Genomic DNA, 57,671 nt, shown 5'->3' with positions numbered 1-57,671 from the left:
TGGCGTCGTCACTGTCCCCGGCAGTACCTGAGAACGTATTGACAACCGGTACGCCCATGAGCGAAGCCAGCTTGATCGACTTGCGCAGAATTTCGTCACCTTGACGGGCTTCTTCCTTATCCGGTGAAATCGGGTTATTGTGGCAGCTGAAAGCGCTGATGATAATCCCGCGTTTGGTGAATTGTTCGAGATAAACCTCGCGGGCCGATTCGCTGGCCAGCAGCTCGTCGGTCGGACAGTGGGCATTGCCCGGATTGCCTCCCGAGCCGATTTCCACGGCGTTCAGGCCAGCGGCAGCAATTTTATCGAGCATCTCTTCGAGTGTTAAGCTTCCGAATACCGGATCAAATACACCTAACTTCATTTATATTCCCACCTTTTCTCTGATTGGCTCCAAAGCTTCGGAATGGCCGTACACCGGATAATCACGTTTGGTTGGTGCACACCAATTGACGCCATTGATAATCACTTTTTGAATTTCCTTGTTGTAATAGGTTGGATATGATTCATGGCCCGGTTGGAAATAAAAAATCTTCCCGCTTCCACGCCGGTAAGTCGAACCGCTCGGGAACACATTGCCCCCCTCGAACCAGCCTACAAAGATGAGGCTCTCCGGTGCCGGTACATCAAAATGCGCCCCGTACATCTCTTCCTGCTCCAGGTCGATGTATTCGCCGATGCCTTCGGCAATCGGGTGGCTCGGGTCCATTACCCAGAGACGTTCCTTCTCTTCTGCTTCGCGCCATTTCAGGTCGCAGCTGGTGCCCATCAGCTTCATGAAGATTTTGGACATGTGGCCGGAGTGAAGCACAATCAGCCCCATTCCCTTCAGAACCCGGTTGTACACGCGGCTTACAATCTCGTCGCTGACCTCCTGATGGGCAACATGCCCCCACCAGACCAGCACATCCGTATTCTCCAGCACCTCTTCCGTCAAGCCATGCTCCGGCTCGTCCAGGGTTGCTGTTGCTGTATCAAAGCCTGCTTCCTGCAGGAATCCGGCCAGTTGTCCGTGAATTCCCTGCGGATACACCCGGCGGATTCGTTCCTCCTGCAATTCATGACGGTATTCATTCCATATGGTTACTCTGGTCACTTTGGACACACTCCTAATTTGAGATAAATTCAGGGATATGCTGAGTTATCCGTTAATGCAAAATCGATAAGCATAAAATACATGTGGGACTTTAATGTCCTAAGTTTCTTAAAGCGGGAAAATCACCCGCTAAATACATGGCTATGTTCATTTCTCGACACTTAAAGGGAAATTGGCCCTTTAATTCTGCCGGGTTCGGTGAATTTGAAAGATCCTTGAAAATTAGCGTGCTCAATTCCCCTTACTTGTCATCTGGATCTGCCAGACTCTCAATTAGCGGGCCGTTTTCCTGTTAATGCATGAGACAGGGTATCTCTCATTATTACTCAAAGTTCTTTAGTCAAAAAACACCGGCATTCCGGTCTCTGACGATTTGTAGATCGCCTCCAGAATGCGTGTAACCACCAGCGCCTGCTCCGGTTTCACCACCGGCTCGGTGTCGTTCACAATGCTGCGGATCCACTGCTCGGCTTCAACCACTGCGGGGTCATCTCCGGTACCGTCGTAGAAGTCAACGCCAGCCGCATCAAGTCCGATATACTTCTCGAACGTCTTGCCGTAGGCCTCTCCGTTAATGCGCAGCCCCTTCTCCATATCCGCTCCGCCTTCCGTGCCGCAGAGCGCAGTCTTGGCTTCGCCGACATCCAGCGTGTTCAGCGCCCAACTGGCTTCAAGCACGATCGTTGCGCCATTCTCCATCGTAATGAAGCCGATGGCGGAGTCTTCAACGGTGAATTTCTCCGGGTCCCACGGCCCCCAGGCGTTTGCTGCATTTTTGCGGCCGGACAGCTTGTGGTAGGCATTGCCCACGGCATACTTCGGCTTGTAGTTGTCCATCATCCACAGGGTCAAATCAAGAGCATGGGTGCCGATATCGATCAGCGGACCGCCGCCTTGCGCTTCTTCATCGAGAAACACGCCCCAGGTCGGAACCGCACGGCGGCGGATGGCCTTCGCTTTGGCATAATAAATTTCTCCAAGCTCGTTGTTCTCGCATACGGCATGCAGATAAGCTGAATCGGCTCTGAACCGGTTCTGATATCCGATCGTCAGCTTCTTGCCGGTGCGCTTCGCAGCATCAATCATCGCCTGTGCTTCCGCAGTCGTCTTGGCCATTGGCTTCTCGCACATTACATGCTTGCCGGCCTCCATGGACGCAATCGAAATCTCCGCATGGGAAATGTTCGGCGTACACACGTGAATCACATCTATGTTTGCATCCTTAAGCAGCTCTCTATAATCGCTGTATACCGCAGCGCTGGCATCTCCGTAATCCGCTTTGGCCTGCTCGGCACGTTCAGGAACGATATCGCAGAAAGCTACCATCACCGCACCTTCCACTTTTTTGAGCGCAGGCATATGTTTGCCGTTCGCGATGCCGCCGCAGCCGATAATTCCAACTTTTAAAGTCATTCTCTCTTAACCTCCACTTGTTGATGTAATATCTCTATCTTACAAATCCGCGGAAGGGCTTTCTTCCTGCAATCTTGCCCTGTTATTCCTGAATATTGTCTTATGGTATTTCAGGGGCGATATTCCCGTCGCTTCCTTGAAAAAATGATGGAAAGTCTTCACGCTGCCAAACCCCGCCGCTTCCGCCACGGCAGACATGGGCAGGTTCTCATTGAGCAGAATCCACTTGGCTTTATTCAGCCGGTATTCATTGAGAAAGGCAACAAAGGTCATGCCCGTATTCTTCTTGAACAGCTTAGTAAAATAATACGGACTGAAGCCCATATGTCCGGCTACTTCGTTTAGCGTAATCGGTTCCTGGTAATGCTGCTCGACATAGATGAAAATCCGCTCCAGCCGTTCCAGCGTTTCCCGCGACTGGATCTGAGTATCCTCCGAGAACTTGGGCCCTCTGTTGCTGCTATTCTTCGGCACTTCCCGCATAATAACCGTCAGCAGCTCGAACAGTCTCGCCTTGATGAGAAAGGCATAGCCTTCACGCCGCTGCGTGTCCTCCTCGTAAATGCTCTCCAGAAGGCCAATCACCTTCGTTGCTACCGCTTCCGGCCAGCTTGAACTGGATTGCTCCATCTCTGTGAACAGATCGCGAAGCGAATATTCATTGCCGCCGAGCGCAGTAACCTCCTGAAACAGTCCGAGATCAAACTGGATCACAAACCGTTCACTTTCAGGCGAGGCGAGGAAATAGTGCACATCTCCGCCATTGATGAACTGTATTTCACCCTGTTCCATCCGGATCGGGGTATCATTTATTCCCAGATTTAGTCTTCCTTTGGTGACGTAAATAATTTCGATTTCTTTATGCCAATGCGGATATGTGAGATCGTCACCTCCGCAGACTAAACTGCGGAAGGGGAAATGCTTATCCACATCCGGAAGTTCGAGATAAATATTCATTAGCGCGGCTCCTTGTCCGGGTAATTAGCTGTAATTAAAATTTAATTGAACCCCACTTTATCTTATCCCCCGGCAGAGGACACATCAAGAGGCGCAAAAAAGAGCCCCGCGGGGCTCTCTTTTACAGCATATTTATATCGAAAACAAATCAGAGTTTAATCTTCAAAACAACCTTCCGCACCGCTTCCTTCTTCCCCGCTTCAATCCCTGTCATATGCCCGTCCTGCGGATAGCAGACGACAAGCGCTCCCGGACCTGCGGTTACCGCCGACTCCAGCTCGCCCGTAAAGAACACCGCATCTTTCTCGGCGCTGTATTCATCTCTAACCTTGAGCTGCTCAATAGCGGAATAACCGATGCGCTCCGTACCTTCAAGAATATAATGCAGATCAAGATTGATCCGGTGGGCTTCCCAGAAGCAGTCTCCGGCGTCCTTGGTCTCGTATTCATTGATGAAATAGAACATTTCTTCATTCACATCATGGCGGCCTGCAGCCAGTCCTGCAAAGTCCGTATCCCGCAGGAACTGCAGTCCACGCTGAATTTTCTCTCCGTAAGCAGCCTCATTCTCCAGCAAATGCCCCAATGTATCCACTATCATGCCCGAAATCCTCCTATAATCATATATCCCCGTCTCGCGGAATAGAAAAAGAATAGTTGATTCCCCGCGGCAGGTCTATGTATTTGTTCACGTACCCCCGGCATAGATTCTTAATAAGCTCGCAAAACTTAAGTCTATGCTTTCGAAGTGAGTTTTGTTCGAAGTGGATTCAATGAGGCTAAGCTCGCAAAACTTAAGTCTATGCTTTCGAAGTGAGTTTTGTTCGAAGTGGATTCAATGAGGCTAAGCTCGCAAAACTTTTAGGAGGCGGTATAATGCTCATTATCCTGATGTACATGTTCGCCGCACTGGGTGTTGGCTTGCTGCTGGCGGCAGCGGTGCTGCGGCATAAACTGTCCGATCCTTCGTCTGACTTGAACAAGCTGATCCATACACTGGCTGATTTCAACCTTAAATTCACTAAGCGGTTCATCACTCCAGACAAATCTCATATCATTGCCCTGGATGAAGGAGGCAAGCAGCTCGCTATCGGCATGTATTCCCCTGACAACCATGCAACGCCCTCAGCTGTCCTTTACACCTTTGATGTGATCTTAGGCTCTGAAATTGTTGAGAACGCCCTCACCCTGACCAAAGCCAGCAAAACCAGCCGGATTACCAGCAGCGGCGCAAAGGCCGGCACAGGTAAAGTGCTGGATGCTGCCGCAGTCTACGGAACCGCAAACAGACAGGAAGACGGAAAACCCGAGGAAATCATTGAGCTTACGCTTAAAATCTACCTCAGCAGCAAGGATACGCCTGTACTGTCGATTCCCTTTCTTCCAAGGCAGATACCGGCCAAAAAATCGGACCTGGAATACTCCCAGGCCCTTATGGAAGTACAGCATGTGCATGAGATGATCCGGGATATTGTCTCAGCATAGTACCGTACGGTCATCGTATTGCTTTCCATCCTACATGCTTAACTTGCCAATATCCCCGCCGTTCTACGGATTTCAACCGCAAATAGCGGGTTAAATCAAGAAATTCTTACGACAACAGCGGCCGGAAATCCAAACATTCACCGCAGTTGCATTCTATGCCGGCGGGGTAAAGCTAAAGTTCAACTTATATAGCTACCAGTTTGCGCGCTTATTGATATTCTTCATATCCGTATTCGTCCACTTGCCATAAATGAAAAAAGCCAGATTTGAAATGTCGGGAAAGTTGGAGCGGATTCCCTGTTGTACGTTTTTATACTGGGCATCGGTCCAATCGGTATCCAACGCGGCGATGATTTCGGCATTGCCGATTTTTTGCCGGGTCTGGCTTAGTATTCCTTCGCTGTCATAAACCCAGCTTTGCGGAAATTCCCAATCGTCGAAATAGGCCATCGGAGAAACGAAATCCATGTATGGCATAAATTTGGCGGCATCCTGTCCGACTTCCACAAACTCCGGCGGCAGAATATAAGCCCCGAAAAAGAGTCCTGGCGTAATCCCGTCCAAATCGCTTTTCACATCACGCACATACTCCCCAAGCTTGGTCGTTCTCCAGTCATTCCACTCCTCCCGTTTCGCATTATCCGAAGCAAAGTTAATAGTAATTGGATCATAGCCGTATTGATTTTTATACTGTGTTCTCGTGTAATCGCCCATATCCATGTTGTAATCGTCAAAGCGGAGCCAGTCCAGGACAATACCATCGACATCATAATTTTCAGCAACTTCTTTGATGATAGAGCGCTCATAGGCTTGCACACCAGGATGGAGCGGATTCACGAAATATTCAGTGCCATTGGAGCCTGTAAAAGGCTTCACCTTGCCGTCCACAAGCGCGCGCATCTGCCACTCGCTGTTCTTGTCAAAGGCCGCACGGTCGTGGAACTGCGGAATCCATGCCCTCACCTGAATATTCTTTTTATGTGCCTCAGCAATAACATCCTTGACTGCGTCAAAATTGGAGTATCCTGAAGCGACCGGTGCAATCTTGCTCTTATAAAATGCATAGCCGGACGGAACCTCCTCATCCTCATCCTGCTTCACACTCAAATTGATGACGGAAATATTGTTCTTTGCCGCATTGTTCACGAAGCTGACAACATCATTATGGATTTTAAAATTGGCACCTGTCCGCACGATGATCTCGGATACGAAGGGTCCTGTTTGGGCAGCTGTTGTCTGGGCCGGAACACTCAGCATAAAGCTCAGCAGCAGCGCGGGCAGGGCCATCAGCAAAGTCCGTTTTCTTTTACCTTTAGTCATTGTTTTCTCCGCCTTTCTATAATTAGATGGGGTGCAGATTAGATGTTACGAATTCCTATTCCTCCTCCTTTCCTAGACAGACTGAAAGCTCGGAAAGCTTCTGCCTTATCCCTGTGTCCCGTCGTTGCCGGTGAGCTCTGTATGATGAAAGTAAGGGATAGTGATTTGAACAGTTGTTCCGATTCCAAGCCGGCTGTAGAGCAAGACACCGTATGAATCGCCAAATTGCAGCTTGATTCTCTGGTCGACGTTGCGGATGCCATACCCCATCTTGATCCCGCTTGGAGAGAAAATCTGCCGGATGGTTTCCTTAGTCATACCGATGCCGTCGTCAATCACCTTGAACACAATTCCCTGCTGACCAGCCTCCGCCGTAATGCGGATATGAATGGTCTCCCCGTAAAAAGCATGCTCAAGAATGTTCTCCACAAAGGGCTGCAAAATCAGCCTTACAGTATCAAAACCCAGCACCTTCTGGTCAATATCGAAATTAAAGGTGAGATGATCCTCATATTTGATTTTCTGGATGTCAATATAGGTCTGTACATGCTGCAGCTCCTTCTCGACCGGAATCATCGTCCTGCCCTCATTCAGTGTCAGCCTGTAGAATTTCGCAAGGCCGCTGACCATCAAACGGATTTTACTGATCTCACCAAACTGTGCCAGACGGTTTATGGAAGAGAACGAGTTATACAAAAAGTGGGGATTGATCTGTGCCTGAAGAATTTCCAGCTCTGCTTCCTTCTTGTGCAGGTTGGAGAGGTAAACTTCCTGAATCAGGCGGTTCATATTCTCCCCCATATTATTTAGTGCCAGGGAGATCTGATTAAATTCGTCATTGCCCCGGTAACTAAGCCTTTTATGCAAATCCCCTTCCTGAAAGGAACGGAGGACAGACACAATTTTGACGACACGCCGGGAAAAATAGCCGGACAGCAGCATACCTGCTGCGGAAAAGAAACCGATCATGATCAGGCAGACGAGAATGGTTACGCTTTTGACCTTCTGGATATCCTGCTCCAAAACTTCATTGGGGATATTGACCGCAAGCGTCCAGTTCAGCTCCTCGACCGGCGCCTTGATTTGCAGATAATCCTTGCTCTCCAGCAGTGGAATTTGCTCGGGTTTCATATTTTTATCCCCTGAAGAAAGGTGGATAATGTCATGATTTTCATTTTCTATATACACTGTACTGCCCTTGCGGAACTTATCATCTTTCACGCTTTCAAGAAGATCGGCAATCTTGACAGTAATCCGGACAAAACCAAATGGTTTGGGGGCAGTGGGCTCATACGTATCCATCAATCTGCGGAGCAAGGAAATATTCCCGTAGGACTCATCATCTTCGATCTGGCGCCACTGCATCGTTACCCCGTATTGTTCCCGGGGAAAACCGCTGAACCAGGGCTTGCCCAGAATCCGCTTTTGGTGAAACAGCTGGTAGAACCTCCCCTTCCGCAGCGGATCCATCCCTTCGTAAGAATAGTAAACCTCGGGTATGGTCTCATTCTGAATATACAGGGACAGTGCAATGTTGCGGTTAGAGGAATGCACCGTATTTTGCAGCATCGGGATCAAATAGCTCTGCAGCGTCTCAAAGCTGTACCAGCCGTCATCGTAGCGCCTTAAGGAATCCGCCAGTGTGCGGTCATAATACAGTGAGTCCGTCAGCCGCTTGGTATCCTCCACCTTATAACGGATATTATCCTGAATCTGCTGAAGCGTGCCCCGGATATTGGCCTTTGTCTGTGTTCGGATGGATTCAACCGCCGTGTTATAAGCAAAGGCACCGACAAAAGCAACCGGGACAATCAGCAGTACAATATAAGAAATCATCAGCTTGTAGCCGAATGACAGAAACCGTTTCTTTTGCTTCATAGGCCGCTGTTCTCCTTTGTTCAGCACTGCTTACGGTAATCCCCCGGTGTCATCCCATATTTGTCTTTAAACTGCCTGCTGAAATAAGTCAGGTTTTTATAGCCAACCCTTCCGGCCACCTCGAAAATTTTAAATTGGGGATTCTGCAGTAAAGTGCAGGCTCTCTCCAGCCGCTTCTCCACCACGTAATCGCTGAAATTAATGCCCGTTCCCTGCTTGAACAGCACGCCGAGATGATTCGGGGAAAAACTAAACAGATTGCTCACATCCCGGAGTGCGATATTCTGGTCCAGATGCTTCTCCACATAGGCGCAGACCGATTCAAGCAGCTTATTATTTTTCTTTTGCTTCTTTACATGCAGTGTTTCAGAGATTTCAAATACCCTCCGGCGCAGCCAGGACTGGATATCATCCATGGTTTCGAATTTGAACAAAATGTCCAGGTTCTCCATTCGCATGCCCAGCATCTGGAACAGATTCTCGTTTAGTCCTGCCAGATAGGCATCCAGCCGGGAGATAATCTGAATGGCAAAGTTGTAGACGGTAGATTTGGACTTCATCCGGCGGACCAAGGCGAATACATTCTCAAGTTCATCGTGCAGCTGGACAAGCCTGTAATTCGACATTGCGGCAAACAGGGCATCCAGCGTCATTTCGAGACTCTGCACGTCCTCCACGCTGCCTGACTCCAGCTCGGAAAATTGGATCAGACGGCTTTTGCCCGCAAGCATTTTATAATCAAGCGCCTGTTTCGCCTGCTGATAAGAGGTGTGAATTGAAGCGGTGGAAGCTGCTGTGCTGCTCAGGCCTATTGTGATGGTGACCGGAAACCGGACCCCAATAAGTTCAATTAAACCGCTGAGCAGCGCTTCACATTCCGCCAGTTCCTCCATCTGCAGTACAAGCGCACATTCACGGCTGGAAAGCCTGCACAGCGACCAGATCCGGCACTCTGTGCAATAATCCAGTACCGTTTGATACAGCTGATTGACGATCTGCCTCGCCTCCAGCTCGCTGTATGCATTCAGCTTCCAGGCCACATCATCAATCTCAATCACGGCAACCCGCTGCGGAGCAGATGGGCTAATCCCGCATTGTGCAAGGACTAGATCATCCATGGTTTCTGCTCCGTCTTGCTGACCATCCAGCAGGCCAAGCAGCCTGTTGTTCTTAAGTACAGGCAAGGTCTTATAGTAATCCGATTCCAGTCTGGACTGCTGGGCCTCATGATCCAATTGGGCCTTCACCTTCTGCAGCACCTCGATCATTTCTTCATCCTCTACAGGCTTCAGGACATAACTCTGCACATTCAGCTCCATCGCCTGCTTGGCATAGTGGAAGTCTTCGTAACCGCTTACAAATATGATTTTCAGCTGTGGGAGCAGCTGCAATGCTTCACGGGACAGCTCCAGACCGGACATAATCGGCATCCGGATATCGGTGATCAGAATATCAACATGATGATTCCGGATATAATCCAGCGCAGCGAAGCCGCTGCTCACCACCGCTGCCACATTCATCTGCAAATCCTTCCAGGGTATAAAGTGCTGCATCCCTCTTAAATCCAGCACTTCATCATCTGACAGCAATACGTTATACATGTTTGACCTCCAATCCGGCCGTGTGATTAAAGCCAACACTTTCTATTGATCACATCATATAACATTTCATTTTTACCGTGTTGCAAAACCTTCATCCTCATTGCAGAAGTCTACAAATCGTTGTTCTTATCAGTGTTTTTGCCGGAACGGTTCCTATACTATGAATTTCAGCAGAGAAATTTGCAAAGGAAGTGTTCAGATGAAAAAAAGCATCGTCACGTCTTCACCACCGGGAGTCCCTCCGGGCGTACGACCGGAAGCCAGCCGCAAATCCTTCTGGTTCAGATTCTCCAGGCAGCTGGATCTTCAACTGATGGTCATCCCGGCAATGATTCTTATCGTGATCTTTTCTTATCTGCCGATGTACGGGGTGCTGATGGCTTTTCAGGATTACGATATTTTTCAAGGATTTCTGCACAGCCCATGGGTAGGCTTCAAGTATTTCCAGATGTTCTTCGAGGCACCCGAATTCTGGACCGTCATGCGCAATACGATTGTGATTAGTGCCCTGAGACTCCTCATCGGATTTCCGGCACCTATACTGCTGGCGCTTATCCTGAACGAAGTGATTCACTCGCGCTTCAAACGGATGATCCAGACCATCAGCTACCTGCCCCACTTCCTGTCCTGGGTCATCGTGTCCGGATTTGTGACCTCCATGCTGGCAACCGATAACGGAAGCGTGAACATGCTGCTGCAAAAGCTGCATTTAATCAGCGAGCCTGTCAATTTCCTGTCCATTCCCGGCTACTTCTGGGCCATCCTGATCGGAACAGGAATCTGGAAGGAGATCGGTTTCTCCGGCATCGTATATCTGGCCGCCATTGCGGGCATCAATCCCGAAATTTACGAAGCAGCCTCCATCGACGGAGCAAACCGCTTGAAGAAAATTTGGTACATTACCCTGCCCGGTATTTCCGGCGTAGTTACGATCTTCATGATTCTCGCAGTTGGCGATATCTTGAGCGCAGGCTTTGAGGACATCCTGCTCCTGGCCAAAAACCCTGTACTTCAGGACGTGTCCGATGTCATTGATACTTACGTCTACCGCGTTGGTATCCGCAACTCGCTTTTCTCCTACGCCGCCGCAGTCGGTTTATTCAAGTCAATAATCAGCGTCTTTTTGCTCACAGTTGCCAATCGGATAGCCCGTAAACTGGGACACAGTCTGTGGTAGTCTTCGGCATCGCAACTACACATTGAAATGCAGGTGATCACGGCATGAAAAACAGCCTTTCTGACAATTTGCTTCTCAGTCTCATTTACTCCATGCTCATTCTCATGGCTTTTGTAATGTTGTATCCGTTCTGGAATTCGATCGTCATCTCATTCAACGTGGGTTTGGACACGACGCGTGGGGGGATCACCTTTTGGCCCAGACAATTCACTCTGGAGAATTACATTGTAGTGTTTCAGGATAAGCGGCTAATGACAGGCTTCCTTATTTCCGTGCTGCGAACGGTGATTGGCACAATTCTATCCATTGCCTGTACATCAATCTTTGCCTATGGCATGTCCAAGAAACAGCTCATGGGACGGAAAGGGTATATGATCCTGTGCATCATCACGATGTACTTCAGCGGAGGATTGATTCCTTCCTTTCTGATTAACCGCGAGCTGGGCCTGATGAATAATTTCTGGGTCATGATTGTTCCGAATATAATCAGCGTCTGGAACATGATCATTTTCCGCACGTTTTTTCTCGAACTGCCGGAAGGCTTGGAGGAATCGGCGAAAATCGACGGCTGCGGCCACTTCGGCATCTTTTTCAAAATTGTCATCCCGATTTCAGGTCCGGTGATCGCCACACTTTCTCTATTTGCTGCAGTATGGCACTGGAATGACTGGTTTACGGCCAGCATTTACATCACCTCCGGGCATCTGCTCCCGATTCAAACGCTGCTTCAGCAAATTCTAAGCTCCAACATTATGTCTGAACAGATGATGCAGACCAATGCGGCTGCTCAAGGCCACATGGCCCGGCTCCAAAGCGTCACAACCAAATCGCTCACCATGTCCACCATGCTGGTAGCAACGGTACCGATTTTGCTCGTTTATCCATTTTTGCAGAAATATTTTACCAAGGGCGTCATGATCGGTTCCATTAAAGAATGAACTTGGATAAGATCGGTGTAGCAATCATAGCTCACGGCTTTTTCATAAAAAACAATCCCATGGGGGTATGAAGATGTTCATTACAAGTGGAAACGGCTTCGCCGTCCTCAAAAGGACGGTATCCGTTTCAGCGAGAAATAGAAGGATAATTTATAGCGTGAAGCATATAAACTCTTATATTTCAAAAAAATCATTCCTGCTGCCGGTATGTATGCTGGGTATGAGTATCATGCTTGCCGCATGCGGTGGAAACAGCGGTGAAGACGGGGCAAAGCCAAGCAACAACACTGCCGGGACTGATTCATCCCAACCTTTTGTTTTCGGAGAAACACCGCTCACCTTTTCCTTTTTCGGCAATTATGACTGGTATACGATGAATCCTTGGGGCCAGGATCCGGCGACTAAATGGATTCAGGAGAACAAGAAAGTAACGGTCCAGTCGATCCAGTCCGGCGGTGCGGCTCTGCAGAAATTCAATACAATGATCGCCTCCGGCGAGTTCCCGGATGTCATCTGGGGAGACCGCGGAGCCGAAGTAGAAAAGCTGAGAAAGGCAGGCAAGCTCGTTGCGCTGGACCCCTATCTTGATAAATATCCTAATCTGAAAAAATGGGCAGGAGAAAAAACAATCAACATGCTCCGCTCCGAAGACGGCAAACTGTACCAATTCCCAAATTGGTACACGAAAAATCCGATGGGCAACGGTGGCTACGCTGTAAATAATAAGATCTACAAGGAACTCGGATCGCCGAAGCTGGAAACCTTTGACGACCTGTATGCCTATCTGAAGCTGGTGAAAGAGAAATATCCTGACATTATTCCATTCGAGGTCGGGATGCTGGGTCAAGGGATAGACTTTCTCTACGCCGGGATGGCGGAAGACCGGAATGTCGGGCAGGTCTCTCTGCGTGTCGTCCCCCAGGGGAATGGGCTGAAATCCCTCTTCAGTGATCCGGTCTACCGCGAAACCATGGTGTTCGCCAATAAATTGTTCCGGGAAAAGCTGATTACCCAGGATGCCATCACGCAGACCCGCGACCAGGTCAAGGAAAAGGTGAATAATGGCCGCATAGCAATCTACGGGGATTTCGATACCACCGTTATCGGCACGGAAGCGAACAGCATGCTGCGCGCCAAAGATCCTGAAGGCGGATACACGATGATCTGGCCTTTGCATAAAGCCGGCGTAGATCCGAAGAAGGTATGGGTCAACGAATTTGATTCTCTTGGCTGGAATGTCAGTGTCATCACAACACAGGCTGAGAATCCAGAAGGCATATTTGCCTATCTGGACTGGCTGACGGGTGAGGAAGGGGAGCGTATTATTTTCTGGGGGCCTGAAGGCATGTACTGGCAGGGCATCAATGAGAAAGGCGCACCCATCTACACAGAAAAATATAAAAATGAAGCCGAGGAGCGTTCCAAGCTCATGGCCATCTGGGATACGTTTCAATGGGCAGGAAATACGGCATTTATTGATGGAGCCAAGGCTGAAAATGAAATGAGTCTGCCTGAGGATAAGCGCGACTGGGCTACGGTCTCCCAAACCACAATCGCCTGGAAGACCTCATTTGATGCCACGGAATTCGGCAATATACAGCCCCTTCCAGATTCAGAAGAGGGCATGATCATGCAGCGTGTAGCCGATATCGCCGATAAGGTGCGGGCTAAAGCCTTGTTCGCCAAGGATGAACAGGAGGTGATCGCCCTGCTAGACAAAGCCGAGCAGGATGCCCAAAAGGCCGGTTATGATAAGCTCCTGAAGTTTGAAACCGGGAAGTGGCAGGACAATATCAAAAAGATAAAAGGGAATTAAACCGTCCCGCTATAAAAAGAACAAGGGTGTTCCCTGCCATGTAAATGGCCGCGGGACGCCCTTTGCTTTGTCAGGATGAGAATGGAAACACATCAATGGATACGGCTGTGGTCAGAATCAATTGGCCCAAGGCACGGACCGGGGCCGCGCGTTTAAGCTTCAGTGAGTTTAAGGAGGTCAACCTTGCCTGCATTCAGCTTCTCAATAATCGCCAGCAGAAAGGTCTCTGCCAGACTGTTCTTTTTGATCTCCCGGGCCGCTTCTTCAAATGTGAACCACATCGCTTGATCCACCTCGGTACTCATCCGGCTCAAGTCTTCCGAAGCAGCCATGCTTATAAAGTTCAGCATCAGCGTATTGGACGGCTCAAAATAAAGGCTGCGCATATATTCATAAGCCACGATATCCAGCCCTACCTCTTCCTTTACCTCGCGGATAAGGGTGGCTTCCGCATTCTCCCCTTTGTTGACGTAACCTGCGAGCAGGATGTAATCCGGCCGGTTATACTGCTTGATTAGCAGAATCTTGTCCATCTCTTTGTTCAACACTGCGGTACTGATAGCCGTGCTAAAAACAGGAAACCGGAACATTCCGCATGCTTCGCAAAAAGGGATCAGCCCCTCCCCGCCGCATTCTTTCAAGATCAGCTCAGTTCCGCATTCTATACAATACTTCAAGAAACATCTCTTCCTCTCCAAGTACACTGAATTCTATCCTATTATACAGGTCCAGGGATATGTAATCGCTAGGTAAAATTTTAGGAATTCGCGTTCTGAGGGGATTTTTGGACAGGTTTTTATTATCCGGTGTGGAATAAGAAGAGTAGCCTGATTCGTCGGGCTCTATTAAAAAACAACTTGGAGGGACTGCAAATAATGAATCCGCTAATTAACTTTGCGCATCGCGGCGCATCCGCTGTGTGTCCGGAGAATACGATGTCAGCATTCCGCAAGGGCCTTACGCTTGGAGCGACCGGGATTGAAACCGATGTACAGATGACAAAGGATGGCGCACTGATTCTGATTCATGACGAAACGCTGGGCCGCACGACAAACGGCAGCGGGAATGTGAAAGACCACACGCTTAAGGAACTGCTTGACCTGGACGCGGGCTCCTGGTTCGGGGAAGAATTCAAGGGAGAGCTGCTTCCCACCCTCGAAGATCTTCTGGATCTGCTCAAGGATAGCGATACGGTGCTAAATATTGAACTTAAGAACGGGGTCTTTATGTACCCGGGGATGGAGGAAAAGGTTATTGCCGCCGTGCGGGAATTCAACATGAGTGAACGCGTCATATTGTCGAGCTTCAACCATTACTCCCTGGCTCACTGCAAATCGCTGGCACCGGAGATTCGCACCGGGATTTTATATGGAGAAGGCTTGTACCGCCCGTGGGATTACGCAGCCTCTCTGCAGGCGGATGCACTGCATGCCTACCATTTCGCTGTGTTGCCGGAGTTTGTCTCCGAGGCGGCGGAGCATGGCATCGCCTATCATCCTTGGACCGTGAATGATCCGGAGCGCATGAAAGAATTAATCGCTGCCGGAGTGTCAGGAATCATTACCGATTATCCGGACGTGCTGGACAGACTGCTTACTGCTAAGGGAGAGTGATGGGGTGAAGAAAGTCTGGCTGCTGGGTTTCGGTTTTTTCAGCATCAGCATTACATGGAGTTTGTATAATGCGTTTGTACCTTTTTTCCTGGAGAAATATGTACACAGTGTAGCCTTGATCAGCTTCATGATGACCATTGATAACTATTTCGCCCTGTTTCTGCAGCCATGGATTGGCAACCGCAGTGACCGTACGGTGAGCCGTTATGGGCGCAGAATGCCTTATCTGCTGATCGGAATGCCGCTGGCTGCCGTACTGACGATGCTGATTCCGTTCCACACCGGGCTGTTCACGCTGCTGCTCTTTATGATGCTGATGAACCTGGCCATGAGCCTGTACCGTTCGCCGACCGTCGCGCTGATGCCGGATATTACGCCGGATAAGCAGCGCACCAAGGCGAACGGCCTGATTAACTTCATGGGAGGGATTGGGTCGATTCTGGCGTTTGGCGTCGGCTCATTCCTCTACAAGGCCAGCCCAGCATTGCCGTTTATTGTTGCCGGTCTCATCACGCTGCTCTGCCTGTTCATCGTGTCGCAGTTCATCAAGGAGGAACGGGATGGGGTGAACAAAGAAGCAGCACTGGGTACCGAAGAAGTCACTGGTTTATCCGGAGATTCGCAACGCAGCGATAACATTCCACGGGTCAAACCTACACGCATCTCCTTAAAAAAACAGCTCGACCGTACCACAGTCTGGCTCTTAGCAGCCATCTTCTTCTGGTTCGTAGCTTATCAAGGTGTAGAGACGCTGTTCACATTGTACGGCAAACATCACCTTGGCCTCAGTGAACAGGCAGCCTCCTTCTCGCTGACGTTCTTTTCGCTAGCCTTCGTAGTGTTTGCGATTCCCAGCGGCTGGCTGGGCGGGCGGTTCGGGAAGAAAAAGATTATTGTCACCGGAGTATGCGGACTAATGGCAGTTTTTGCCCTCGTGGGATTTGCGGAGAATTTGCTTGTGCTGCGGATTCTGCTGCTCGTTGGCGGGATGTTCTGGGCCTGCATTAATATCAATTCATACCCTTATGTAGTAGCAACAGGCACGGAGGAAAGCATCGGTACACGCACCGGAATGTATTATCTGGTCTCCTCGCTGGCCGCCATCACCTCCCCACCGCTGCTTGGGCTGATGATTGACCTTACCGACTACTCCATCCTGTTCTATGCGGCAGCGGTGAGCATGGCAATAGCCCTGCTCTGCCTGTTCCTGATGAAAGGACGCAGCAAATTTAATTAATTGGCTTTGGAGCTGCCTGCCCAATTGACAGATTGAAGCGTGTTTCCCTGCTTGTGTATGGTATATCGGCCCTTTCCGAGCTGCTTGGCGCTGTACATTGCCGAATCGGCTTCCTTCAGCAGCCGCATCGGGTCGATCCTGCCATGGCTCAACGTAATGCCGATGCTGACTGAAACAAACAGTTCATGCCGTTCCAGACTGTAAATGCGGGTCGTTTGCTCCAGAATCTGCATAGCAAGCTGCTCTGCTTCCTTACGGCCGCAGCGCTTGGCGACAATTACGAATTCATCCCCGCCGTTCCGGAAGATATGCCGTTTGCCTTTGGAGGTGAACTGTTTCAGACTGCCGCCGACGGCCTGAAGCAGCAAATCGCCCACATGATGGCCAAGTCTGTCATTGATTGACTTGAATCGGTCCAGGTCAAGGAACAGCACCGCAAGCTGCTCGTTTGGTTTGCAGTGGTCCCAGAAGTGATCCATCCCGTTTTTGTTCAAGAGGCCTGTCAAGGTATCCCTGTAGGCCAGTTCCTTCAATTGCTCTCTTTCGGTCAGGATCTGGCGAAGCTTGGAGAACAGATACATCAGGGCTAAGAGAGTCAATGTATAGAGTACCAAGGAGATAAACAGGCTGCCTTCAGCCTGTTTCAAGCCGGATTGTGACTGCTTGCCCAGCCAGTGCATTCCGTATAATCCGCCGCTGGCGATCAGTATTATCAGGCTCGTGCGCACAGCACGGGCTCTTTGATTTTTATAGGTGAAATTCCGGGTCAGCCGGAGAAGGCTGTACACAGTCAACGCTGCAATAAGAACCGAAAATAGAGCCAATATATAATTACGGGCTTCTTCCATCATGATGCGCACTCCCTTTTACATGAAAATAAATCTGGTTAACAGTAATAAGCGATAAGCTTATTATCGGCAAGCGCGGGCGGATCCTGCATGGAATGTTTTGGAAGACGCCGTCTTGATAAGGTCTAGCTCTCCATATGCTTCACACAATTATACAGCTCGCAGGTCCAGCCGCTGTCCCCTTTAACGATGCGGGTGATAGAGGTATTCTTCAGCAGCACGCTGACATCCAGTCCGGGAACCAGTCCGGTCAGGCTGCTCCGCAGAATCGCGCCGTGGCTGACAATCAGGATGTTGTGGCCGGGATGCTTCAATGCAATCTCTTCAATCGCCTTGCTTCCCCGTTGCTTGCCTGATTCATTGCTCTCCAGCCCGAGGTCCAGCGACTTCCATTCTGTCCCCCAGCGTTCCACCCGCTCTTGCTCCGTGGTGCCCTCAAGCAGTCCGCCGTTCATCTCTCTAATTCCCGGAATCACTCCCGCTACCTGCAGGCCCAGCTTCGCTGCGATCACCTCTGCCGTCTGTCTTGCTCTCAGCAGGTCGCTTGAGTAGATATAGTCCCACTGTTCTCCGCTGAGACGTTCTGCTATAGCCGCTGCCTGCTGAAGTCCTTCCTCGTCCAAAGGGTTATCCGTATGCCCCTGTATCCGTCCTTCTTTATTCCAAGCTGTGCTGCCATGCCGAATCAAGCCGATTCTTGTCATTGTTGCTACCCGCCTTTATGAAGAATAAGTAAGCTTACTAGATTATAAACGAACAGTCTGGAAGATGCATACGCCACCCGATATAGGGATCATCAGTTGATCACCATTCTGCCTGCACTGAAGCCTAGTAATTGACGGTTAGACTGCCCTTATATGATAATAAGACCCGGTGCTTCATTCTGGAGCATGTTCCAAATTCATCCTGCATGGCAGATCATGCTGCCGCCACTTAAAAGGAGATACTGTTCATCATGAAAAAAATCATCGCCCTCATCCTTACCCTGCTTCTCCCGCTTTACGTTCTTCCTCCCGCATCATCAAGCGCCTCCGCGGCGCCTGCGTCCAAGCTCGCAGTTTATGTGGACAAGGAGAATCATGCTTTCATTCCGCTGCGTTTCCTGAATGATTTTGCCGGCATCCGGTCGATCCTCACTCCTGGCGGAACGATAGAAATTACAAAGGGCGAGGCTTCCCTCCGCCTGATTCCGGGCTCGGCGAAGGCTTCCGTGAACGACAAGGCCGTAACCTTGAGTGAGCCGGTCTTCAGCGGCAGCGGCACGACGTATGTTCCGCTGTCTCTGGTCAGCCAAACACTGGGCCTTCAGCTGAAGTGGAATCCGCAGGCCTCGTCGCTCACGCTGACAGCGGACGAAACCTCCGCCACCTTGCCTGTACTCAGCGGAGCACTCCTTAAAGCGGAATCCCCTGCGGTAGTCAGCGGCAATCGCACCTTTAAGGTCGGCAGCCGCTCCTTTACAGTGCAGACAGTCACCGCTTCCCTGCTCCATCCCTCGGTGAAGCTGGATGTAGTGCTTGCTGGCAACACGGTCGGCAAGACGGAATCACTTGGCAGCATTGCCAAACGCAGCGGTGCTCTCGTTGCGATCAACGGGACCTACTTTGATGCCTACACTAAAGGGGCATACAAAGTCCCTTATGGTTATATCATCAGCGGCGGAAAGATGCTCAAGAACGGCGCTGGAGAACGGCGGGCCGTATTCGCTTATGACCGCAATCTTTTGGCAGAGCTGATTCCTGGCACTGAATTCGCATCGCGCTTCCAGAGCGGGACCATCGAAGGTGCGCTTCAGGCCGGCCCCCGGCTGCTGGTTAACGGGAAGGTAGCGGTGGATGTGACCGCCGAAGGCTTCAGGGATCCCAAAATCCGCACCGGCGGCGGAGCCCGCAGTGCGCTGGGCTTGACGCGCGACCACAAGCTGATTCTTCTGACCACCAGCGGGGCTACCATTTCGCAGCTGGCGCAGATTATGAAGCAGGCCGGTGCCTATCAGGCCATGAATCTGGATGGCGGCGCCTCCAGCGGATTGTATTACAACGGCAAATATTTGACAACACCGGGACGTCTGATCAGCAATGCGCTGGTCATCAAAACCCGTTAATCCATCCTTCCGCAACATACAAGCAGCCTCCCGCAGCCGGATCTTTTTCCGGCAGCCCGGGAGGTTGTTTGCGTCTGAATCCTGTTTTGCATAAATTTCCCTTAGCATGTTACTGTAATACTGGACAAAGGAGTGAATTCATGGAAACGATTCTGATTGTCGAGGACGACGCCAAGCTGGCAGACCTGCTTAGCAGTTATTTGTCAAAATATGATTTTCATACCGTTATCGTAGATGACTTCAATAGAGTGCTGGAAACCTTTGAGGACAGTGCCCCAAGCCTGGTGCTGCTGGACGTCAATCTGCCGAGATATGACGGGTTCTATTGGTGCCGCCAGCTTCGCAAATCCTCACTCTGCCCCATCCTCTTCATATCTGCCCGGGACAGTGGCATGGATCAGGTGATGGCGCTGGAGAACGGCGGCGACGATTACATTATCAAGCCGTTCCAATACGAGGTCGTGCTGGCCAAAATCCGCAGCCATCTGCGTAGAGCTTACGGCTCTTACGCCCACAGCCAGGAAGAACGCAAGCTTCAAGCCGGAGGACTGACGCTGTATCCGGAGCGTTATGTGATCCAGCACAACGGCCTGTCCGCTGAGCTTACACAGAAGGAAGCCGTCCTGCTGGAAGCGCTCCTGCTGAAGGAAGGGCGCGTCGTCTCCCGTGAACGGCTGCTGGACCTGATGTGGGAGGATCAGCACTTCATCGATGATAATACACTAAATGTCTATATCACCCGCGTACGTAAGAAGCTCAAGGATCTTGATCTTGACGACATCGTAGAAACGATAAGAGGTGCCGGCTACCGGCTCAGCCTCTCCGGAGAAACACCATGAGGCTGTTTCTTAAGGATCACCGGCCGCTGCTGCTCTTCTATCTGCTCCAGATGATCCTCATCCCCGTGCTCTACTGGGTTACGGGCGAATACAGACCCTTCTCGATTGTTTTATACGGTATGGCCCTCAGCTTTGCAGTTCTCATTCTATATCTGGGCTTCCGGTATGTTCAGCACTATAAGCTATACACCCGCCTGAGCGGACCCGGCGGAGCCCCGGGGGAACAGCTTATTCCCCTTGACGATGCGCCGCTGCCCGAAGCGGTGACGGAGATGCTGCAGCATAACCACCACTACTATCTGGACCAGCTGCATTCCCATACCCGGCGGATGGATCAGCATATCGATTTCATCAACCGCTGGGTACACCAGATGAAGACGCCGCTTTCCGTCATCCAGCTTACCCTTCAGGATTTGGAGGAGGATGCTGCCAGCAGCATCCAAGAGGAGGTGGAGCGGCTCCGCAAGGGACTGGAGATGGTTATCTACACCTCCAGGCTGGAACGCTTTGAGGATGATTTCCATGTTCAGCCTCTATTGCTTCGCAAAGCCGTAAGCGAGACCGTCGCCGATAACCGCAGGCTGTTCATCCGGAGGGGAGTCCGGGTAGACATTACCGTTGACGATGGACTCTCTGTATACAGCGACGCCAAATGGCTGAGATTCATGCTGGCCCAGATTCTCGTCAACGCCGTAAATTATACAGCCGGGACAGGCAAGACGGTAACCATTTCCGCGGAGCAGACGGGAACCGGGAGCGTCTTACAGATTAAAGATCAGGGCATTGGCATCTCTCCCGAAGACCTGAAACGGGTGTTCAATCCTTATTTCACCGGAGAACGCGGCCGCCAGTATCATGAATCCACCGGGATGGGCCTCTATCTGGTCCGTGAGATCTGCGCAAGGCTCGGGCATACGGTAGAGCTGCAATCCCGGCCCGGCAAGGGAACCACGGTTCGCATTACTTTCGGAGGAGCAGTTGATCCTCTTCGCGGCTGAACTACAGCATCTGCTCAGCTTCCTAAGGCTGGCTGGAGCTGCCACAAGCTTCACAACCGGGAGCATTCCGCCTGCCATGACCAAATGGCCGGTAGAGTGCTCTCTTCTTCATGTTCATGTCTGCTAACCTCATAATGCAATCAGAATAAGGAATCCGCTCCCAGGGGATAATACAGCAAATCATCCAGTATCCAGCAACGAGGAGGAGTATCGATGCCAACCCATCTGCAGCAACGCCGCAAGAAAGGAACAGATCCCGCCCCGACTTCCGTTCCTGCACCGCTGCCTCTTCACCCCTCACTTGATATTACCTTGCAGGAGATTACTAAGCGGATCGGTCAAAGCTCCGACGTTGTTTTCCGCAGATTCACTAATGAATCTTTAAGCTCCCTCTCTCTTGCTTTTATATATATCGACGGACTCGTTAATGCGGATGCCGTCAACCAGACGGTGCTGCAGCCGCTGATGGAAATGGTTGCCCCCAAGAGCGGCGCCATTACCGCCGAGGACGCCTTCAGCCTGATTAAAGATCAGATGCTGCCGGTCGGGGGCGTCAGGGAAGGCAAAACGCTGGAAAGTCTGCTCCCCATGCTCTTCGACGGCTATACCCTCATTCTGTTTGAAGGACTTCAGGTGGCACTGGCTGCCGATACCTCCGGCTGGGAGAAAAGAAGCATCAACGAGCCAACCTCCCAAGGTGTTATCCGCGGACCCAAAGAAGGCTTCACAGAGAGCCTGCGGACAGGCACCTCCATGCTGCGGCGCAGACTCAAAACCTCCGATCTTAGAATAGAAGAGTATAAGATCGGTCAGCGCACTCAGACCGGTGTGGCGCTTATCTACCTGGAGGGTATCGCCAGCGAACAGGTGGTGGCGGAAATCCGCCGGCGCTTAAACGCGATTGAAACCGACAGCATTCTGGAGAGCAATTACATCGAGGAATTTATTCAGGATGGCGGACTGACTCCCTTTCCGACCATTCAGAACACGGAACGTCCGGATGCGCTTGCCGGAGGCATTCTGGAGGGCCAGGTCGGAATTATTATTGACGGGACTCCCTTTGCACTGCTTGCCCCCTCCACTTTCTTCAATTTTTTTCAGTCGAGTGAAGATTATTATCAGCGTTTTGATATTTCTTCTTTCCTGCGGCTGATCCGGTATGCCGCTTTTTTTGTATCCATGCTGCTGCCGGCCTTGTATATCGCCGTGACTACCTTTCACCAGGAAATGCTGCCGACAACCCTGCTGATCAGCCTGGCCGCCCAGCGTGAAGGCGTACCGTTTCCGGCACTGGCGGAAGCGCTGCTGATGGAGCTGACTTTCGATGTGCTGCGCGAGGCCGGGGTCCGTATGCCGCGAACCATCGGGCCGGCGATTTCCATCGTTGGGGCACTCGTGCTGGGACAGGCCGCCGTTCAAGCCGGACTCGTCTCCGCAGCCATGGTTATCGTGGTGTCGTTCACCGCCATCTCTAACTTTGTCATCCCGTCCCTGGCTATCGCCAATTCGATCCGCCTGATCCGGTTTGTCATGATGCTGATCGCCGCTACCCTTGGCCTGTTCGGCATCATGTCCTTTTTGATGGTGCTGCTGATTCATTTGGCCGGACTGCGTTCCTTTGGTGTGCCGTACCTGTCCCCGGTAGCTCCAATGACTCCGCGATATTTGAAGGATATTTTTATCCGCGTTCCGCTCTGGAGCATGACCATGCGGCCAAAGACCAATTTGGGCAAAGAAACACGCAGACAAGGCCCGGATCAAAAGCCGCAGCCGCAAGAAGAGGCGCAGAACAACCAGCAAACCAGGCAGCCGCAGGAGGAGGATCCCAGTTGAACGGTAAAATCGGCACCACCCAGGCCGCCATGCTGATCGTCAACACTATCTTGCCGACAGCCACCGTCGTGCTTCCCGTCATCATCGGCAACTACGCGGAGCAGGACGCGCCGCTGGCTATTTTGTTATCGACTCTGGCCGGGCTAGTGTTCGCGGCGATTGTCGGGACCGTCATCCGCTACAGCAATGGCGCACCGTTTCTGACCTGGATTGGCGAGAAGAGTTCTCCTGTTGCTGCTACAATTCTGGGCCTATTGATGCTGCAGTTCTACCTGGACACATCGGCAACCATTTTGCGCGAATTCGTCAATTTCATCAAAGACAATGTACTCATCGACACCCCGGTCACCGTAATGACCATCCTGATTCTGTTAATTACGATCTATATGGTCAGGCAGGGCCTCGAGTCCATCGCCAGAGTAAACACCCTCGTGCTGCTGTTGTACTTTTTCTTCGTGCCGCTCTATCTGTTCGGGCTGTACCGGGACATGGATGTGCATCAGCTGCTGCCGATCTTTGATCACTCTCTGGCCTCCTTGACACTGGCCGGCATAACACCGGCTACCTGGATGTCCGAAGTCGCGGTGCTGCTGTTTCTGGCTCCTTATTTGCAGAATCCGCAAAAAGCGCGCATCGCCAGCTGGGCAGGACTTCTTTTCGTTGCTGGGCTGATGATGTTTTCGCTCGTAACGACACTGATGGTGTTCGGGTCCGAATTCATCAAGCTCAGCACATATCCGGGTTTTTCCACCGCCGGGGTTGTTCATATCGGCAGATTTATCGAAAAGCTGGACATTCTGTTCATCTCCTATTGGGTCCTGTCCATCTATCTGAAATTCTCGATCTTTCTGTTTGCGACGGTCGAATGCTTCAAACAGACCTTTCGGGTAAACAGCAATCGGCCTTTTATCGGAGCCTTGGGTCTGATAATCGCTTTAGAGTGTCTCTTTACCTGGCAGAGCGCAGACCAATTGAATCTCTACAACAAGGAAGGGCGTTTCCCGGTCTTCTTCCTGTTCAATGTACTCGTTCCGCTGGCTGCGGTCCTGCTTCACCGGCTCCGGAAGCCAAAATCCAAACCTAAGGGGTGGGAAACATGAAGCAGCAGCACACCAAATCCTATTCAGCAAATCCCGCGAGGCCTCTGGCTTACGCCGCGAAAAAAACGCTCTGCATTGGTCTCTGCCTCCCCCTCCTGTCGACTTTGCTGACCGGATGCTGGGATGACCGGGAACTGAGTGAGCTGGGCATTACCTCCGGTTCGGCATATGACTGGAAGAATAACGAATGGAAAGCCACATACCAGGTCATCAACCCTTCTTCCGGTGCCAGCAGCATGGGAGGCAGTGGAGGCGGGAGCACCAGCTCTCCACCGTTCGTCACCTTCTCGGTAAAAGGACCAACGATTATGGACGCGATAGAAAGAACCAATCTGACCAGTACGCGTGAGATGTTTTTTTCTCATTCGCGCATCGCCATAATTGGAGAGTCTCTGGCCAAACACGGGATCAGTCAACTGATCGACATGTTCCTGCGCAAGCAGGACGCCCGGGAAACTGTATATGTATTTCTATCCAAAGACGAAGCCGGAGATATTCTGAATCAGCTGATGCAGCTGACCAAAAATCAGGGAGCCGGTATCCAGCTCATGATTGAGCAGGAATCGAAGCTGCTCTCCTTTTACCCCGGCATCAGGCTGTTTGAACTGGCCATGGCCCTGTCCTCCGAATCCGGAAGTGCCGTGCTGCCGGAAATCTTCCTTACCGGCGACCAGATCATGGATGAGACCAGTGAGACTGGACGGACCGACCTGCCTTCACGGCTGGCGCTCGGAAGGCTCGGTGTCTTAAAAGGTGAAAAACTGGTGGGATGGCTAACGCAGAAGCAAGCCTTCGGCTTGTCCTTTCTGACGAACAAAATTGATTCTGCCACCATCGCCTTCGCCTCCCGCCCCGAAATCAGCGACAAACCGGACGCTTCCTTCATCCTCCAGAATTCGACCACTTCCGTTCATCCCGTCTGGGATAAAGATCACTACATCATGGATGTGAACATCAAAGGAAGCGGCGTATTGCAGGAGCTTGGAAGCGTCATGGATTTGAATGAACGGACTTCAATAACAGGGATGGAGCAAGCCATTGAACAGCGTATTCTGGAACTGGTGGGCAACTCCTGGAGTGAGGTCAAGCGGCTGGGAGCTGACGTCACGGGCTTTGCTGTGAGGATTCACCGCAGTGACCGCAAGCGCTGGAAGCAGATTGAGAAGGACAAAAGCTGGGACCGCATGTTCCAGAATATTGAGATCAAACCGCATGTTTCGATCCAAATTGAACGGAGCGGACTCAGTAACAAATCCTTTAAATCCATTCAGCATAAGTAAAGGGGCTACTCTATGAAAATAGCGATCACTCTTCTGCTTTATGCCTTAGCTTTCGTCTGGGGCTGCACCCGCCTGCGCGGAGAAGGAAGGAAGCTTCACCGGCTGTGGTTTGGCTGCATTCTGGTCTGGTGTGCTTATGAGAACATTTGCGGGATTACAGAAACGCCGCATTTCAATATGGCTACCTTATATATTGCTTACTTTCAACCCGCCGGCAGATTCATTATCAAGTGGTTAGGAGGCTGATTTCGGAGTTATGCAAAAAAAGGAACAGGTGTCTGCCCTGCAAATTGCGTTTATGATTATGCTGTTCGAGATCGGCAGCACGCCGCTCTTTCTGCTGGGCGGTAAGGTCAAGCAGGATTCATGGCTGGCGATGTGCACCGGCTCGCTGGGCGGGTTCATCCTCCTGCTGCTCCTGCTGTGGATCCAGCACCGCTCGCCCAAGCTGGACCTCATCGGCATGCTTAAATTTCATTTCGGAGGTGTTGCCGGCTCTGTGATCGGCTTGATCTACTGCTTCTACTTCGCATATCAGTCGATGCGCAATGTCCGCGATCTCGGCGAGCTGACGGCTTTGACTTTGCTGCCGCGATCTCCGCTGCCACTCACGATGTTCATTTTTGTAATGATTGCACTCTATGCCATTTGGAAGGGTGCAGAGGTTGTCTTCCGGCTGCCCGAGGTGCTGCTCCCTCTGGTTCTCTTCTTTTATTTCCTGATTGTGCTGCTGCTTGGCATTATGGGCTCCATTGATTTCTACCGGCTAAGTCCAGTCAACGAGGGTGGGTTCATGCCGATTGTAGAAGCTGCACTGCCGGATCTTGTCTCCTTTCCCTTCGGTCAAATGATTGTATTCCTGATGTTGTGGTCCCTCTGGGAAAAACCCGGTGTGCCGGTAAAAAATACAGTGACCGCCTATATTGCCATCAGCATCTTTCTCATCTTCATGAACGCGCTGAATGTGGCTGTCCTCGGGCCAACGATTGCAGGGATCAGCCAGCTGCCTTTTTTAAAGACAGTCCGTACTTTATCAAACCTCAAATTTGTGGAACGGCTCGATATTCTGGTAACGACCCAGCTTTTTATCGGGCTGCTGATCAAGATGATGCTCTTCTACTTTTGCGCGGTTAAAGGCATCAGTGAACTGAGCGGCAAACCAGCCAAATGGTGGGTATTTCCCGTAGGAGCGGCAATCTATGGCACTTCCTTTCTGGCGAGGGATTATACTCAGCATATTGCCATCGGCCTGGGGCCAAGCCTCAAGATTGACCCGCTGTTCCAAATCGGTATCCCGCTGCTGCTCTCAATATCCATTCTGCTGCGGGGATGGTTCAAACGAACATCCTCCTGACAAAAGCGAACATAACCTTAACCGCGCTGTAAGGTAACGTTAAGGTAAAACCATAGCATGCCGGAAGCTCATCCTGTACACTCGAAATCAGAAGATAAGCACCCAAGGGGCAACAACGGGTGACACTCACGTTTTCGGTTAGAAAGGAATGAATTCCATGAATGTGCTCGAAGTCACGGCAATGAATAAAGTATATCCGGGAAAAGTGCTTACGCAGGCTCTTACCGATATTCATCTTAGTATCGAACAAGGTGAATTTGTGGGAATTATGGGCCCTTCGGGCAGCGGCAAAACCACCCTGCTCAACATGGTCTCAACCATTGATCAGCCCTCCTCGGGTGAAGTGAAGATCGGCGGCAGCAATCCCTATCAGATGAACAAAAAAGAGCTGGCACTGTTCCGCCGCAGAAAGCTTGGCTTTGTGTTCCAGGATTTCAACCTGCTGGAGACATTGACCGTAGGGGAGAATATCGTCCTGCCCCTGACTCTGGACAACCGCAAGCTGTCCGAGATGGACGCGCTGCTGCAGCGGGTGGCCGGGCGCCTGAATATTACAGACATCCTGAATAAGCGGACCTATGAAATTTCCGGCGGACAACGCCAGCGGACGGCGATTGCCCGGGCAATTATTACTTCGCCTGCCATTCTGCTCGCCGATGAGCCGACGGGAGCGCTCGATTCGAACTCCTCCCGGATCGTAATGGAGTCGCTGGAGGACATCAACCGCAAGGAAGGTACGACGCTGATGCTGGTTACGCATGATCCGCTGGCAGCAAGCTATTGCAACCGCATCGTCTTCATCAAGGACGGCAAGCTGGCTGCGGAAATCCACCGCGGCGACAACCGCCAGGCCTTCTTCCAGAAGATCATCGATACACTTTCATTCTGGGGAGGGAATAGTCATGAGCTTTCCTCAATTCGCGTTTAACAATGTGCGGCGCAACGCCCGGGCATATATGGCCTTTTTCCTCAGCAGCGCCTTTATGGTCATGATCTTCTTTTCCTATTCGGTGTTCATCTATCATCCCGACGTGTCCTCTATTGAGCTTGGGAAAAATTCGGCTACCGGGATGAAAATTGCTTCCTATATTGTCTTCATCTTCGCCTTTTTCTTTGTCCTGTACTCCATCAGTGCTTTCCTCAAGCTGCGGAATCTTGAATTCGGCATCCTGATGATTCTGGGCGCGCGTCCCGGGCAGATCAACAGACTGATTCTGCTGGAAAATATGATCATCGGCCTGCTGTCGATCCTGAGCGGCATGGCCGCGGGGATGCTGCTGTCCAAGCTGTTCCTGCTGCTCAGCACGAATATTATAGGGGTCACAGATATGCCGTTTTATTGGCCGGTAAAGGCACTTGTTATCACTTCCGTTTCCTTTCTGGCGCTATTCCTGATAAATTCAATCTTCACCCTGCTGTTCATCCGCAAGAACCAGGTGCTTGAGCTGCTCAAGGGAAGCGTGAAACCGAAGAAGGAGCCCAAAGTATCCTGGCTGCTCTCGCTTCTCGGACTTGCACTGCTGACAACAGGAGCTATTTCCATCGGGCAGGAGCTGTCTCCGAACACGCTGCTAATCGCTGCCGTCACAGGCATCGCCGGTACTTATTTCTTCTACTCCCAGTTGTCGGTGCTGGGCATCCGCCTGCTGAAGCTGAGCCGCAAACGGCTATGGCGCGGAACCAATCTGATCTGGATCAACGAAATGAGCTACAAGGTTAAAGACAATGCGCGGATGCTGTTTCTGGTAACGGTTGTCACTTCATTGGCCTGCATGGCTGCAAGTCTTCTTCTATCCATCAGTTCTTCGAACAATACGACGTATTTGAACAGTCCGTTCGCTATCGACTATTCCGTTGACAATGGACACGATCCCGAACCCGGACTGACCACCATTCATGATGCCCTGGAAAACGCCGGATTGCAGTACACAGAGAACAAAGTGGAATTCATCCGCGTTTCTATCCGAGGCCTTAACGATGTGGACCAGTTTGACAACGTTCAATTGCTGACGGTGTCCGTATTCAATCAACTGGCAGGACAAATGGATGTCACCGGAATCCCTCCTTTGTCTGACGGAGAAGCTGTGCTGCTGCTTAACCCCCAGAATGCCATTTTCGAATATAACGCAGGAGAGAAGGTTCTGCTGGCAGATCAAGTAAATGTGGAACTCGTCCTGAATCATCTTATCAATCCACCGGTCATGCCTTTTGGCCAATACAACCCGTCCGTGATGATTGTCAGCGACAGTGTGTATGCAGAAGCTGCCGGTAAGGCTAGAGCCAATGATCGCGAAATAAATTACTTTTATAAAATCCCGGCGTGGGATGCACTGCTTCCTAAGACCGGGGAGCCGGAGACTGTCATCTCCAGTGAGCTGGTGCAATGGAGCAGGGACAGGAATCATGCGACTGACAACTGGCATACGTTAATAAGTGCACGGGCTGATAGCTATATGAATACCAAGCAGGGAACCTCAATGGTCAGCTTTATCGGCATCTTTATCGCCCTGATCTTTTCGCTCTCTTCAGCCAGCTTTCTCTATTTCAAGCTGCACACGGAGCTGAACGCAGATATGCGGATGTACCATGCACTCTCCAAGATTGGACTCAGCACCAGAGAGATGTCGGCTTCCGCCACCAGACAGATTGCACTGCTGTTCTATATCCCTATTCTTATTGCAGCCGTGCAGACTCTTGTAGTTGTCCGTCCCGTGCTGAAAGTGATGGATATCACGAATGTTACCGTTCCTGTGCTGATCACATCCGCAGCTTTCCTGGTTCTGCAAACCGTCTATTTCATCATTGTCAGATCCCGCTATATTCATAGTCTGAAGAAGATGATGGTGTAACCCGGAGGCGTTAGGCTACAATGAATGCTGTATCCTAGTGATTGAGAATAAAACGCCGCTGCTTGATTGCAACCAGAGAGCAGAATAACAGGCGTACCGGAGGTTCTGCCCGATGTCCAAAGCCGATCATATGCTGTCCATCCTGTGGATGCTGCAACAGCGGAGAAGAACCGCTGCCGAACTCGCGGAGGAGCTGGAGCTCAGCATCCGCTCCGTCTACCGTTATATTGACGCGCTCTGTGCCAGCGGTGTTCCCGTAATTGCCGACGCCGGGCCGGGAGGCGGGTACAGCCTGCCTGAGCATTTCAGTGCAGCGCCCCTGTTCTTCGACACCGGGGAACAGAGGGCGCTCGTACAGGCCTCCGCCTTTGCCCGGGGCAGCGGATACCCTTATGTCGCAGCCCTGGACGGAGCGATTGCCAAGCTCAAACGCTACAGCAATGCGGCGCAGCTGTCGCAAATGGAGCGCCACGAAGCGGGCATGGAGATGCTCCATGCACCTGGCGCTGCGCTGCAGCCGCTGCTGGAGGAGTTGGAGGCCTGCATCGCAGGCAGCTTTACGCTGCAGATGGACTACCGCAAGGGAAACGGAGCGGATGTTTCTGCCCGGTCTATAGATCCTTACGGGCTGGTGCTGTGGAAGGGCCAGTGGTATATGGCCGGTTATTGCCATCACCGCCAGGAAATCCGCAGCTTCCGGGTAGACCGGATTGGGGGACTGCGGCGGACCGGGGAAGGCTTTGTACGCCCTGCCGGATTCTCCGCGCGCGAGTTTCTGCTGCGCGGCCTGCTTCCCGGCCAGGATAAAGATTCCGCACTCGTGGCTGTCATCATCCAGTCCGCGGAAGCCGTCCTGAATGATCTGTGCAGCCATTGGCTGTTCGGCCATACGCTTGCGGAACGAACCCCGGAGCAAGCCAGCTTCCTGCTGGATGAAGCCTCGTTATACAGCTACGCCCCCTATTTCCTGCTGCCTTACGGCAAAGCGCTTAAGATTCTCGAACCCGCAGCTTTGAGGCAGAAGCTGGCAGCCATCACTGCGGACCTTGCGGATTATTATAAAGAATAATATCTTTTTCCGGATCACTGACCACAGCTGTCAGTGATTCTTTTGTATAGTGAGCTTATCCCTGAGGCAAACAATCATAGGACTTTGCCGAGGCAAATGAGAACATAAAAGGCAGGAGGAATACAGCATGAAAGAACTGAAATATCAATTTTATATCGGCGGAACACCAGCACAGGTGTGGGACAGCCTCGTCTCACCGGATAAAGTACAGCAAATCTATTACGGCAGCACGATCCACTCCAGCTTTACAGCAGGGGAGCCGCTGAAATATATCGGGCCGGGGGCAGATGGCCCCGACACCTTGCATGTATACGGCACAGTGCTGGAATTCTCTCCAGAGCAGGCGTTCCGCTTTACCCACAAGGTCGGCCCCTCCTATCTCAAGGGCGGCGAACCATATGAATCACGCATCTCCTGGCTGCTGGAGCCGGTTGGCGGCTGTACCAAGCTGACACTGATTCATGATCAATGGCAACCTGATGATCCGTCCTACGGCCCCAGCGAAAGCTCCTGGTGGCAGATTCTCAGCAACATCAAGACCTTGGTAGAGACAGGCAATACGCTGGATTTTGGTAGCTGGGAGTAGAAGCAGCCAGTCTCCGCCACACCCAATCGAATGTATAGGCTCCTTCCTGAGCCCTCCCCAACCCTTGGAGAAAAGCAGCAACAGCTGCCTTTCTCTAAGGGTTATTTATTTTTCCCTAAGGAAACTTTTTTGTTGCAAGGACAAATTTATTTACGTATACTAATATTGTGGCAGACTACAAGAATCTAACCCATGTGCATAACATAAATCAATAAATCATACATGCTCAATCATTCTGGATGGAACGGGGGAAAATCTTATGGACGGAGCCGTAATTCCATTATCTGAAGCTGTGAACGGCAGTACGCTGCGTATCCGCAGCATAGAAGTACAGGGTGTGCTGAGGAGAAGATTGCTCGACCTCGGGTTTGTCGTCGGCAATGTTGTCGAGGTACTGCGGCGCAGTCCGCTCGGAGACCCTACCGCCTTCCGGGTAAGCAATACAACCATTGCCCTGCGCCGGGAAGAAAGCGCTCTGATTCACGGAGAATTAATCGGAGGTGATGAAGCATGAACCGTTACACTGTAGCTTTTGCAGGCAATCCCAACACGGGCAAGAGCACACTCTTCAATCTATTGACCGGCCTGCGCCAACACACCGGCAACTGGGCGGGCAAGACCGTCATCACCGCCGAAGGCGAGTTTACCCACAAGAACAATACCTACTTGGCTGTAGATCTTCCGGGTACCTACTCCCTGTACTCCAACTCAGCTGACGAGGAGGCCGCAAGGGACTACATTATTTTTGAACAGCCTGATGTGACGCTGGTGGTGCTGGACGCCACTTCGCTGGAGCGCAATCTCAATCTTGCCCTGCAGGTGCTGGAAATTACCGGGCGGGCCGTTGTCTGCATCAACCTGATCGATGAAGCGAAGAAGCTGGGCATTGATATTAACCTGAAGGCCATTTCGAAACGGCTCGGCGTGCCGGTAGCCGCAATTTCGGCCCGGAGTGAAATCGGCATTGAGGCGCTGCTGGATCAAATTGAGCGTGTGGCTACTGGTACTTATACAGCGGAGCCGCTGCGGATTACGTATAGCGATGAGATTGAACAGGGCATTGCTGCGCTCCTTCCTATGGTAGAGCAGACGGTCGGTTCAAGGTATCCGGCACGCTGGATTGCCCTGCGGCTGCTGGACGGTGACGAAAGCCTGCTCGCTTCGCTCAAAGCCAATATGGGACAGAGGAATATTTCCGGATCGAAGGGGGTAGTGAGCCATGGAGTCACCGCATGTCATTAAGGGACCCGATCCGATGGATTCCCTGCTCTCTGCAGCGAAGAATCTCGCAGACAAGGGCGGAATCCGTGATGAAATCGTAAGCGGAATATATGGTGTATCTGCGGGGATCTGCAGAGATGCAGTTACCTACCAGGACAAAAAGAAGCTGGGCAGCACTTATAAGCTTGATAATATTGTCACCTCCAAAATATGGGGATTCCCCATTATGCTCGCCGGGCTCGGACTCGTCTTCTGGATTACGATTGCCGGCGCGAACTATCCTTCGAGCTGGCTGGCCTCGCTGTTCGGCTTCATCGAAGGTTATTTAACCGCCGGATTCGAAGCGGTGAGTGCTCCGGCCTGGCTGCACGGCGTGCTTGTGCTTGGCCTGTACCGCGGAACCTCCTGGGTTATCAGCGTCATGCTGCCGCCGATGATGATTTTCTTCCCGGTATTTGCGCTGCTGGAGAATTTCGGCTATCTGCCGCGCGTTGCTTTTAACATGGACCGGTTGTTCAAGAAATCCGGCGGGCACGGCAAGCAGGCGTTAACGATGTCGATGGGCTTCGGCTGCAATGCTGCCGCCATTCTCTCCACCCGCATTATCGAATCGCCGCGTGAACGGATGCTGGCTATTCTGACCAATAATTTCGTGCCCTGCAACGGCCGCTGGCCGACCCTGATTCTGCTGTCCTCCATGTTTATGGTGGGGGCCGCTACCACTGGTGCGCTGCGGACCTTCTCGACAGCCCTTGTCCTGATGGGAATCGTAATGGTCGGTATCACGGTAACCTTAACGGTGTCCTGGGTCATGTCCAAAACCGCGCTGCGCGGCGTTCCCACCCACTACACGCTCGAACTCCCGCCGTACCGCCGTCCGCAGATCTGGAAGACGATTGTCCGCTCCTCCAAGGAGAAGTCGCTGAATGTGCTGACCCGCGCAATCGTCGTAGCTGCTCCGGCAGGCATTATCACCTGGATCCTAGCGAATGTGTTCGTTGGCGGAGACAGCGTGCTGAACCATATGGCCGCTTTTTTTGATCCTTTTGCCCAGCTGCTCGGCATGGACGGCTTCATTATGATGGCCTTCATCCTGGGGCTTCCGGCCAATGAAATCGTACTGCCGATTCTGCTTATGGGCTACATGTCCTCCGGTGCTATGGTCGATGTCGAAGGTATCGGCAGCATCAAGGATATCTTCCTGAGCCATGGCTGGACGTGGTTGACCGCGCTCAATATGATGCTGTTCTCCCTGCTCCACTATCCATGCGGCACTACCCTGATCAACATCTACAAAGAGACCAAAAGCATGAAATGGGCAGTGCTCTCGGCCGTCATACCGCTGGGCATCGCCATTGCCGTTACTTTCCTGGTTGCACAGGCAGCGCGCTTGTTCGGCTGGGTCTGACAGAGTTCTTACCCGCCCGGCTTCTCCCGTATACAGGGAGGGGCCGGGCCGTTTTTGTGTATCCGCACATTTCCGGAGAATGCGGAATTCCAGCTGCTGCTGCAACTGCCTGACAGGCTCCTTTCAATGCTCCGCTCCCGTTCTGTCCCGTGATTTGACTCCCCCCCTTCTCAGATGTTAGGGTGAAATTGAAGCCATATTTTTCCGGGAGGGAATGTTAATGACGGAAGTAAAGCTTACTGTCGGGTACGACGAATTTGAAGAAGGTCAAAGAATAGGCACGGAGATTGAACGCTTGAGCACAAGTCCTGAAGCTGCGCAACTAACCAGCCTCATCATTGGGGATTGGGGACAGGCCTATGAAAACAGCTCCGAGGAGGTTGTGTCAGCCCTTGTGAAATACAGCGGAAGCTTCCCGGCTCTGCGCAAGCTGTTTATCGGGGAGATGGGTTATGAAGAATGCGAAATTTCGTGGATTACACAAAGCGATCTTTCCCCGCTGCTCCCCGCTTATCCGGAGCTTCAGTCACTCACCATTCAAGGCGGAAATGATCTGAGCCTCAGCAGTCTGCAGCATGACAAGCTGGAGGAACTGATTATTATTACCGGCGGACTTGGCAAAAGCGTTCTGGCAGAAATCGCCGCAGGACATTTGCCGAATCTGCGCAAGCTGGAGCTGTACCTTGGCGTGGACAACTATGGCTTTGATGGCGGACTGGAAGATCTCTACCCGCTGATCCAGCCGGATAGGTTCCCTAAGCTTACCTATCTGGGACTGAAAAACAGTGAAATTCAGGATGAAATCGCTGCGGCCGTGGCCGATGCGCCCATTCTGGACCAGCTTCATACGCTGGACCTTTCGCTTGGAACGCTTAGTGACAAGGGTGCGGAGGCGCTGCTGGCCAGTGAGCGGATTAAAGGCCTGCAGGCACTGAACCTGAGCTATCATTATATGTCGAATGAAATGATTGCCCGCTGGAAGGCAAGCGGCCTGCCGGCCGATGTCAGCGACCAGCAAAAAAGCGATGACGAGGAAGATTGGCGTTATCCTTCCATCACCGAATGATGCAGGAACCGCAGCCGCTGATCCTTTTATGTTGTCCCGGCGACAGGCGCTCGGACGGTATCCAGCAGGCGCGGAGCCGCCTCGGGATGCCTCCGGCCCTGCTCATCCCGTATTCGGGGCTGCTGCGGGGAAGTTCGCTCGCCGAGCTGCTGGAGCAGGCGCTGCACTTGCAGACCAGCGGACAGGCGGGCCTGTGGCCAGAGCCTTCCGGTTCACGTCCGGCAACAGCTCCGCCTCTCCTGCGGCTGGATTCACCCGGCGGCAGCTTCGAGATTGAGCAGGCCCTCATTGCCTTGGGCGCACCGGATGCCGGGGATCAGGATGACTCGCTGCACCCCTTCGGGCATCATCCTGATCCCCATCCGCTGAGTCTCCAGGCTGCCGGGCGGCTGAAGGACATGCCCGGCGTGCTGCATCATCCATCTCAATGGTTCCGCGGCTACTGCCGGCTGCTGGCCAGGCTTCAGCGCGAGGCCACAGAGCTGCTGCCTGAAGCACGGTGGCAGAACCATCCCGGGGATATTGCCGCCATGACCGACAAACGCCGGACTCAGCAGATTCTGGCTGAGTCCGGTGTTCCGGTGCCCCGGCCCCTGGGCGGCGGACATCCTCCGTCAGACTATGCGTCCCTGCGGGAGCTGATGATCACGGAGCGGATGCACCGGGTATTCATCAAGCTGTCCTGCGGCTCTGCCGCTTCCGGCGTCATCGCCTATCAGATCAATCCCGCTACGGGAGCCGAAATCGCTGTGACTACTATCGGGGTTGAACAGTATATCACTCGCCCACCCGTGTACTATAATTCGGGGAAACTGCGGCGTTATACCGACTCCGCTGTCCTGTCCGGAATCATCAACTGGCTCTACAGCCATGGCGCGTATGCTGAGCAATGGATTCCCAAGCCGGGCGCAGCCGGAGTTTCGTTCGACATCCGCCAGCTTGTCGTGCTTGGAGAAGCCTGCCATTCCGTTGCCCGGGTCAGCACCACGCCCATTACGAACCTGCATCTGCGCAGCCAGCGGATGTCTCCGGCAGAAGCCGGGCTCACGGAAGAGGTGCAGGAGCAGGTACGGCGTACAGCCGTACAGGCCCTTGCCGCCTTCCCCCGCTCGGCTGTTGCCGGGATTGATATCCTGGTATCCTCCGGCAGTTCCCGGCGCACTTATGCTGCGGACGTAAATCCTTTTGGCGACTTGCTCTACGATGTGGAATATGACGGCTGCGGCACCTATGAATGGGAAATGAAAAAGCTGAATGCAATTGCGAATCATGAATGAGACCTTATAGCGTATTGCTATTTTTAATCCATATCTATTAAGAAAGGGCGCTTATAACGGTTATGACAGATATGAATGCCATTGTTGGCACCCATGACATCCTGATGATCACACTGGATACCCTGCGCTACGATGCTGCCGTTCTGGAGGAAGAGAACTGCCCCAATCTGTGCGGCAGCGGTTCCTGGGAGAAAAGACATACGCCCGGCAGCTTCACTTATGCCGCACATCATGCCTTCTTCGGCGGTTTCCTGCCGACTCCCGCAGACACAGATAAAGCTGCGCATGTGAGGCTGTTCCATTCCAGAAATACCGGGATGAAGACCCATCCGCACACCTGGCTGTTCGACACGCCGGATCTTGTATCAGGGCTTGCTGCCGAGGGCTACCGTACGGTATGTATTGGCGGGGTTATTTTTTTCACTAAAAAGGTCCCGCTTGCCCGCGTACTGCCCGGTTATTTCCAGCAGAGCTACTGGCGGATGACCTTCGGTGTCACGAACCCGCGCTCCACAGAGCATCAGGTGAACCACGCCCTGAAGGTGCTGAACGATACTCCGCTGGATCAAAGGCTGTTCCTGTTCCTCAATGTGTCAGCCATCCACGGGCCGAACCATTTCTTCCTTCCGGGTGCCCGGAAGGATTCCGTGGACAGCCAGCGTGCCGCACTGCGTTATGCCGACGGAGAGCTGGGGCGCCTGTTTGAGCGCTTTCGCGAACGCGGCAATCCGGTCTTCTGCCTGGCCTTCTCGGACCACGGCACAGCCTATGGAGAAGATGGCTATCAGGGACACCGTCTGGCACATGAGACCGTGTGGAATGTCCCTTACCGGGAATTCTTCCTCTAGATCAACAGCCCGGTTCAACCCGGAAGAAAGGAGAAACGTATGACGTCAACCGGCAATTTCCTGCAGCAACCTAATGACAACGACGTAAGACCGTCTCTCTCTTCGGAGGAGCTTAAGCGCTGGAAAGAGCAGATTACCGCTAACCCTTACCGCAATTATCTCTATTCCTATCCGCACAAGACAGCCTATCGTGAATTCCAGCCTCCTATTCCGCTGGAACAGCTGTGGCTGGAAGAGCCTGCGGATTCTTTTTTTCTCTATATGCATATTCCGTTCTGCGGCGCACGCTGCGGCTTCTGCAATCTCTTCACCCTGCCGGACAAACGTGCGGATGTCCACGCCGCCTATGTGGATGCACTGGAACGGCAGGCAAAGCAGTGGTCGGCCTTTACCGGCCATAAGCCGTATGCCCGGTTCGCGATCGGCGGCGGTACGCCAACCCTGCTGGCCGCACCGCAGCTAAGCCGGCTGTTCCGGATCGCCCGGGAGATCATGGGCCTGGACACCGCCCTTGCTTCAATCTCAGTCGAAACCTCACCCGAGACGATTACGGAAGAGAAGCTCGCCATCCTGAAGGACAATACCGTGGACCGGGTCAGTATGGGCATTCAGAGCTTTGTCGCCGCCGAATCGGCGGCCATCTACCGTCCGCAGAACCCTGAGGTGGTATACCGGGCACTGGAGCTGCTGGGGAAATATCAATTCCCCATCCTGAATCTGGATCTGATCTACGGGCTTCCCGGCCAGAGCGTGGAGTCCTGGCTCTATTCGCTGAATCAGGCGCTCCTGTATGAACCGGAGGAGATTTTTCTCTATCCGCTCTACACCCGCGAGCATACGATTGTGAAGCCGGGAGATCTGCTGCGCCAGCAGGATCTCCGCCATGATTGCTATACTGCCGCTTGCCAGCTCCTCGCAGAGCACGGCTACCGCCAGTATTCCATGCGCCGCTTCGCTAAGGAAACGGCAGGCACCAGCAAAGCCATCCTCGACTACAGCTGTCAGGAGGAGGGGATGGTCGGCCTCGGCTGCGGAGCCCGTTCCTATACGCGGGAGGTGCATTACGCCTCCCGCTACGGCGTCAGCCGCAAGGCAACAGAGAGCATCATTGCCGATTATGTGTCGTCCAAGTCTTATGACACGGCCGATTACGGCATTATGCTGAGCCGGGAAGAACAGAAACGGCGCTTTATTCTAAAAGCTGTGCTGCACAGTGAGGGGCTGAAGCTGGCCGACTACAGCGGACGTTTCTCGGCATCGCTGTGGAATGATTATCCTGAGCTTGACCTGCTGCTTCAAAGTGGTCTGGGCGAAATAGAGGAAGGTATCCTGCGGTTAACCGCTGAGGGTCTTGGCTACTCGGACTCCATCGGCGACTGGTTCATCTCGGGTGAAATCAGGGAACGTATGGAAGGATTCATTTTGCCATGAATGCCGTCCTCTACTACCGCGGAGCCCTCACCTCCTGCAATTATGATTGCCCCTACTGTCCGTTCGGCAAGACGAGAGACAGCGCCGCTACGCTTGCCAAGGACCGCGAGGGATTGGAGACCTTTGTCCAGTGGGCTGCGGAGCAAGGTGCGGCGGGCCACCGGCTGTCGATCTTCTTCAATCCTTACGGTGAAGGACTGATTCACCGCTGGTATAAAGAAGCGCTGATTACCCTCTCCCATCTCCCCCATGTGGACAAGGTGGCTATCCAGACCAACCTGTCGGCCAGCCTGGATTTTATCCCGGAGCTGAATCCGGCCACGGCTGCCTTCTGGGCGACCTATCACCCGGGACAGGTGCGGGAGGAACGGTTTCTGGCCCAATGTATGGCTGTCTATAAGCAGGGCATTCCCTTCAGTGTCGGCAGTGTGGGCCTGCGCAGCGCCTTTCCGGCAATTGCCTCGCTGCGGGCCGCCCTGCCGGATGATGTCTATCTGTGGGTGAATGCCTACAAAGACAAACCGGATTATTACACACCAGAAGATCTCGCCTTTCTCTGCAGCATTGATCCGCATTTCCATATCAACACAGTCGACTATGAAAGCCTGGGCAAACTCTGCAACGCCGGCAGCAATGTATTCTATGTGCAGGGACCCGGTATAGTAAAACGCTGCTATAAGGACAAGGGCGTCATCGGCAACCTCTACCGTGACGGCCTGGAAGGCCTCACTGCGGAGCGGAGCTGCCGCATGAACTTCTGCGACTGCTATATCGGTTACATCCACATGCCCGGGCTCCGGCTGGAGCAGATTTATGGCTCCGGCCTGCTGGAACGAATACCCTACGGAATCGCGGAGGTGCAGAGATGAGAGCAAATCGGGAAAGTGCTGGAATTGGAGCAGAGCACGAAGGTTCCGAGTTTGGAGCAGCGCACAAAAGTGCGGGGATTCGAGTTGAGCACGAAGGTGCAGGACATAGAGCAGATGCTGGAATTGGAGCAGCGCACAAAAGTGCGGGGATTCGTTCAGGTCGCGGTATGACTCTGTGGCTCACCGGCTTGTCCGGGGCGGGCAAATCAACGATTGCCTCGCTTCTGACGGACAGACTGAGAGAACAGGGTCTGGCTGCCGAATGGCTCGACGGAGATGAGCTGAGGCGCGCGCTCGGACAAGGCCTCGGCTTCAGCCGGGAAGACCGGTTTGAGAATATCCGCCGGGCCGTCTACGTCGCCGGAATGCTGAACCGGCATGGCGTCATTTCAGTGGTCTCGGTCATCAGCCCTTATGCGGAAATGCGCGACTATGCCCGCCAGTCGCTGCCCGGTTTCACAGAAGTCTATGTAGATTGCCCTTTAGAAATCTGCGAGTCGCGGGATGTCAAAGGGCTGTATGCCAAGGCCCGCCGGGGCGAAATCCCCTCCTTCACCGGCATTTCTGATCCTTACCAGGCGCCTGTCAGCCCAGAGTTAACGCTCCGCACAGCCGAGCAGACGCCGGAGGAAAGCGTGAATGAGATATGGTCCTGGCTAACACGAAGAGGGACTCTGCCTACACTTAATAAATAGACCCAAAGCGCCCTGTCTGCTTGCTCGGACAGGGCGCTTTGGGTCTGGGTGCTTGTGGATGAGACACTAATGCCTGGGCGCCTGCTTAGTTGAGACACTGATGCGCTTCTGGTGGCCTACTTAGTTGAGGCGCTGTTGCGCTTCTCGAGGTCTACTTAATTGAGACGCTGATGCGCTTCTGGGCGCCTGCTTAGTTGAGGCGCTGATGCGCTTCTGGTGGCCTACTTAGTTGAGTCGCTGATGCGCTTCTGTGGCCTACTTAGTTGAGGCGCTGATGTGCGCTTCTGGTGGCCTGCTTGGTTGAGGCGCTGATACGCTTCTGGGCGCCTGCTTAGTTGAGTCGCTGATGCGCTTCTGGTGGCCTACTTAGTTGAGGCGCTGATACGCTTCTGGGCGCCTGCTTAGTTGGGACACTGATGCGCTTCTGGTGGCCTACTTAATTGAGGCGCTGATACGCTTCTGGGCGCCTGCTTAGTTGGGACACTGATGCGCTTCTGGTGGCCTACTTAATTGAGGCGCTGATGCGCTCTTCTGGAGGCCTATTTAGTTGAGACACTAATGCGCTTCTCGATGCCTGCCTTATGGTACGTCTGTGCTATCGCTGCTGTTGTGCTTTCTTCAACTGATCACAGGTGCTTTCGGTGCATTTAGTGTTATCTGAGTCAGACTCCGCTACTGTGGATTTTTTGTTACCTTCCCCCACGATCCTGCCTTTTCTGTTACCTTCCAATTCCAAGCGGACAGGAAAGCCGCTATTGTGCCTGGCTTGGCCTTTTTCCATCCCTTCCGGACTGGAGCGACGTTATTTGCTGGAAAAAGCCAATCAGCAGCAGGAAATCAGAAGAATAACGGCGCTGGAGTCCGCAACACTCCTGAAATGGAGCTTTTAGCACAAATAGCGCCGCTGGAGTCCGTCTAGAGTTATACATACTCGGCAGCAGCAGGCTACTATTGAAACCCCGCGGGCACAAATCGCTTTACTCCCAACGCTAACTTTTGTGCATCCTCTCACATTTCTCAATACGACTCCGAGTGAACATCACCAAGCAACACCTCGCGCACTTCAATGTACCCTTATCACACACTTCTCCATGGTTCTCTTATACACACTTTACTACGCACCTGCTCACACTCTTCTGCATACACCTTCATCATGAGCTTTTATTTACAATCTTGTTCATTTTCTAATTGTCCGGCAAGCATCACCAAACGCCGGATGCCCTCACGCAGCACACCTTCGCTGGCAAAGGAATAGCTGAGCCGCAGCCAGGATTTCATTTCACCGAGCGGATCGCAGATTTCTCCCGGTATGAAGGAGATCGACTGTTCCATGCTGCGGTCAAACAACGCTGCCACAGAGATGGATTCCGGCAGCTTCACCCACAGGTTCAGCCCGCCCTCCGGCGCTGTCCATTCCCAGCCGGCAGACGCCAGCTCCTCCTCCACAATTTCCTTATGCACCTGGAGCGCAATGCGCAGCTTGCCGAGATGCCGCTGCAGCCGCGGCGAGGTGTAATAGTGCAGGAAAATCTTCTGGTTAAGCAGCGGAGTCCCGTTATCAGCCAGTGATTTGGCGGTAATCAGCCGCTCCATAAACGGATAACGGCAGGCAACCGCACAGATGCGCAACCCCGGAGCGACATACTTGCTGAAGCTGCTGATATAAATGACCCAGCCCTCCGTATCATAGGCAAAAAACGGCGGCGGCGGCTTCTCCCCGAAATACATATCGCGGAAGGGATCATCCTCCACCAGCAGGCAGCGGTACCGCTCGGCCAGTTCAACCATCAGCTTGCGCTGCCGCGCCGGAACGGTATATCCGGTCGGATTGTGATGGGTCGGATTCATGTAGAACATCCGCGGCTTGTGCCTGCGCATCAGCTCCTCCACCGCCTCCAGATCATAGCCCTGCGGTGTAATCTCCACTGGTATAAGCCGTGCACCGGCCCGGCGAAAAATATCCATGGCCACGCTGTACGTCGGCCGCTCCACCAGCACATTGTCCATCGGCCCGAGCACAATACCGGCGATCAGATTGATCGCCTGCTGCGCACCCGAGGTGATCAGCAGCTCCTGGGCCGATAGCTGCAGCCGGTGCTGATCGTGGAAATGGCGGCTCAGCGTTTCGCGCAGCTCCTCATCGCCCTGAACAGAGGAATAGGTTCCCATGACCTTCGGATAAAGGTCGAACACTTTTTTCACATAATCGGACAGGAAAAGGTTCGGCAGCAGATTCGGATCAATAAGCGCCTGCGAAAATTGGTATTGGACCGGCATCCGCTGGATATCTGATAAGGGATTCGTCAGTGAATAAGTGGCTACCGCTGCCCCTTCGCTTAAACCACCGCCCAGGGCCCTGTCGCCCGGAGATATATAATAACCGGATTTGTCTTTCACATAGACCTTGCCGTCCTCAGTCAGCACCCGGTAGGCCTTGAATACCGTCAGCCGGTGCACCTCCAGCTCTTCCGCCAGCAGACGGATCGAGGGCAGCTTATCATGCGCCTTCCATTCTCCACGTTCCATCCGGTTCAGGATGAATTCGCAGACCTGGCGGAACAAGGGATGGCTTTGGTCCGTTCCCGTAGCTTTTTTCATCGTAATCCACCCTCCCTGTGATAACCGCATATTGCAGCCTATTCTGCCAATCCTCTTTCCCGTATTGTACCTCATTATTCCTCTCATCTGTTCTGCTGTCTGCAATCTGTTCTGTCCCCACCCCTATATGATTAACAAAATGATTCTACTAGGCTGCCATATTAACTTTACAAAGGGGAACTGGATATGATTCTGTTGGCTTACTCTCTTGTCTGTCTGATCTTCGGCACTACCTTTTTAGCGATTAAAATTGGTGTGGATGCCGGAGCGCCGCCTTTTTTCTCAGCAGGAATCCGTTTCTTTATGGCAGGAGCAATATTGTTCCTCTGGATGGTCTGGAAAGGCAAAGCAAGCTTCTCCCTGCTACTGCGCAAAGAGATGCTGTTCACCGGCGCCGCACTGACCTTCGGAACCTTCGCCGGGCTGTACTGGGCAGAGCAACATGTATCCTCCGGGCTTGCCGCCGTGCTGTCAGCTACCGGACCGATGATGATTCTGCTGCTGCAGACCGCTTTGTTCCGTCAAAAAGCTCCGTCGTATTCGATCTACGGCTGTATCATCGGCTTCACCGGCGTTCTGCTGCTGGTTCTGCCCAGTCTGGCGATTGATGTCTCCCCCTTGTGGCTCATCGGCTGCGCTGCTGTGCTGATTGGGGAATGCTGCTATGCGGCGGGGGCAATTTACTCCAAAAAAGTAACCACAACCTTTTCCGAGGTTTCACCCGTCGCGTTGAATGCAGCACAAATGATATATGGCGGAGCGCTCCTGTTCATCCTGTCGCTTTTCACCGAAAATGTGCATCCCGGGTTTCTGCTCTCGTTCAAAACCGCCGGCTCACTGCTCTACCTGACCGTTATCGGCTCCATGGTTGGACACACCTTGTTCTACTGGCTCGTCGCCAAGACTAATCCCGTCTTTCCATCGACCTGGCTGTATATTTCTCCGCCGATCGCCGTCGGTGTGGGTCTTGTATTCTACGGGGAAGCAGTAAGCTGGATAACCGTCCTCGGGGTATTCACCATCATTGCCGGAACCGTGCTTGTGAATGCGGGAGCGCTGAAACAGCTGATTTTCAAACAAAAACCGCCTGCCCCGATTCTTCAAAAAGGAAGCATTGAGGCTCTTCCACAGGAATAAATATTGTATATTTCCTAAACAAGAGAAAAGCCTGGACCCCTGAAAAAAAATGGGCTCCAGGCTTTTCTGTTGTTCTCTTCCCTATTTCTCAACGCAGCTCAGTTCATTACTGTTCCTCATGGCTGAAATGAAAATTCAAAAAAATTATTATATATGACATACTATATGTTGCATAATTGATTATTATTGCGTATTATATAACCAAGTTAGGGGATTTTATTACCATTAGGACGTCTAATTGAAAGGGGGATCTTGCTTAACAGAACTCCTTTTCTATAGAGGAGCACCTGATTGTATCCGGAAAGTGGAGGAAACCTGTGATTGAACTGACATCCCGTCAAATGCAAATCATTGACATTGTAAAAAAAAGAGCGCCGATTACCGGCGACCAAATTGCGGAAACCCTGAATCTCAGCCGGCCGACCATCCGCAACGACCTGTCCATCCTGGTCATGCTGGAATACATTGATGCCAAGCCAAAGGTCGGATATTTCCCCGGCAAGAAAGCAGCTCAGCGTCAAGGCAGCAGCTCTCTGCTGCAGGAAACCAGAGTCAGGGATATCCAGAGTATCCCGATTATTATCCGCGAGACGACAACCATTCAGGATGCCGTGGTTACACTGTTCCTGCAGGATGTCGGCACGCTTATTATTTGCGATGGCGACGGCAAACTGGCCGGTGTCGCCTCACGCAAAGATTTTCTGAAGGTAACGCTCGGCAATCCCGGCGCAGTATCCATGCCGGTGAGTATGGTAATGACCCGCCAGCCCAAGGTAGTAACCGTTTCTCCCGATGACCCGGTGCTTGAGGCCGCGCATAAAATGATTGTTCACGAGGTAGACAGTCTGCCGGTGGTTGTGCCCAGCGGCACGGAGGAAACCGGCCCCAAGCTTGACGTGGTAGGGCGCCTGACCAAAACCTCCATCGTAAAGCTTCTCCTCGATCTAGAAGCCAAAGGATAACGGAGGAATCGAAACGCATGGAGCAATCTTCACACTTCATTACGATCTGCTCAGATTCGATAGGAGATACGGCGGAGGCGGTTGTGCAGGCTGTCATTCACCAATTTCAGAATCAGCGGGTTACCATCAGAAGATACGGCAATGTAAGACATGAGGACGAACTGCGGAAACTGATGGAGGAAACGGCGCAGCTGCAAGGTTTTGTCGCCTATACACTGGTCCAGCCGGAGCTCCGGGAGATGATCCGTGAAGAGGCTGTCCGGCTGGACCTGAGGATTGTCGATATTATGGGCCCGATGATGCAGGCCTTCATCGACACTTTCGACGATGCGCCTCAAGCCCGGCCGGGACTGCTGCATCAGCTCGACGAAGATTATTTCCAGCGGATCGAAGCGATCGAATTCACGGTTGCCAGTGATGACGGACGCGATCTTGGCGCGATGCTTAAGGCCGATATTGTGCTGCTCGGCATGTCCCGCACCTCCAAGACTCCGCTCAGCATTTTTCTGGCCCACCGGGGCAAGAAGGTCGTCAATTACCCTGTTGTCCCCGAGATTGGCCCGCCGCAGCAGTTGATGAGTCTGCCGCCGAACCGGATCATCGGCCTTACGATGAAGCCGGAATATATGCTGAAGATCCGTTCGGAACGCCTTAAGATGCTGGGGTTGCCGGCAGGCTCCCAATATGCCAGCCTTGAACGCATTCAGGAAGAGACGGAGTATGCAGCAGGGCTTTTTGCCAAGCTGGGCTGCCCCGTCATAGATATTACGAACAAAGCCATTGAGGAGACAGCGGGAATTATTATGGGGTATATCTCCGATTCTCCGGAAACACCGGAAACATCCACACTAAAAATGTAATGGAGGGAAAGCATATGGAACGCGAATTGGCACTGGAGATTGTACGGGTAACTGAATTGGGCGCTTTATCCTCGGCCCGCTGGATTGGCCGGGGCGATAAACATGCGGCGGATGATGCTGCTACGACTGCTATCCGTTCCATGTTCGATTCCGTCTCCATTGACGGGACTGTCGTCATTGGCGAAGGCGAGATGGATGAGGCACCGATGCTCTATATCGGAGAACGGGTCGGGAACAAAAGCGGCCCTTCCGTTGATGTGGCTGTTGATCCGCTGGAGGGCACCGAGGTGGTAGCCTGCGGACTGCACAACGCCCAGTCGGTGATTGCCATTGCCGACCGGGGCAGCCTGCTGCATGCTCCCGACATTTATATGGAGAAGCTCGCCTGCGGCCCCGAGCTGGCCGGCAGGCTCAGCCTCGCAGATCCTGCCGGGGTTACGCTGCGCAAGGCCAGCATGATCACCGGCAAATCGCTCTCCGAGCTGACGGTGATGGTGCTTGACCGCAAGCGGCATGAGGAGCTGATCCGCAGCCTGCGCGAAGCGGGCGTACGGATCAAGCTGATCGGCCACGGCGATGTGGCCGGGGCTATCGCCGCCGCGCTGCCGGACAGCGATGTGGATCTGTACATGGGCTCCGGCGGGGCGCCCGAAGGCGTGCTTGCTGCCGCCGCGCTGAAATGCCTCGGCGGTGAGCTCCAGGGAAGACTGCTGCCGGAGGGCCCTTTTGAGATGCAGCGCTGCCTGCATATGGGCATCGACAATCCGACACGCATTCTGTCCATGGAGGATATGGTCGGGACGGGCGATGTTATCTTTGCCGCTACCGGGGTCACCTCCGGTGAATTCCTGAACGGAGTCCGCTTCATCGGCAAGGAACGCGCCGAGACACATTCTGTCATCATGCGGTCACAGAGCCGGACGATCCGTTATATCCGCAGCATCCACTTCCTGCCCGGCAAGGAGATTCCGCAGGGCTACTCGGCCAGACCGAATGCGGCTTTTATGTAAAGAGCCTAACCTGTAGCGCAGAGGATATTCCTTCATAACATCAAAACAAGGTTTCCCCGGGGCCCGAAAAGGACCTTGGGGAAACCTTGTTTTGAGTTATAGTGACCGGAGTTAAACAGGAAACTTTCGCTTAATGCATCCGGCTGTGGTCTCTCAGCAGTTCATCGCTGGAATCGAGCTTCACCTTGCCTGTTTTGTCCACCCGGGCTTCCTCGCGTTTCACTGTATCCTTAACCTGTTCAGTGCCCTGGACTTCACGCTTATGAATATCCACTTCACCGGTAACTACCGTGTTCTTGCGGACCTCGACTTGCTCTTCACTTACAGGAATGCGGATTGTCTCATCTTTTCCGATGGGGGTATCCGTAGAGTCATTATTGACAGATCTTCGCTCAATTACAATCTCCTCATGGGTAACCGGTACATTGATCGTCTTCTGCTCTTCAATAATTTCCTTGCGCACCTGGACTTCACCGGTCTGCACCTTGTTCTTGGACACATCCAGCTGTTCCTCACGCAGGCGCAGCTTGCGGGCTTCATCCTCATCCGTGAATGGATCTGATCCGGTTCGATCCAAATTCGCTATGCCATCCGGAGTTCCGGAATATACATCCCCTGTCATTCCCGGCCGGTTCACATCATCCAGCGCCCGTGTTTCAGGAAGATCATGAACAGGAGCAGAATTCATTGTATCCAGCCCCGTATCCTGACGTCCCTCCAGCCCTGATCCGTTAAATGCAGCATCCACTGTGTCTGTTACAGAATTGCGGGCCGTCCCCGTAACATCTCCTGCTGCCATATTATCATCCATATAACGGTCGGCATTGGCTGAATTGTGGCTGCGGAACACAGAATATACCTCTTCGGCCCGTGTATTATCCACATCCACCATAACCAGAATACGACCTTCATCTACATAATTATCATAACTTTCCGCTTCATCCTCAGGAATGCCGAGACCAATCAGTCCACCGACCAGTCCGCCGGTTCCTGCACCAACAGCAGCTCCTGCCAATGTCGCGGCAATCGGTCCTGCGGCGAGTATCGGTCCAATTCCCGGTATGGCCAGCGCCCCGATTCCTGCAAGAAGCCCGGTGACACCGCCCAGCAAACCGCCGGTAGCCGCACCGGATGCCATACCTTCTGGCGCCTTGGTGCCCATCTCATTGTTAATCGCGTCAACATCATCTTTGTTTCTGGCAATCACGGAGATATCCTCTGTCAGAAATCCTTGGTTCTTCAAGTCTTCAATTGCCCGTGAAGCTTCATGCTCGGTATAAAATACACCTACTATTTTCTTATTCATAACGATTCCCTCCTGATAGTTAAAGTTTGATGTTGCATATTCATTCTTTCATAGCTCTTAATTAACCAATCGATCATGCGCTAAACTGCTTTACTTTAAATTCAAAGGAGAGTCCTCAATTATATTTCTCAAACAGGAAATACTCTGGGAAATAAGGGAAATGACACTTTTTGTTCAAACATCTGCTTGGAAAGTCAACTAATCTAACACTAATCTCCCGGATTTATCCTATATATGTAGCCTTTGAGAACAATGCTCTCTACCTCATTACAGAGTTTGCAAAAGAGACTATACTCCTCCTAAAGATACGTCCACAATTCCCGCAAGATCGAGGAGGCTTAACCATGAATATGCGTTTAAAGGTGTTAAAAAAACATCTGCTCTTCTGCTGCAGCGAGCACTGCAACAATCAGGAGGTAGAGGATGTTATGCAGGCATTCAAGGAACAGCTGGTAGAGCAAGGCATCCATAAAACGGTTAAAATCAACAAAACCAGCTGTCTCGGGCTATGCGGCAACGGACCGTTTGTTATCGTCTACCCTGACGGCATCTGGTACTACAATGTGACGACAGACGATGTTCCGCGCATCGTGGAAGAGCATCTGGTAAACGGCGAGCCTGTGGAAGAGCTGGTGATGCTGAAAATGGAGGCTTAATCCAGCCTGCTCTGCGAGTCCCTCCCCCTCCAAAAGGGGGCTGGGACTTTTTGCGGTTTATCCGCCGTTTCGAATCTATTGTATAATGGGAGCATATCCCGGGCGTTGTCCAGGACAACCTCATACAGGAAAGAGGCTGAAGCATGGCCATATTCAAATATAATTCACAGCGTCCGTTCCGGGGGAATTCCGATCTTCATCTTCATTATTGGGGACGGGAGCAGTGTGCCCCCGGTCATACCGTTGGACCCTGTGTACGCGATTTGTACAAAATCCATTTCATCCACGAAGGTACCGGCAAGGTGACCGTCGGTGAAGAGACACATACACTTCAGGCGGGTCAGGCCTTTCTGACCTATCCGCATATCGTGACTTATTACGCGGCTGACCTGAATACGCCTTGGAATTATTCATGGATAGCTTTTACCGGAGAAGAAATTGAACACTTGCTGTCCAAAACCTCGCTGTCGCCGGAGCATCCCGTCTTTCCGATGGATGAACTGCTTATGCCCTCACTGTATGATCGGCTGACAGAGGCAGCGGACCGCAGTGATTGCCTGAATCTGCCGCTCAAAGCGATGATGTATGAGTTCTTCTCTCTCCTGCTGAGCAAGGTACCGGCGGCCAAGGATATATTCCCGATTCCGCGCCAAAAAAGCATTTACGTCGAGCAATGTCTCCATTTCCTGCATGCCCATTACTGTGAAAATTTCACGATGGAGATGATGTCATCTTCCCTTAGGCTGGACCGTAAATACGTATCCGCATTATTTAAACGGGCCATCGGCCTTCCGCCGCAGCAGTATTTGCTAAATTACCGGATCGCCAAGGCCTGCGAGCTGCTGACAGAAACCGATTGTACCATCGGTGAGATCTCGCGTTCCGTCGGTTATCAGGACCCGCTGCTCTTCTCCCGCATGTTTAAGAAGGTCAAGGGATGTTCCCCCAAAGGATACCGCCTCCAGCATGCCGATAATGACATTGTTCTATAAACTTCTTCCTTGCTGACATACGTTTGTCGCCGTGCTTTCGCTACAATAGGAACGTACCCGGCAATGTAGTAAACGCTTCCGAAGCGAGTTTTGTACGAAGTGACACAAGGAAGCTGATGCTTACAAAACTTAGTGATGCTTCCGAAGCGAGTTTTATTGCGAAGGATGTATGAAAGTAATGCTCCATAAAACTTAGCTTACGCTTCCGAGGCAAGTTTTGTACGAAGTGACACGAGGAAGCTGATGCTTACAAAACTTTTAGGAGGAAAACAAATTGTACAACGCGAATCCTGAACGCTATGACCAGATGAAATATAACCGCACCGGCCGAAGCGGCCTGCTCCTGCCTGCCATTTCACTCGGGCTGTGGCATAACTTTGGCGGCAATGACGTCTTTGAGAACGGCCGCGCAATGGTCCGGCGGGCCTTCGATCTGGGAATTACCCATTTTGACCTCGCCAACAACTATGGTCCGCCCGCAGGTTCTGCCGAGGAGAGTTTCGGCCAAATTCTTAAGAAGGACTTCACTACTTACCGTGATGAGCTGATCATCTCCAGCAAAGCCGGATATTATATGTGGCCCGGCCCTTATGGCGAATGGGGCTCGAAGAAAAACCTCGTCGCAAGTCTTGATCAGAGTCTGAAGCGGATGGGCCTTGATTATGTGGATATTTACTATCATCACCGTCCGGACCCGAACACGCCGCTGGAGGAAACCATGAGTGCGCTGGATCTCCTGGTGCGCCAAGGCAAAGCGCTGTATGTCGGCATTTCCAACTACAGTGCCGGGCAGGCGCGCGAGGCCGCTCAAATCCTCCGCCGTCTGGGCACACCTTGCCTGATTCACCAGCCCAACTACTCCATGATGTCCCGCTGGATTGAAGACGGCCTGCAGGATGTGCTTGCCGAAGAAGGCATCGGCACCATCGCCTTCTCACCGCTGCAAAAAGGCATCCTGACCGACCGTTATCTGAACGGAATTACTGCGGATTCCCGCGCAGCTGGCCCCAGCGTATTCCTCTCAGAGAAGGAAATTACCGAAGAGGTCATCGTTAAGGTACGCAAGCTGAATGAGCTGGCAGCCGCACGCGGCCAGAAGATGTCGCAGCTCGCCTTGTCGTGGGTGCTTCGCGGCGGCAAAGTCACCTCGGCACTGATTGGCGCAAGCAAGGTAAGCCAGATCGAAGATGCCGTGGCATCCTTGAACGCCCCTGAGCTAAGCGCGGAAGAGCTGGAACAAATCGAAAAGATTTTGCAGGGATAACCCGGAGCTTAATCCTAAAGACGGCAATCGCGCCCATACAGCCAGCTGGCTAGACGGCGCGCAATGGCCGTCTTTTGGCATAGGAATGGTATAATGGACACAAAAACAGCACAGAAAGGGTTGCAGAATGAACAAAAACCGTTTGGGCCAATCCGATTTATATGTAAGTGCCATGGGCCTTGGCTGCATGTCCCTGGGGACCGATAAGACTCATGCTGCGGCGATCATTCACGAAGCGCTGGAGCAGGGCATTAATTTCCTGGATACTGCGGATCTATATGATGAGGGACGGAATGAAGAAATCATCGGCAACGCGGTGCGCCATCGGCGTGCGGACGTCATCCTGGCTACGAAGGTCGGCAACCGCAGAATCCCCGGCAAAGAAGGCTGGAGCTGGGACCCTTCCAAGGCCTATATTAAATCAGCAGTAAAAGAGAGCCTTCGCCGGCTGCAGACAGATTATATCGATCTCTATCAGCTGCACGGAGGAACGATCCAGGACCCCATCGACGAGACGATAGAGGCTTTTGAAGAATTGAAGCAGGAAGGCCTCATCCGTTATTACGGGATCTCCTCGATCCGCCCCAATGTGATCCGGGAATACGTGCAGCGCTCCGCTATTATTAGTGTGATGAGCCAATACAGCATCCTGGACAGACGGCCCGAGGAAGAGATCCTGCCTTTACTGGCGGAGCATGGAATCAGCCTGATCGCCCGGGGGCCGCTGGCCGGAGGCATATTGACCGAGCAAGGTCGCAGCCGGACAGGCAAGGCGTACCTTGATTATGAAACCGGGGAACTGCCTGGGCTGCAGGAGCATTTGATGAAGCAATCCGCCGGTTCCCGCACCCTGACGCAAACAGCGCTTCACTATCCGCTGGCGCATCCCGCTGTGGCCGCGATCATCCCCGGCGCGAGCAGTCTGGAGCAGCTGCAGCTGAATATTGCAGCCGCCACGGCCTCCCCGCTCTCTCCGCAGGAGCTTGAGGCCGTCCGTAGCGTAAGCAAACCAAACCGCTACACAGTACACCTTTAATTCAATACACGAAGAAGAGAAGAGGCTATCCCTTGACTGTTGCCGCAGCCGGGATAGCCTCTTCTTCATCAAACTCTGCTGAATTAAGCCAATATCTATAATATCCTCTACGTCAGCCAAAAAACTGTGTAATGTACAGCATGGCGAGCAGTCCGAAGATAAACGAATAGGTGGAGGGCCGCTCATAGCCATGACCATGACTCTCGGGAATCAGCTCCTTATAGACGATGAAGAGCATGGCTCCGGCAGCAAAAGCCAGTCCGTAACCTACGGCATTATGCAAATAGCTGGCCGTGCAATAGCCAATGACTGCCGACACCATCTCCATAAGCCCGGTTAACCCGGCCATAAATAATGCTTTTCGCCGGGTTGCCTGCGAATTCATCAGGAAGATGGCCAGAATCAGTCCCTCCGGCATATTTTGTGCACCAATGGCAATTGCCACCATAGGACCCAGGCTGGCCTGCTCGCTGGCATAGCTGAAACCTGTGCTGAGACCCTCGGGAATGTTGTGGATGAACAATGCGATCAAAACAAGCAGCGCCTTGGAATCCATGTTGGTGAATCCGGGTTTGTTCTCCACGTCGATATGCGGGATGTTGTTCTCGATCAGATCGAGCAGCAGCACACCGGTAATCAGTCCCAGCGTCAGAGCGATGATCCCCGACTCCCTCATCGCCTGAGGCATTAGGCCAAAGGTAGACGCAGAAACCATAATTCCGGCGGTGAAGGCGACCAGCACATCCTTCCACATCTCGGAAAGTTTTTTCACAAATAGGATGGGAACCACTCCGAGAACAGTCGCCATCGCCGATAAAAAGCTGCCAAGCAGCGCAGTCGCCAAGTCTTCAACCCCTTTTATGGACAGGACCTTTTAGACAAGCTTATGCTTGCGGCAGCTTTCATTATGTCTGCTTGTTGATTTTTCTCTAGGGTGATGGGATCAGCGGCAAGGTCATCAGGTCTTCGTCCAGATAACTGCCTTTCAGCTTCACCGCTTTCCGCTCCGTTCCGTAGCAGGTGAATCCCAGCGATTGGTACAGCCTGATGGCTGGAAGGTTATCTGAGAACACTGCCAAATTAAGGATTTCAATTCCCGGAGACTGCTTGGCCCTCGCAATCAGCTCCGTCATCAGCAAATGCCCCAGCTTCTGCTTCCGTGCCGAGGGACTCACATACATGGCGTATACATTGCCTTTATGGCTGATCTTGTCTCTGCTCTCACGGACAAATGTGACTACACCAACCAGTTCCTCCCTCCTATTAAAGCCGCCAAGTGTGAATTTGCCGTCTACCGCCTGAAGCCTGGCCCGGGTTGTCTCTATCGGCATTCCCGACTCCGCTTCATAGGAGCTGAGGAAAGCCTCAGGATGGTTCAACAACGACTGCAGCCGAATCTCGCGGTATATTTCCGCATCGGCAGAATTAAGAACTCTTATGTACATAGGGGTTATCCCTCCTCGGTCTGAACTGGAATATTTATGCCAGATTATAGGCCATTTCTTTGAATTAGCATAATATATTTTTTAATATTTTAAATATAAAAACCTATTTCACCCTTCGCTTTTGCGCAATTTTATCGTTCAATACGCCTATTTTTTTACAAAAAACTACTTTTATCTACAATAAAAAGCTAATATCACTTAGGTAGACCTATTTTTTTCAAAGGAGGGGTAGTCTCCTAACTATTCACCTTTATAAAAGTACTATTAAACGAAAGCTGGTGTCGTATTGAGAAGGAAGAACAAGGTACGCAGAAATACTCTTATTGTACTATTATGTATTTGTTTGAATCTAATGTCCTTTGGTCAAGCTTTTGCCGCATCCGGTGCTTCCGGGACTTCCGTTGCAGCAAAGGACATATCCGGCCACTGGTCAGAGAACGTCTTAAAAGAATGGCAGCAGCAAGGGTTACTTTCAGGCTATCAGGATGGAACCCTTCAGCCTGACCACAAGATTACCCGCGCGGAATTTGCAGCATTGATTAACAAATCTTTCGGTTATACAAACACAGCGGAAATTGCTTATAAAGATGTTAAAGCATCTAATTGGTTCTACGCGGATATTGCAAAAGCAACTGCCGCAGGATACATAAAAGGATACACTGATCAGACGTTTAGACCTAACCAGCCGCTTACCCGTGAAGAAATGGCAGCCATTGTGAGCTCTATTCTTAAGCTGAGCGCCACCGATTCACCTGCTGCATTTTCGGATACAGCTGTAGGCCACCAGTGGAGCAAGCTCCAGATTAATGCCATTGCCCAAGCCGGCCTTATGAGTGGAAATGATCAAAAATTCAGACCGCTCGACACAGCCACCAGAGCAGAAGCAGTCAGTGTGCTTGACCGTGCATTGAAGTTTGCAGCGGCCAATTCCTCTGAAAAGGTCGTTTATGACAAAGCCGGGAACTATGGCCCGGAGACAGGTCTTACTACAGTAAAGGGTTCGGTATATATTGAAGCGCCCGGAGTTGTACTGAACAACACGCTTATCACAGGTGATCTGGTGATTGGTGAAGGCGTTGGCAAAGGTGATGTGACGCTAAAGAATGTCACTGTTAAAGGCACCACTACCATTGCCGGAGGCGGTAAAAACAGTATCCACGTAGTGGATTCAGTCCTGGTAACCGTCATTGTCAATAAAAAAGACGGAAGTATCCGAATCGTTACTGAAGGTGCCAGCTCGGTTGAACAGATCACGCTGCAATCCGGCGCGCTACTGGAAGAAGGCAGCGGCACAGGCAGCGGCTTCGGCAATGTCGATCTCTCCGCAGCAATTCCGGCAAATGCACAGGTGTCCTTAGCCGGATCCTTCGAGACGGTGGATGTTATGGCAACCTCCATTCAAGTAAACCTGAGTTCCGGTTCGATCGGCCAGCTTCAAGTGGCTCCCGGCGCCGGAAATACGGGAATTGACATTACAGGCGGAGCCCGCATCAATGCTCTAATTCTAAATGCCATTGCCAGAGTAACCGGAACAGGATCCATTGGCACTGCCTCAATCAATGCCAACGGTTCAACTCTTGCCCAGACTCCTGAGCATGTAACCTACGGCAATAATGCTACAGCTGTCATCGGCACTCCGGTTGTTTCCGGAGGCGGCTCATCCGGCGGTTCGTCCGGTGGTTCATCCGGCGGTTCAAACGGCGGTTCAAACGGCGGTTCAAACGGCAGCAATCCAGGCACTGTGACAGAGACAGTGTATGGCTTCGAAGGCGTAATTACGGATGTAGACGATCAGCCCGTAGCAGATATGACAATCCATTTCCGTAGAGGCCTCGGAGCAACTACAGGCGAAATCGCAGCAACTGTGGTTACGGATGCGGCAGGTAAATATTTTGCCAATCTGGCCCCTGGCGTTTACACCGGTGAATTATCGAAATCCGGATTTATTACTACTCACGTTGTTGGTGCTTCGCTGAGCACTCATAAGAATATTAACCAGAATGCCACAGCAATCAAAATCCCAGCCAGCGACGAAATTCGAATTGTACTCACTTGGGACTTGCTTCCGCTGGATGAAGATTCACATCTGATTGGCGCTGCACCCAATAATAAGTCATTCCATACCTGGTACGGCGATAGAGTATATAGTTATAATAATCAAACTTATGCCGATCTGGACCATGATGATGTAGATTCTTACGGCCCGGAGACGACCACCATTCGTAAACGTGTGGATGGAAAGTACACCTTCTTCGTTCACAACTTCAGCGGAAACGGCACAGCCCAAGCGAACACTTTAACCGCTTCCGGTGCCAAAGTAGAAATTTACAACGGCCACAATGCTACGCCTGTTAAAACGTACCACATTCCTGTTACAGACACCAAGATGCTATACTGGTACGTTTTTGATATGAACATATCCGGCAGCGAATTGACCTTTGTGGACAAGAACATGCTGACAGACACGGCTCCAAAGTCTGATCTTGATCAAGACAATGGTCAGGATACTGAGAGTCCTACTGTTAATACAAACTTCCTGAGTGTAGAAAATCATGCCGGTGCCAATGACGTTGTAAATGTGAGAAGCCTTGCACCCGGAGATGTGGTTTCTGTCTACGCAGACGAGATTGACCACAGCCAGTTATTGCAAACTGCAACAGTGGCCGAAGGCTCAACCAGCGTTAAGCTGACAGGTCTTGATTTCGGTGCAGACAGCACCACTGTCTATATTTCCTTAAAGAAACCGAACCATTCGGAGAGCCATGCTGTACCTATATCTGTCTACTCGGAAGCACAATATGCTGAACTGGAAACAACGGTCGCCGCTTCATTTAAGGATAAAGTACTGCCTGGCACAATGACTGTGGGAGATGTCGTTTATCTGCCTGATCCACAGCAGCCGCTGCCAAGAGACCTCCGCGTAACTGTGTTGAATTATGATGGCCCATCCACAGTGACTGATGATGTATACATCCTAAGAGATTACGCGGTATGGTACATGAATTACAACGGCACCGCAGATCCTGTCGACTATAGCATCAAACTGGAATTAAAACGCGACTTTTCCGCGGTTACCAAAGAAATTATTATTACGGTTCCTAGTGTATTCACCGCGCTGCCTGATTCTGTTGAACTAGCCGATAAAATGCTGCTGGATGGCTCAACTCATCCCGGCCTTGCGGAAGCTGTAACTGCTGCCAAAGCCGTTATAAACAACACCGAAGCAACTGCGGCAGATTGGCTCGAAGCCATAAAAGCTCTTCATGAAATTTTTAATCAGATTGCAAGAGAAAACGAATAGTTCATTAAGCAGATTCAAGTATACGTACAAATTAACACCAAACAGCCAGGCTTCCCGGAGCCTGGCTGTTTGGTGTAGCTATAGCTTCTCCGTTTTGTTATAGCTTCTGCGTATGATTTCCGACTTTTGCTGCAATGAGGAATAACGTAATCAAGCACCTGAGATCCCGGAATGCTAGACAGTACTGGATTATGTAATTAAAAAGCAGTGGTTCAGACTGGAGCCCTACGCCTCCCGGGTATCACCCATCGCCTTCTGCTCTTGTATGATTGCAGAAAATACAGCAGAATTGCTCAATCTCCAGCCAAAAAAGGAATCTGCTGCATTTCCTGCAGTAGATTCTAGGCAGGATGAGGTCTGTGGCTATGCTCAGAAGGATAGTTGTACTCTGTGCAGCTAAAACGCACAAATCACGCCCCTCTCAGGAGTTAGATGTATTTCGTACACTTAAAATTCGCAATTCGAGTCATTTACGCTAGATCACGCAAAAATAAATGTACGGAGTGCAACTATCTGTAATTTGTCTTAAAACCCCCTGGATTTAGTTGTACGAAGTACACTTAGCAGACTTCAACTGCTAATGTTTCTGCACTCACTCCAATTTATACTACTGCTGTTAACCTTACTATTGCCGCTTTCACCTCGCAACCAATCACCGGCTCACCTGCTGATGCTTTAATCCTCCGGCGCCGCTTCCTCACTCCTACTCAATTCCTGCGTCCCTCAATCACCCGCTATTCAAATAGACTCAAATACCGTCCCAGGCTATTTGCCTCCAGCTCCTCCTCGGGAATAAACCGCAGTGCAGCGGAGTTGATGCGGTAGTGCTGCTTCGTTGGCTCCGGGCCGTCGTGGAACAGATGTCCCACATAGGCTCCGCTCAGCCTGCTCCGCAGCG

Annotated in this window: 52 protein-coding genes (2 of these 52 cut by a window edge); 36 read left to right on the top strand and 16 right to left on the bottom strand. The window is 52.0% G+C overall.

The window, feature by feature from the left end:
* From ACAN56_RS16765 to ACAN56_RS16745, 5 genes are all read right to left on the bottom strand, one after another.
* On the bottom strand, positions 1-364 hold the 5' end (the start) of the coding sequence (locus ACAN56_RS16765; protein WP_038586855.1) for a sugar phosphate isomerase/epimerase family protein. It extends 605 nt beyond the left edge of the window; the window shows 364 of its 969 coding nt (coding positions 1-364); its start codon is at positions 362-364; the stop codon falls past the left edge of the window.
* Positions 365-1,096, bottom strand: coding sequence for a ThuA domain-containing protein (locus ACAN56_RS16760; RefSeq protein WP_038586852.1), 732 nt, complete (start codon positions 1,094-1,096; stop codon positions 365-367).
* A 336-nt stretch (positions 1,097-1,432) separates the two neighbouring features.
* The gene (locus tag ACAN56_RS16755) at positions 1,433-2,509 is read right to left on the bottom strand and encodes a Gfo/Idh/MocA family protein (RefSeq protein WP_379144275.1); all 1,077 of its coding nucleotides are present in this window, start codon (positions 2,507-2,509) and stop codon (positions 1,433-1,435) included.
* Positions 2,510-2,548: 39 nt separating this feature from the next.
* A complete protein-coding gene (locus ACAN56_RS16750; protein ID WP_038586847.1) occupies positions 2,549-3,466 on the bottom strand; it encodes an AraC family transcriptional regulator in 918 nt (305 codons plus the stop codon).
* 148 nt (positions 3,467-3,614) lie between these two features.
* On the bottom strand, positions 3,615-4,067 hold the full coding sequence (locus ACAN56_RS16745) for a NanQ anomerase/TabA/YiaL family protein (RefSeq protein WP_038586844.1): 453 nt from the start codon (positions 4,065-4,067) through the stop codon (positions 3,615-3,617).
* 275 nt (positions 4,068-4,342) lie between these two features.
* Between ACAN56_RS16745 and ACAN56_RS16740 the strand changes: the two genes are divergently transcribed.
* Positions 4,343-4,951 (top strand): hypothetical protein, encoded by a 609-nt coding sequence (locus tag ACAN56_RS16740; protein WP_379144271.1) that lies wholly within the window; start codon positions 4,343-4,345, stop codon positions 4,949-4,951.
* Positions 4,952-5,143: 192 nt separating this feature from the next.
* Here the strand turns inward: ACAN56_RS16740 and ACAN56_RS16735 are convergent, their stop codons facing one another.
* The 3 genes from ACAN56_RS16735 to ACAN56_RS16725 form a co-directional block, all read right to left on the bottom strand.
* Positions 5,144-6,271 carry a family 10 glycosylhydrolase gene (locus ACAN56_RS16735; RefSeq protein ID WP_379144269.1) on the bottom strand — a complete coding sequence of 376 codons (1,128 nt, stop codon included), beginning with the start codon at positions 6,269-6,271 and terminating at the stop codon, positions 5,144-5,146.
* Between the two features lie 105 nt (positions 6,272-6,376).
* A complete protein-coding gene (locus ACAN56_RS16730) occupies positions 6,377-8,149 on the bottom strand; it encodes a sensor histidine kinase (protein ID WP_379144266.1) in 1,773 nt (590 codons plus the stop codon).
* Positions 8,150-8,169: 20 nt separating this feature from the next.
* Positions 8,170-9,750, bottom strand: coding sequence for a response regulator (locus ACAN56_RS16725; RefSeq protein ID WP_379144263.1), 1,581 nt, complete (start codon positions 9,748-9,750; stop codon positions 8,170-8,172).
* Positions 9,751-10,063: 313 nt separating this feature from the next.
* Between ACAN56_RS16725 and ACAN56_RS16720 the strand changes: the two genes are divergently transcribed.
* From ACAN56_RS16720 to ACAN56_RS16710, 3 genes are all read left to right on the top strand, one after another.
* Positions 10,064-10,927 carry an ABC transporter permease gene (locus tag ACAN56_RS16720; protein WP_038598724.1) on the top strand — a complete coding sequence of 288 codons (864 nt, stop codon included), beginning with the start codon at positions 10,064-10,066 and terminating at the stop codon, positions 10,925-10,927.
* Positions 10,928-10,971: 44 nt separating this feature from the next.
* Entirely contained in the window at positions 10,972-11,865 is an 894-nt protein-coding gene (locus tag ACAN56_RS16715) for a carbohydrate ABC transporter permease (RefSeq protein WP_379144261.1), read from the top strand.
* Positions 11,866-12,076: 211 nt separating this feature from the next.
* A complete protein-coding gene (locus tag ACAN56_RS16710; protein ID WP_379144325.1) occupies positions 12,077-13,681 on the top strand; it encodes a type 2 periplasmic-binding domain-containing protein in 1,605 nt (534 codons plus the stop codon).
* Between the two features lie 152 nt (positions 13,682-13,833).
* Here ACAN56_RS16710 and ACAN56_RS16705 read toward each other — a convergent pair whose 3' ends face one another.
* Positions 13,834-14,358 carry an NAD(+) diphosphatase gene (locus ACAN56_RS16705; protein ID WP_379144258.1) on the bottom strand — a complete coding sequence of 175 codons (525 nt, stop codon included), beginning with the start codon at positions 14,356-14,358 and terminating at the stop codon, positions 13,834-13,836.
* A gap of 198 nt (positions 14,359-14,556) precedes the next feature.
* Here ACAN56_RS16705 and ACAN56_RS16700 point away from each other — a divergent pair, with 198 nt between their 5' ends.
* Positions 14,557-15,294, top strand: coding sequence for a glycerophosphodiester phosphodiesterase (locus ACAN56_RS16700; RefSeq protein ID WP_038586821.1), 738 nt, complete (start codon positions 14,557-14,559; stop codon positions 15,292-15,294).
* A gap of 4 nt (positions 15,295-15,298) precedes the next feature.
* Positions 15,299-16,531: an SLC45 family MFS transporter gene (locus ACAN56_RS16695; RefSeq protein ID WP_379144255.1), complete on the top strand. Its 1,233-nt coding sequence runs from the start codon at positions 15,299-15,301 to the stop codon at positions 16,529-16,531.
* Here the strand turns inward: ACAN56_RS16695 and ACAN56_RS16690 are convergent.
* Both ACAN56_RS16690 and ACAN56_RS16685 read right to left on the bottom strand, forming a co-directional pair.
* Positions 16,528-17,382 carry a GGDEF domain-containing protein gene (locus tag ACAN56_RS16690; protein WP_052091847.1) on the bottom strand — a complete coding sequence of 285 codons (855 nt, stop codon included), beginning with the start codon at positions 17,380-17,382 and terminating at the stop codon, positions 16,528-16,530. The genes ACAN56_RS16695 and ACAN56_RS16690 overlap by 4 nt on opposite strands.
* A 122-nt stretch (positions 17,383-17,504) precedes the next feature.
* The gene (locus ACAN56_RS16685; RefSeq protein WP_038586815.1) at positions 17,505-18,083 is read right to left on the bottom strand and encodes a histidine phosphatase family protein; all 579 of its coding nucleotides are present in this window, start codon (positions 18,081-18,083) and stop codon (positions 17,505-17,507) included.
* Between the two features lie 251 nt (positions 18,084-18,334).
* On the opposite strand from ACAN56_RS16685, the gene ACAN56_RS16680 reads away from it, so the two are divergent.
* From ACAN56_RS16680 to cysC, 21 genes are all read left to right on the top strand, one after another.
* Positions 18,335-19,483: a phosphodiester glycosidase family protein gene (locus ACAN56_RS16680; RefSeq protein WP_379144252.1), complete on the top strand. Its 1,149-nt coding sequence runs from the start codon at positions 18,335-18,337 to the stop codon at positions 19,481-19,483.
* Positions 19,484-19,623: 140 nt separating this feature from the next.
* The gene (locus tag ACAN56_RS16675; RefSeq protein ID WP_038586809.1) at positions 19,624-20,322 is read left to right on the top strand and encodes a response regulator transcription factor; all 699 of its coding nucleotides are present in this window, start codon (positions 19,624-19,626) and stop codon (positions 20,320-20,322) included.
* A complete protein-coding gene (locus ACAN56_RS16670) occupies positions 20,319-21,320 on the top strand; it encodes a sensor histidine kinase (RefSeq protein WP_379144248.1) in 1,002 nt (333 codons plus the stop codon). The genes ACAN56_RS16675 and ACAN56_RS16670 overlap by 4 nt, the downstream gene beginning before the upstream one ends.
* Before the next feature lie 213 nt (positions 21,321-21,533).
* Positions 21,534-23,153, top strand: a complete 1,620-nt coding sequence (locus ACAN56_RS16665; protein ID WP_379144246.1) for a spore germination protein — start codon at positions 21,534-21,536, stop codon at positions 23,151-23,153.
* Complete coding sequence (locus ACAN56_RS16660; protein ID WP_379144244.1) at positions 23,150-24,253, top strand: GerAB/ArcD/ProY family transporter; 1,104 nt, start codon at positions 23,150-23,152, stop codon at positions 24,251-24,253. Before ACAN56_RS16665 ends, ACAN56_RS16660 begins: the two co-directional genes overlap by 4 nt.
* Positions 24,250-25,533: a Ger(x)C family spore germination protein gene (locus ACAN56_RS16655; RefSeq protein WP_379144242.1), complete on the top strand. Its 1,284-nt coding sequence runs from the start codon at positions 24,250-24,252 to the stop codon at positions 25,531-25,533. Before ACAN56_RS16660 ends, ACAN56_RS16655 begins: the two co-directional genes overlap by 4 nt.
* A 12-nt stretch (positions 25,534-25,545) precedes the next feature.
* Positions 25,546-25,779, top strand: coding sequence for a hypothetical protein (locus ACAN56_RS16650; protein ID WP_038586801.1), 234 nt, complete (start codon positions 25,546-25,548; stop codon positions 25,777-25,779).
* A gap of 10 nt (positions 25,780-25,789) precedes the next feature.
* A complete protein-coding gene (locus tag ACAN56_RS16645) occupies positions 25,790-26,887 on the top strand; it encodes a GerAB/ArcD/ProY family transporter (protein ID WP_038586798.1) in 1,098 nt (365 codons plus the stop codon).
* Between the two features lie 157 nt (positions 26,888-27,044).
* On the top strand, positions 27,045-27,815 hold the full coding sequence (locus ACAN56_RS16640) for an ABC transporter ATP-binding protein (RefSeq protein WP_076113666.1): 771 nt from the start codon (positions 27,045-27,047) through the stop codon (positions 27,813-27,815).
* Positions 27,790-29,736 (top strand): FtsX-like permease family protein, encoded by a 1,947-nt coding sequence (locus ACAN56_RS16635; protein ID WP_379144237.1) that lies wholly within the window; start codon positions 27,790-27,792, stop codon positions 29,734-29,736. The genes ACAN56_RS16640 and ACAN56_RS16635 overlap by 26 nt, the downstream gene beginning before the upstream one ends.
* Positions 29,737-29,848: 112 nt before the next feature.
* The gene (locus ACAN56_RS16630; protein ID WP_379144235.1) at positions 29,849-30,805 is read left to right on the top strand and encodes a helix-turn-helix transcriptional regulator; all 957 of its coding nucleotides are present in this window, start codon (positions 29,849-29,851) and stop codon (positions 30,803-30,805) included.
* Positions 30,806-30,932: 127 nt separating this feature from the next.
* Positions 30,933-31,391, top strand: a complete 459-nt coding sequence (locus ACAN56_RS16625) for an SRPBCC domain-containing protein (protein ID WP_379144233.1) — start codon at positions 30,933-30,935, stop codon at positions 31,389-31,391.
* A gap of 259 nt (positions 31,392-31,650) precedes the next feature.
* On the top strand, positions 31,651-31,905 hold the full coding sequence (locus ACAN56_RS16620; protein WP_038586782.1) for a FeoA family protein: 255 nt from the start codon (positions 31,651-31,653) through the stop codon (positions 31,903-31,905).
* Complete coding sequence (locus ACAN56_RS16615) at positions 31,902-32,633, top strand: FeoB small GTPase domain-containing protein (protein WP_038586779.1); 732 nt, start codon at positions 31,902-31,904, stop codon at positions 32,631-32,633. Before ACAN56_RS16620 ends, ACAN56_RS16615 begins: the two co-directional genes overlap by 4 nt.
* Positions 32,611-34,020, top strand: coding sequence for a nucleoside recognition domain-containing protein (locus ACAN56_RS16610; RefSeq protein ID WP_038586777.1), 1,410 nt, complete (start codon positions 32,611-32,613; stop codon positions 34,018-34,020). The genes ACAN56_RS16615 and ACAN56_RS16610 overlap by 23 nt, the downstream gene beginning before the upstream one ends.
* Positions 34,021-34,240: 220 nt before the next feature.
* The gene (locus ACAN56_RS16605) at positions 34,241-35,086 is read left to right on the top strand and encodes an STM4015 family protein (protein WP_038586775.1); all 846 of its coding nucleotides are present in this window, start codon (positions 34,241-34,243) and stop codon (positions 35,084-35,086) included.
* A complete protein-coding gene (locus ACAN56_RS16600) occupies positions 35,059-36,363 on the top strand; it encodes an STM4014 family protein (RefSeq protein ID WP_379144228.1) in 1,305 nt (434 codons plus the stop codon). The genes ACAN56_RS16605 and ACAN56_RS16600 overlap by 28 nt, the downstream gene beginning before the upstream one ends.
* Before the next feature lie 62 nt (positions 36,364-36,425).
* A complete protein-coding gene (locus ACAN56_RS16595; protein ID WP_379144225.1) occupies positions 36,426-37,211 on the top strand; it encodes an STM4013/SEN3800 family hydrolase in 786 nt (261 codons plus the stop codon).
* A 39-nt stretch (positions 37,212-37,250) separates the two neighbouring features.
* On the top strand, positions 37,251-38,642 hold the full coding sequence (locus ACAN56_RS16590) for an STM4012 family radical SAM protein (RefSeq protein WP_379144222.1): 1,392 nt from the start codon (positions 37,251-37,253) through the stop codon (positions 38,640-38,642).
* Complete coding sequence (locus ACAN56_RS16585; RefSeq protein ID WP_379144220.1) at positions 38,639-39,511, top strand: STM4011 family radical SAM protein; 873 nt, start codon at positions 38,639-38,641, stop codon at positions 39,509-39,511. Before ACAN56_RS16590 ends, ACAN56_RS16585 begins: the two co-directional genes overlap by 4 nt.
* Positions 39,508-40,206, top strand: coding sequence for an adenylyl-sulfate kinase (cysC, locus tag ACAN56_RS16580; RefSeq protein WP_379144218.1), 699 nt, complete (start codon positions 39,508-39,510; stop codon positions 40,204-40,206). The genes ACAN56_RS16585 and cysC overlap by 4 nt, the downstream gene beginning before the upstream one ends.
* Positions 40,207-41,367: 1,161 nt before the next feature.
* Here cysC and ACAN56_RS16575 read toward each other — a convergent pair.
* A complete protein-coding gene (locus tag ACAN56_RS16575) occupies positions 41,368-42,804 on the bottom strand; it encodes an aminotransferase-like domain-containing protein (RefSeq protein ID WP_379144216.1) in 1,437 nt (478 codons plus the stop codon).
* Positions 42,805-42,990: 186 nt separating this feature from the next.
* Between ACAN56_RS16575 and ACAN56_RS16570 the strand changes: the two genes are divergently transcribed.
* The 4 genes from ACAN56_RS16570 to glpX all read left to right on the top strand — a co-directional run bounded on the left by ACAN56_RS16570 (position 42,991) and on the right by glpX (position 46,773).
* Positions 42,991-43,941, top strand: coding sequence for a DMT family transporter (locus ACAN56_RS16570; RefSeq protein ID WP_038586760.1), 951 nt, complete (start codon positions 42,991-42,993; stop codon positions 43,939-43,941).
* A 341-nt stretch (positions 43,942-44,282) separates the two neighbouring features.
* Positions 44,283-44,903, top strand: a complete 621-nt coding sequence (locus ACAN56_RS16565; RefSeq protein ID WP_052092453.1) for a helix-turn-helix transcriptional regulator — start codon at positions 44,283-44,285, stop codon at positions 44,901-44,903.
* 17 nt (positions 44,904-44,920) lie between these two features.
* Positions 44,921-45,763 (top strand): pyruvate, water dikinase regulatory protein, encoded by an 843-nt coding sequence (locus tag ACAN56_RS16560; RefSeq protein WP_038586753.1) that lies wholly within the window; start codon positions 44,921-44,923, stop codon positions 45,761-45,763.
* 14 nt (positions 45,764-45,777) lie between these two features.
* On the top strand, positions 45,778-46,773 hold the full coding sequence (gene glpX, locus ACAN56_RS16555) for a class II fructose-bisphosphatase (protein WP_038586750.1): 996 nt from the start codon (positions 45,778-45,780) through the stop codon (positions 46,771-46,773).
* A gap of 130 nt (positions 46,774-46,903) precedes the next feature.
* Here the strand turns inward: glpX and ACAN56_RS16550 are convergent, their stop codons facing one another.
* Positions 46,904-48,079: a YsnF/AvaK domain-containing protein gene (locus ACAN56_RS16550; RefSeq protein ID WP_038586747.1), complete on the bottom strand. Its 1,176-nt coding sequence runs from the start codon at positions 48,077-48,079 to the stop codon at positions 46,904-46,906.
* A gap of 344 nt (positions 48,080-48,423) precedes the next feature.
* Between ACAN56_RS16550 and ACAN56_RS16545 the strand changes: the two genes are divergently transcribed.
* From ACAN56_RS16545 to ACAN56_RS16530, 4 genes are all read left to right on the top strand, one after another.
* Positions 48,424-48,735 (top strand): (2Fe-2S) ferredoxin domain-containing protein, encoded by a 312-nt coding sequence (locus tag ACAN56_RS16545; RefSeq protein ID WP_076114424.1) that lies wholly within the window; start codon positions 48,424-48,426, stop codon positions 48,733-48,735.
* Between the two features lie 143 nt (positions 48,736-48,878).
* Positions 48,879-49,727 (top strand): AraC family transcriptional regulator, encoded by an 849-nt coding sequence (locus ACAN56_RS16540; RefSeq protein WP_052091844.1) that lies wholly within the window; start codon positions 48,879-48,881, stop codon positions 49,725-49,727.
* A gap of 307 nt (positions 49,728-50,034) precedes the next feature.
* Positions 50,035-50,991 carry an aldo/keto reductase gene (locus ACAN56_RS16535; RefSeq protein ID WP_379144322.1) on the top strand — a complete coding sequence of 319 codons (957 nt, stop codon included), beginning with the start codon at positions 50,035-50,037 and terminating at the stop codon, positions 50,989-50,991.
* Between the two features lie 127 nt (positions 50,992-51,118).
* Positions 51,119-52,027 (top strand): aldo/keto reductase, encoded by a 909-nt coding sequence (locus ACAN56_RS16530; protein WP_379144211.1) that lies wholly within the window; start codon positions 51,119-51,121, stop codon positions 52,025-52,027.
* 112 nt (positions 52,028-52,139) lie between these two features.
* Here ACAN56_RS16530 and ACAN56_RS16525 read toward each other — a convergent pair whose 3' ends face one another.
* Both ACAN56_RS16525 and ACAN56_RS16520 read right to left on the bottom strand, forming a co-directional pair.
* A complete protein-coding gene (locus ACAN56_RS16525; RefSeq protein WP_379144209.1) occupies positions 52,140-52,871 on the bottom strand; it encodes a ZIP family metal transporter in 732 nt (243 codons plus the stop codon).
* A gap of 85 nt (positions 52,872-52,956) precedes the next feature.
* Positions 52,957-53,472, bottom strand: a complete 516-nt coding sequence (locus ACAN56_RS16520; RefSeq protein WP_379144206.1) for a GNAT family N-acetyltransferase — start codon at positions 53,470-53,472, stop codon at positions 52,957-52,959.
* Between the two features lie 286 nt (positions 53,473-53,758).
* Between ACAN56_RS16520 and ACAN56_RS16515 the strand changes: the two genes are divergently transcribed.
* Positions 53,759-56,773, top strand: coding sequence for an S-layer homology domain-containing protein (locus ACAN56_RS16515; RefSeq protein ID WP_379144203.1), 3,015 nt, complete (start codon positions 53,759-53,761; stop codon positions 56,771-56,773).
* A gap of 734 nt (positions 56,774-57,507) precedes the next feature.
* Here the strand turns inward: ACAN56_RS16515 and msrA are convergent.
* On the bottom strand, positions 57,508-57,671 hold the end of the coding sequence (gene msrA, locus ACAN56_RS16510) for a peptide-methionine (S)-S-oxide reductase MsrA (RefSeq protein WP_379144201.1). It continues 802 nt past the right edge of the window; 164 of the gene's 966 nt are visible here — the last part of the coding sequence; the start codon falls outside the window, past its right edge; its stop codon occupies positions 57,508-57,510.

This window comes from Paenibacillus paludis (assembly GCF_042610515.1).
Lineage (GTDB): Bacteria > Bacillota > Bacilli > Paenibacillales > Paenibacillaceae > Paenibacillus_AQ.
The sequence above is the reverse complement of the archived record's forward strand: the minus strand, read 5'-3'. Positions and strand labels throughout refer to the sequence as shown.

Coding starts and splice junctions, on each gene's coding strand:
- ACAN56_RS16755 (WP_379144275.1), bottom strand. CDS start 2,509: ATGACTTTAAAAGTTGGAATTATCGGCTGCGGCGGCATCGCGAACGGC.
- ACAN56_RS16750 (WP_038586847.1), bottom strand. CDS start 3,466: ATGAATATTTATCTCGAACTTCCGGATGTGGATAAGCATTTCCCCTTC.
- ACAN56_RS16745 (WP_038586844.1), bottom strand. CDS start 4,067: ATGATAGTGGATACATTGGGGCATTTGCTGGAGAATGAGGCTGCTTAC.
- ACAN56_RS16740 (WP_379144271.1), top strand. CDS start 4,343: ATGCTCATTATCCTGATGTACATGTTCGCCGCACTGGGTGTTGGCTTG.
- ACAN56_RS16735 (WP_379144269.1), bottom strand. CDS start 6,271: ATGACTAAAGGTAAAAGAAAACGGACTTTGCTGATGGCCCTGCCCGCG.
- ACAN56_RS16730 (WP_379144266.1), bottom strand. CDS start 8,149: ATGAAGCAAAAGAAACGGTTTCTGTCATTCGGCTACAAGCTGATGATT.
- ACAN56_RS16725 (WP_379144263.1), bottom strand. CDS start 9,750: ATGTATAACGTATTGCTGTCAGATGATGAAGTGCTGGATTTAAGAGGG.
- ACAN56_RS16720 (WP_038598724.1), top strand. CDS start 10,064: ATGGTCATCCCGGCAATGATTCTTATCGTGATCTTTTCTTATCTGCCG.
- ACAN56_RS16715 (WP_379144261.1), top strand. CDS start 10,972: ATGAAAAACAGCCTTTCTGACAATTTGCTTCTCAGTCTCATTTACTCC.
- ACAN56_RS16710 (WP_379144325.1), top strand. CDS start 12,077: ATGCTGGGTATGAGTATCATGCTTGCCGCATGCGGTGGAAACAGCGGT.
- ACAN56_RS16700 (WP_038586821.1), top strand. CDS start 14,557: ATGAATCCGCTAATTAACTTTGCGCATCGCGGCGCATCCGCTGTGTGT.
- ACAN56_RS16690 (WP_052091847.1), bottom strand. CDS start 17,382: ATGATGGAAGAAGCCCGTAATTATATATTGGCTCTATTTTCGGTTCTT.
- ACAN56_RS16685 (WP_038586815.1), bottom strand. CDS start 18,083: ATGACAAGAATCGGCTTGATTCGGCATGGCAGCACAGCTTGGAATAAA.
- ACAN56_RS16680 (WP_379144252.1), top strand. CDS start 18,335: ATGAAAAAAATCATCGCCCTCATCCTTACCCTGCTTCTCCCGCTTTAC.
- ACAN56_RS16675 (WP_038586809.1), top strand. CDS start 19,624: ATGGAAACGATTCTGATTGTCGAGGACGACGCCAAGCTGGCAGACCTG.
- ACAN56_RS16670 (WP_379144248.1), top strand. CDS start 20,319: ATGAGGCTGTTTCTTAAGGATCACCGGCCGCTGCTGCTCTTCTATCTG.
- ACAN56_RS16665 (WP_379144246.1), top strand. CDS start 21,534: ATGCCAACCCATCTGCAGCAACGCCGCAAGAAAGGAACAGATCCCGCC.
- ACAN56_RS16655 (WP_379144242.1), top strand. CDS start 24,250: ATGAAGCAGCAGCACACCAAATCCTATTCAGCAAATCCCGCGAGGCCT.
- ACAN56_RS16650 (WP_038586801.1), top strand. CDS start 25,546: ATGAAAATAGCGATCACTCTTCTGCTTTATGCCTTAGCTTTCGTCTGG.
- ACAN56_RS16645 (WP_038586798.1), top strand. CDS start 25,790: ATGCAAAAAAAGGAACAGGTGTCTGCCCTGCAAATTGCGTTTATGATT.
- ACAN56_RS16640 (WP_076113666.1), top strand. CDS start 27,045: ATGAATGTGCTCGAAGTCACGGCAATGAATAAAGTATATCCGGGAAAA.
- ACAN56_RS16635 (WP_379144237.1), top strand. CDS start 27,790: ATGAGCTTTCCTCAATTCGCGTTTAACAATGTGCGGCGCAACGCCCGG.
- ACAN56_RS16630 (WP_379144235.1), top strand. CDS start 29,849: ATGTCCAAAGCCGATCATATGCTGTCCATCCTGTGGATGCTGCAACAG.
- ACAN56_RS16625 (WP_379144233.1), top strand. CDS start 30,933: ATGAAAGAACTGAAATATCAATTTTATATCGGCGGAACACCAGCACAG.
- ACAN56_RS16620 (WP_038586782.1), top strand. CDS start 31,651: ATGGACGGAGCCGTAATTCCATTATCTGAAGCTGTGAACGGCAGTACG.
- ACAN56_RS16615 (WP_038586779.1), top strand. CDS start 31,902: ATGAACCGTTACACTGTAGCTTTTGCAGGCAATCCCAACACGGGCAAG.
- ACAN56_RS16610 (WP_038586777.1), top strand. CDS start 32,611: ATGGAGTCACCGCATGTCATTAAGGGACCCGATCCGATGGATTCCCTG.
- ACAN56_RS16605 (WP_038586775.1), top strand. CDS start 34,241: ATGACGGAAGTAAAGCTTACTGTCGGGTACGACGAATTTGAAGAAGGT.
- ACAN56_RS16595 (WP_379144225.1), top strand. CDS start 36,426: ATGACAGATATGAATGCCATTGTTGGCACCCATGACATCCTGATGATC.
- ACAN56_RS16590 (WP_379144222.1), top strand. CDS start 37,251: ATGACGTCAACCGGCAATTTCCTGCAGCAACCTAATGACAACGACGTA.
- ACAN56_RS16585 (WP_379144220.1), top strand. CDS start 38,639: ATGAATGCCGTCCTCTACTACCGCGGAGCCCTCACCTCCTGCAATTAT.
- cysC (WP_379144218.1), top strand. CDS start 39,508: ATGAGAGCAAATCGGGAAAGTGCTGGAATTGGAGCAGAGCACGAAGGT.
- ACAN56_RS16575 (WP_379144216.1), bottom strand. CDS start 42,804: ATGAAAAAAGCTACGGGAACGGACCAAAGCCATCCCTTGTTCCGCCAG.
- ACAN56_RS16570 (WP_038586760.1), top strand. CDS start 42,991: ATGATTCTGTTGGCTTACTCTCTTGTCTGTCTGATCTTCGGCACTACC.
- ACAN56_RS16565 (WP_052092453.1), top strand. CDS start 44,283: ATGCAAATCATTGACATTGTAAAAAAAAGAGCGCCGATTACCGGCGAC.
- ACAN56_RS16560 (WP_038586753.1), top strand. CDS start 44,921: ATGGAGCAATCTTCACACTTCATTACGATCTGCTCAGATTCGATAGGA.
- glpX (WP_038586750.1), top strand. CDS start 45,778: ATGGAACGCGAATTGGCACTGGAGATTGTACGGGTAACTGAATTGGGC.
- ACAN56_RS16550 (WP_038586747.1), bottom strand. CDS start 48,079: ATGAATAAGAAAATAGTAGGTGTATTTTATACCGAGCATGAAGCTTCA.
- ACAN56_RS16545 (WP_076114424.1), top strand. CDS start 48,424: ATGAATATGCGTTTAAAGGTGTTAAAAAAACATCTGCTCTTCTGCTGC.
- ACAN56_RS16540 (WP_052091844.1), top strand. CDS start 48,879: ATGGCCATATTCAAATATAATTCACAGCGTCCGTTCCGGGGGAATTCC.
- ACAN56_RS16535 (WP_379144322.1), top strand. CDS start 50,035: ATGAAATATAACCGCACCGGCCGAAGCGGCCTGCTCCTGCCTGCCATT.
- ACAN56_RS16530 (WP_379144211.1), top strand. CDS start 51,119: ATGAACAAAAACCGTTTGGGCCAATCCGATTTATATGTAAGTGCCATG.
- ACAN56_RS16520 (WP_379144206.1), bottom strand. CDS start 53,472: ATGTACATAAGAGTTCTTAATTCTGCCGATGCGGAAATATACCGCGAG.